The organism is Providencia heimbachae ATCC 35613 (genome assembly GCF_001655055.1).
Classification (GTDB): domain Bacteria; phylum Pseudomonadota; class Gammaproteobacteria; order Enterobacterales; family Enterobacteriaceae; genus Providencia; species Providencia heimbachae.
The window spans coordinates 57,672-115,342 of record NZ_LXEW01000003.1; the positions used below are offsets into that span (position 1 = coordinate 57,672).

Genomic DNA, 57,671 nt, shown 5'->3' on the forward strand with positions numbered 1-57,671 from the left:
AAAGAGTATTGGCAAGAATATTATCAAATCATGAAACGCCGTGGTGTATCCCAAGAGATGGCGCGTCGTGCAGTGATTGGCAACCCAACATTGATTGGTGGGATCATGGTACTGCGTGGTGAAGCAGATGGTATGATCTGCGGTACTGTCGGTAGCTATGGCGAGCACTATGAAGTGGTTAAAGATTTATTTGGCTTCCGTGAGGGTGTCCATGCCGCAGGCGCAATGAATGCATTATTATTGCCAACGGGTAATACATTTATCGCCGATACGTATGTTAATGAAGATCCCACACCAAACGAATTAGCCGAAATTACGTTAATGGCCGCGGATACCGTTCGCCGTTTTGGTATTGAGCCTAAAGTTGCTTTACTCTCACGTTCAAGCTTTGGTTCTTCAGATTGCCCATCGGCGCAAAAAATGCGTGATACTTTAGCATTGGTTAAAGCTCGCGATCCAAATCTAGAAATAGACGGTGAAATGCATGCGGATGCGGCATTAGTTGAATCTATCCGTAAAGATGTTATGCCGGATAGCCCACTAAAAGGCTCAGCTAACTTATTGATTATGCCAAATATGGAAGCTGCACGTATCAGTTATAACTTACTGCGTGTGACCAGCTCAGATGGTGTAACTGTGGGGCCTGTCTTAATGGGTGTTGCAAAACCCGTCCATATCTTAACGCCAATTGCTTCTGTTCGTCGTATTGTGAACATGGTGGCATTAGCGGTGGTTGAAGCACAAACTAATCCACTGTAAATTTGAGGATGGTTTAATCCATTCTAATTTAGCCTAGTTTCGAAAGACTTCTGTTTTTTATAAATAGAAGTCTTTTTTAATTGAAAATGATTCTCATTATCTGTATTTTGATTATCCTGCAAATCAAAAAATGGAAAATACAATGATATCAGTTAGATTGAAGGCAATTCCTTCGATTCTTCTTTTCAGTTTATTCTTTCTTGCTGGCTGTGTTCAAAAGGTAGAACAGCGACCATTACAATTAGATGACAAACTAACTGCCCATGGTCAATTAGTTGATTTAGCAACGGGTCAGCCCGTTTCCCCTCAAGAATTAGTTCAGCAACTCGCCAATTCGCCTCGAGTCATTGTCGGTGAAAAACACGATAATCAGTATCATCATCAAATAGAGCAATGGTTAGTGCAAGAAATGCAAAAAAAACGTCCACAAGGCGCAGTACTACTTGAGATGATCACGCCTTCACAGCAAGCCAGTGTTAATAATGTAAAACAACAAATGCAGGGTAATCCGTATATTCGTGATGAAAAATTGCAATCAGCCATAAAATGGCAAAAGGGTTGGCCGTGGGAACTGTATGGTCAGCTGGTTAAATTTTTATTGAGTACGCCATACCCGTTATTAACCGCTAATCTGGATAAAACAGAAATTACCACGGCATACCAAAATCCGCCGACATTAACAGGTGCACATTCTACGTTACCGATAGTTCAAGAGTTAATCAGTAAAACAATTGAGAGTTCTCATGGTGGGGAATTAACCGCAGAACAAGTGACTAAAATGACTGTTATCCAGCAATTAAGGGATCGAAGAATGGCAGAGTCGTTACTTGCGGCGCCGACACCTGCCATGTTATTTGCGGGTGGTTATCATGCTACTCGCGCAATTGGTGTACCACTACATGTACAAGATCTTGCACCAGAAGCTGATATCAAAGTGCTGATTATTTCCGAACAAGACAATGAGATAGATAATTTACATGCTGACTATGTTTGGTATACACCTAAACAATAGCGGTGTGTACTTGAGCAACACACAGAAGAATTTGTATGTATTCTGAGCAATATGATGATAGTCCGCAGATAATTATCATCAATCATTAATAAATGTGATCTATTTTGCTTTTAGTTAAAGAAATAGTTTTTATTTGCATTTGTTATTGATTATCATTTGCGTCTTTATCGGTTCATGTAAAGACAAAAAATGAATACAGCAATTTTAGAGCAGGGTGGCCAAGTAACCAAAATAGGAAGCTCGGTCATTTTTGCTATCATTTTACACCTTGCTATTATTGGCTTCTTTCTGCGAACTGCTCAATACGAGCAATTTGAAGAGCTTCTACCACCGCCATCCGTGGTGATGGAAATATCGATGGAAGCTGAAGCTGAGCAACTGACAGAGGTTAATATTGGTCAAACACAAGCGTTATCCGTTGCCAGTCAAGAGCAAGCCTCAAAAGCGGAAGAAGTGTTGCTTCCCCCAATGGCGGTAAATGAACAGGCCGAAATCCAAGTTGCGAAAACCGAAAAGAAAAAAGTAAAGCCTGAATTAAAGAAAGAGAAAGCTGAAAATAAAGAAAAGCGTGTAAAAGAACTTGAGAGTGATAAATCAAAGGCCAGTGATGCACCGGTAACCAGTGATGCGGCAGCTTTACAAAAAACACAGCGGGTAGCGGCTCAATTTAACAGTAGCTCACAGTCTAATTATGATGCTAAAAGGCAGTGGGAAGCGATGGTGCTGGGAAAACTGAATAAATTCAAACGTTACCCTGATGATGCTAAACGGCGCAATCGCACCGGAACACCTGTTGTTGAGTTTGATGTTGATCCCCAAGGGAACGTACTGATGAATTCGTTGGTCAAAAAATCAGGAACACAATCTTTAGATAGGGAAGCGCAGAAGGTACTTTCGAGAGCGGAGCCATTACCACCACCACCCGCTGAAATGATAAAAAATGGCCGTGTCACGGTGCGAATTCCCATCGATTTTACCATTGAAACTGATTAATCAATTAGGATAAAAAATGCTTAAGCGTTTAAATTTGTTGTCTGAGACACGCAGAGCCGCTAAATTTTGTGTCATTGCATTATTCGGTCTATATACAAGCATTAGCTTTGCGGAGGAAAACATGTCAGCACCTAAGGCAAAAAAACAACCCCATACCCTGACAATTCACGGTGACGTGCGTGTCGATAATTATTATTGGTTAAGGGATGACGAGCGAAAATCACCTGAAGTTATCGATTATCTTACAAAAGAAAATCAATATACCCAGCAAGCGTTAAAACTCGGTGAACCATTAAAAAAGCAAATTTATGACGAATTGCTTGCGCGAATGAAGCAAGATGATGAATCTGTTCCTTATGATTTTAATGGTTATACTTATCGCACCAGAGTGGAATCGGGTAAAAACTACTCTATCTATGAAAGACGCCCAATTAATAGTGATGGTGAATGGGATTTGCTTGTCGATGGTAACCAACGAGCAGAAGGCTTAGAATATTATCGGATGGGAGCGATGGCTATCTCACCTGATAATACCACGATTGCGATTGCTGAAGACAGGCAAGGTCGTAATGAATTCGCGGTTTCATTTCGAAAAATAGCGAATACTAATTGGCAAGATGATGTATTAACCAATACATCCGGCAATATTACGTGGGCGAATGACAATCGTACGCTGTTTTATGTTAATAAAGATCGCCAAACATTGCTGCCTTATCAAGTACTGCGCCATCAATATGGTACTAAGCAAGAACAAGACCAATTAGTGTATGAAGAAAAAGATGATACTTACTATGTCAGCTTATCTAAATCCACTTCAAAAGATTATATTTTAATTGGTATAACCAGTACGGAAACATCAGAATATCGTTTAATTGATGCAAATAATCCGAATAAAGAAGCGCAAATATTTAAAGCTCGTCAAGTCGGCGTGGAATATTATCCGGATCACTTCAATAATAAATTTTATATTCGTTCCAACCATCAAAATCCATTATTTGGGTTATATACTCAAGATACAAATACAAAAGACTGGGCTACATTAATTGCACCACGTGATGATATTGATTTAGAAGGTTTTGAGTTATTTAACCAATGGTTGGTATTAGAAGAGCGTAAAAATGGTCTGGTTAATATTCGTCAAATTAACTGGCTGACAAACAATGAGAATTATGTCAGTTTTGATGACCCAACTTATATGGCATGGGTTTCAAACAATCCGGAACCAAATACCAATAAACTACGTTACGGTTATTCATCAATGACCACTCCATCATCTGTGTATGAGATTGATATGCAGACACAAGAGAAGCTGTTATTAAAGCAAGAAGAGGTGCCTGACTTTGATAAAGCAAACTACCAAAGTGAGCGTTTGTGGATCACGGCGGCTGATGGTGTAAAAGTTCCGGTTTCACTGGTTTATCGTAAAGACTTATTCAAAGAAGGGAAAAATCCACTCTTAGTTTATGGCTATGGTGCATATGGCTATGGTATCGACCCTTCATTTAGTTCTTCTCGTTTATCATTACTCGACCGTGGTTTTGTTTATGCAATCGCGCATATTCGTGGTGGCGGTGATTTGGGGAAAAAATGGTATTTACAGGGTAAAACCATTAACAAAATGAATTCCTTTACTGACTTTATTGATGTAACAAAGGGGGTGATAGCGCAAGGCTATGGTCAGCCAGGACATGTTTATGCGATGGGGGGTAGCGCAGGTGGGTTATTGATGGGGGCCGTGGTTAATATGGCGCCTGAACTGTATGAAGGTGTTGTCGCCGCAGTGCCTTTCGTGGATGTCGTGACAACCATGTTAGACCCGTCAATTCCGCTCACGACCGGTGAGTATGATGAGTGGGGAAATCCTGAGAATGAAGAAGCTTATTGGCGCATCAAAGCATACAGCCCATACGACAATATCAAACCGCAGCGTTATCCGCATATGTTAGTCACAACGGGATTACACGATTCACAAGTTCAATATTGGGAACCGGCAAAATGGGTCGCCAAACTTCGTGATATGAAAAAGGTGACTCATTACTATTACTTGAAACAAATATGAGTGCGGGTCACGGTGGTAAATCAGGACGTTTTAATGCATTAGATGATATTGCATTGGATTATAGTTTTATATTGATGTTAGAAGATAAAAAAACATTTTTTCCACAATTAAAATAATTAAATAATAATTAGCCGAATATACTCTAAATAATTCAGAGTATATTTAGGCTAATAACTGCCATGGCAACCATATTGGATGTCATGTCAGTCTTAACAGAGCTTTTTTCTCTGTGATGGAAATGTGGGCGCATGCTGAATTATTGCGTTTACAGGAATGGTTTAATGAATAATAAGATAATAATTATTGGTGCTAGCATGATAATGACTAGCTACCCTGGGTTTTCTTTGGCTCAAAATTCACAGCAACAAGTAAAAAATCATGATGAAGTGGTTAAATTTAGTAAATTGAAAATTTCGGGAGCGCAGAAAAAAACACCTTTAGTTAATGCCCTAGAAAAACCGGGGGCATATAGTGCAATTGGTACTGAGAATAAATTGCAATCATTGGATAAAATCATTCGGACAATGCCTGGAACTTATACCCAAATGGATGCCAGTCAGGGAACCGTCAATGTGAATATCCGTGGCCTCAGCGGGTTTGGCCGTGTCAATATGATGGTGGATGGTGTAACCCAAAGTTATTATGGCATATCACCTAGCCAATATACCCATGGTCAGCAACCCAATAATGATTTCGGGGCATTAGTTGATCCTAATTTTATTGTTGAAGTCGAAGTCGAGAAAGGTCAATTAAATGGCAGTAACAGTATTAATGCTTTAGCAGGAAGTGCAAACTTTAGAACAATTGGTATTGATGATGTTATTTTTGCGGATAATTTATATGGGCTTCGCAGTAAAGGAAGTTGGGGAGATAATGGCATTGGTTATAATGGGATGGTGGCGGTTGCCGGTAAGAGCTTATTAAATTCAGATGAAGGGTACTTTGGTGGTTTAATTGCCGTTAGTGGGCATAATATTCCCGGAAGTTATAAAAATGGAGATGGTTATGATAGTGATGATTTTGCTACTGATTCAACATATAAACAAAAGCCACAATCTCAATTAACGAAATTAAAGTACAAACCCAATGATCGCCATGAATTAGAGTTTAGCGGACGATTTTTACAAAATAAATTAACGCGTCGAAAAATTGAGAGTGAAGATTATTATTTAAAATATAAATACACGCCATTAAATGAACTCGTGGATGTCGAAGTATTAGTAAATCACAGTAAAAGTAATCAAAAATTTGAAGGGGATTCTCTTGGTTGGGCTCTAAGAGAAGGGGGAGCTAAGAATACTGCTGATGGTCTTAATCTATCGAATACCAGTCGTTTTTCATATGGTGACATCGATTTTCAATGGAAAGTGGGTTCTAAATTATCCAAAACCAAATATGAAAAAACAGTCACCTCAGTAATAGATAATAATACATTGACCTATAATGCTTTTTCACCTGAAGGTACGTTAGATTTAGCCAGTGGTTATACGCAATTAGAAGCTAAATATGATATTTATACTGCTGTTTTTGATTTGAATTATATTCAATACCGTTTAAAAGGGCATAAGCCTGCTTGTGATAAAACAGAAAAATGTTTCCCACAAGAAGAGACAAATATTAATTTAAAAGAAAGTGGCTTTAATCCTGGAGTATTACTTTCTGCTGAAATATTACCTGAATTTCAACCTTTTGTTAGTTACGCACATTCAATGCGAGCGCCTAATTCACAAGAAGTCTTTTATTCACAAAATGGCGGTCAGAGTATGAACCCATTTTTAAAAGGTGAAACCGCCAAAACATGGCAGGTAGGTTTTAATAGCTTTAAACCAGATTTAATTGTTGATGGTGACCAATTTAATCTAAAAGCGTTATGGTTTAATACTAAAATTAAAGATTATATTACCAGTAAACCCTATTTATTATGTCGCCCAACTAATGATGCAGAAATGGAATGGTGCTTAATGAATGATGATGTATGGGATAAAGAATTCCCAGATATCTTCCAAAAGAGCTATATCTATTCGAATGAACCGAAAGATGTCAATTTGCGTGGTTATGAGTTACAAGCAAACTATGATGCTGGTGTATTTTATTCAACGCTTTCCTACACGAAAGAAACAGGCGATCAGCCAACATCGATTGCTAAAATGGCTGACTTTAGTGCTGGTGATTTTACTGAATTGCCGGATTATTATTTAACTTTAGATACCGGTGTACGCCTGCTCAATGAGGATTTAACACTAGGAACTACAGTGACTTGGACCGGGCCATCCAAGCGTATAGGGGTTGAATCTATCGTTGATAATAATGGTAATGCTTTGAAAGATAAATATGAAAAGCAACCCACTGTCATAGACTTATATGCAGATTATAAGGTCAATAAAAACATTAAATTAATGATGATGGTGAATAATGTAACAAATGAAAATTATTCAGATGCATTAAATCGTTCTAATTCCACCGCGATAATGGAAGAGCGTGGTAAGCATAATGCGACGGCAAGAGGGCGGAGCTATATGTTAGGTGGGGAAATTCGCTTCTAAATTTAATTAATTATCCGCCACCCATCAAAGTGGCGGATAATCTAATCGATAAACTCAGCCTGATAACTTTTTAGTTGTTTTTTTCGCTTTATTTTTTTCAATATGAGTGATTTCACTTTCCACCCAGCCATCATTAAGGCGAGTCCGCAATTGTTGCCCTAACTTAACTTGCGAGGTCTTTTTAAGCACTTCGCCATTAGGTGCCTCACTAATACTAAAACCACGAGCAAGCGTTGCTAATGGGTTCACCGCTTCCATTTTTGAACAGGCGACAGCAAAACGTTGACGATAGCCATTCACTAAATTAGACAACATATTTTGTAGATGAAACTGTGTTTGTTGCAGTTGTCTTTGCTGCTTCTGTAATTGTGGGCGCAGATCATTTTGCAGTAAACGGCGCTCAGATTTTTCAAAACTCAATGTTGCACTTTGCAACTGGCGAGTGATTGATTGTGCCAGTTTTTGCTGCAGCAAATTAAGTTGATTCTGTTGCCTTGCAAGACGTAACTGTGGATGTTGTTGCTGTAACCGATGTTGTAGGCGAGAAAAACGTTGTTGCTGCCCAGCAAGGTAATAATCCATTGCCATTTCAAGATGTTGTTGCTGCGATTGTAATTGACGTAGCATTTCAGTTTGATTACGACTGACAAGCTCGGCAGCCGCTGATGGCGTAGGCGCACGAACATCAGCCACATAATCGGCAATCGTGACATCCGTTTCATGACCAACAGCACTAATAATAGGCAGTTGGCTGCTAAAAATTGCTCTTGCGACGATTTCTTCATTAAAGGCCCACAGATCTTCTAAGGAACCTCCGCCACGACCCACGATCAGAACATCACATTCATGACGTAAATTGGCCAGTTCAATCGCGCGGGCAATTTGTGCAGGGGCTAACTCACCTTGTACAGGGGTAGGGTAGATCACAATGGGCAACGAAGGATCACGTCGACGCAAAATATGCAAAATATCGTGTAAAGCGGCGCCGGTTGCTGACGTTATGACACCAACGCATTTTGCGGGTACCGGCAATGGCTTTTTATGGGTAATATCGAATAAGCCCTGCGCGCTCAGCGTCTGTTTTAACAGCTCAAAGCGTTGTTGAAGTAGACCTTCGCCGGCAGGCTGCATACTTTCAATGATAAGCTGATAATCGCCCCTAGGCTCATACAGGGTAACCGTGGCACGGACTAGTACTTGCTGGCCATTTTGTGGACGAAATGTGACCCGGGTATTTTGCCCGCGAAACATCGCCGCACGAACCTGAGCTTTGTCATCTTTCAATGTCAAATACCAATGACCGGAGCTAGGTTGTGAAAAATTGGAGATTTCGGCAGTGAGCCAAATCCGTCCCATCTGACTGTCTAAAAGTTCCCGAACAGTCTGATTGAGCTTACTTACAGAATAAATTGCGCTATTTTGTTGAGTCGACATGTGAGCCAGATCAAATTGTTAAAACAATGACTTAATGGATAGATACTAACGTAGCTATTGGAGTTATCAAGTTTTTTTTCAAAAAAAGGCTGGAAGCAATCGATTACGGTGTGTATAATTCCGCTGCAATATTTTATACCTTTCCATAACGCTGCCTGGTGGGATATTGCCTATGTTACGCATTAAAAAAGAAGCACTAACTTTCGACGACGTATTACTCGTTCCTGCGCACTCAACTGTATTACCGAATACAGCCGATCTATCGACTCAACTGACCGCAAACATCCGCCTAAATATCCCGATGCTTTCAGCTGCAATGGATACTGTCACTGAATCTAATCTTGCTATCGCGCTTGCTCAAGAAGGTGGTATTGGTTTTATTCATAAAAACATGACCATTGAGCGCCAAGCGGAAGAAGTTCGCCGTGTGAAAAAACATGAAAGCGGCGTGGTGACTGACCCGGTTACTGTCACACCTGATACCACCATTCGTGAAGTTCAAGAAATGGCTAAGCGTAATGGCTTTGCAGGTTATCCTGTGGTTTCTAAAGATAATTTATTGGTTGGGATTATCACAGGTCGTGATGTGCGCTTTGTGACGGATCTTGACCAACCGGTTACTGCAGTGATGACTCCCAAAGAACGTTTAGTCACCGTTAAAGAAGGTGACGCCCGCGAAATCGTTTTACAAAAGATGCATGAAAAACGTGTTGAAAAAGCGTTAGTTATCGATGATAACTTTCACTTATTAGGGATGATCACGGTTAAAGACTTCCAAAAAGCAGAGCGTAAACCAAACGCCTGTAAAGACGAGCAAGGGCGTTTACGTGTTGGCGCTGCTGTTGGTGCCGGTGCAGGTAACGAAGAGCGTGTAGACGCACTGGTGGCTGCGGGTGTCGACGTATTATTGATTGACTCCTCACACGGCCATTCAGAAGGTGTATTGCAACGTATTCGCGAAACACGTCAAAAATACCCAGACTTGCAAATTATTGGTGGTAACGTGGCAACAGCTGAAGGCGCAAAAGCCCTTGCTGATGCAGGCGTTAGTGCTGTTAAAGTCGGTATCGGTCCAGGATCCATTTGTACAACACGTATTGTAACGGGTGTTGGCGTGCCACAAATTACCGCAATTGCTGAAGCAGCAGAAGCTTTGGAAGGTACGGGTATTCCTATTATCGCTGATGGCGGCATCCGCTTCTCGGGTGATATTTCTAAAGCGATTGCCGCAGGCGCAGCTTGTGTCATGGTGGGTTCCATGTTTGCAGGGACTGAAGAATCGCCGGGCGAAACTATTTTGTTCCAAGGCCGTACTTATAAGGCTTATCGGGGGATGGGTTCTCTGGGCGCAATGTCTAAAGGGTCATCAGACCGTTATTTTCAGTCTGATAATGCCGCAGATAAATTAGTACCTGAAGGTATTGAAGGACGCGTTGCTTACAAAGGCCACTTAAAAGAGATCATTCACCAGCAAATGGGTGGCTTGCGCTCCTGTATGGGGCTGACCGGATGTGGTACTATCGATGCATTAAGAACGAAGGCAGAATTTGTCCGCATCAGTGGTGCCGGTATTCAAGAAAGTCACGTTCATGACGTTACCATCACCAAAGAATCTCCGAACTACCGTTTGGGGCAATAACAGATAACGTTTCAGGGTGACGCTGTACTTGTGACAGCGTCACCAATTTTTATTTTTGACTTGAATTTTTGGAATTCTCCTCAAATGACAACAAATATCCATAAACATCGCATTCTTATCCTTGACTTCGGTTCGCAATACACACAACTCATTGCCCGTCGTATCCGTGAAATTGGCGTTTATTGTGAACTCTGGGCGTGGGACGTCACAGAAGAGCAAATTCGAGGATTTAATCCAAATGGGATCATCCTTTCGGGTGGGCCTGAAAGCACTACGGAATCAGATAGTCCACGCGCACCTGACTATGTATTTAATGCTGGTGTACCTGTACTTGGTATCTGCTATGGCATGCAAACTATGTCAATGCAACTCGGCGGTGCAGTCGAAGTTTCTGGTGAACGTGAGTTTGGTTATGCCAGCGTAGAAGTGACGGAACAGTGTGAATTATTCCGTGAAATCCAAGATTCCTTAAACGCTAATGGTAAACCTGTATTAGATGTGTGGATGAGCCATGGCGATAAAGTCACCGCTATCCCTGCTGACTTTAAAACCATCGCGAGCACACCAAGTTGCCCATATGCCATCATGGCAAATGAAGAGAAAAAATTCTATGGTGTGCAATTCCACCCAGAAGTGACTCATACGCATCAAGGTTTGAATATTTTAAAACGTTTCGTCCTCGATATTTGTCAGTGTGAAGCGTTATGGACATCTGCCGCGATTATTGAAGATACGGTTGCACGTTTAAAAGAACAAATTGGCGATGACCATGTTCTTTTAGCACTTTCTGGCGGCGTAGACTCCTCTGTTACCGCATTACTGTTAAACCGTGCGATTGGCAAACGCTTAACCTGTGTATTCGTTGATAATGGCTTATTGCGTTTAAATGAAGCAGAACAAGTGATGGAAATGTTTGCAGGCAAATTTGACCTGAATATTATCCATGCTAAAGCAGAAGATCGTTTTTTGAATGCACTTGCAGGTATCAGCGATCCAGAAGCTAAACGTAAAAAAATTGGCCATGTATTTATTGAAGTGTTTGACGAAGAATCGTCTAAACTACCTAAAATTAAATGGTTAGCGCAAGGAACGATTTATCCTGACGTGATTGAGTCAGCGGCATCTGCAACAGGTAAAGCGCACGTGATCAAATCTCACCATAATGTTGGTGGGCTACCTGATGACATGAAACTAGGTTTGGTTGAGCCATTAAAAGAGCTGTTCAAAGACGAAGTGCGTAAAATTGGTCTTGAGTTGGGCTTACCGTATGACATGTTATACCGTCACCCATTCCCAGGTCCGGGGCTAGGTGTTCGCGTATTAGGTGAAGTGAAAAAAGAGTATTGTGACTTACTGCGCCGCGCGGATGCTATCTTTATCGAAGAGCTACACAAAGCGGACTTATATAATAAAGTTAGCCAAGCATTTACGGTCTTCTTACCGGTTCGCTCTGTTGGTGTTATGGGCGACGGTCGTAAATATGACTGGGTTGTTTCATTACGCGCGGTCGAAACTATCGATTTTATGACCGCTCACTGGGCACATTTGCCATACGATTTCCTTGGCCGTGTTTCAAACCGCATTATCAATGAGGTCGCAGGCATTTCTAGGGTCGTTTATGACATCAGTGGCAAGCCACCAGCAACCATTGAGTGGGAATAGTATAGTTATTGTTGATAACAATCTTTAGTTGTCGATAAATCCAAAGGCATCAGTATCTTACTGGTGCCTTCTTGACTGTACTTATGTATTTATACTGGTTTGAACCAGCTGTTTCGTTGAATTGGATCGAAGTAACCAGCAATACAGTTGGGATTAATTATACATAATTGGATATGGTTTTTATCTCTGAACCCTGCGCCATCATATAGCTCAGCGCCTTCTGGAAACATACCACGAACAGAGTCAATAAAGTTAGGATGATTTTGAATCTGTCGCTTATTTTGGCCTGAGGTGCTTTCTAAGCCGAGTTCCTCTGCGATGAGCTCATTATTTATTTGCTGAAGTCTGAGTATTACTTGGCAATCAAGCTCCCGAACAAAACTTATACCGTTTATATTCACTTTATTACTAGGTAAATCAATTTGAAGTTCTTGGCACTCTAAACTATAAATTTGATATGTTGCTTTAATTTTTTGCAGATGCTCGGAATCAAGTAGATCAATACAATTACCTAATTTGATGAAAGCACCGATGACAGCTGGATTTTTTATTTTGTTACTACGCTTAGCCCAATCTAAAGCTCGATCGTAACTACCTTCCCAAAAATATACCCCATGTCCTAACCAATCATAGTTATTTTCACTGCTAGAAATAGAGGTGCCGTTTTTAACAACCGAGTCAAAAACAGTTCTATCACACCCATGAAACCCAACTACAATCCCAGGTGATATATACATTTATGAAGCGATTCTTTTTATGATTTTACCATTTTGGTTTAAAATCCCAGCTTGCTTTAGTGAGATTTCAATACTTTCTTTTGAGTTATTATATGATGTAATAAACTGTTTTTCCTTTATTTTTTTCTTTTTAAGCGTTGCTAGGCGTTCGTCTAACGCTGCTTGTAAGTTGAACATAATAATCCCTCCCATCACTATAAATTCAATATATTTATCATACTTCATGTTGGTCGGAAGATAAAGTTGAAGAATTAATGAACGCTGATGCGCAATGCCTTTTTATGCAGAAAATTCGATAATATATTCACTAAATTCGCAATTATCACTTGTCCAAATCATTCATCTTGATATCATTCCAAGCCGATATACACCATGTGTATATATTCACTCCCTATATTCACTCCCTATAATCATAAAAATAATCGATTAGGGAATACATCATTACGGCTAAGGAAGAAAACGTGGCATTTCGTTTGAGATATCTTGCATTACTCCCATTACTTGTTGCAACAGCTTGTCAGCAACCAGTAAATACCAACACCATTGCGACACCAAGTGCGCAAGTTCAACCCGCTATTGTCAATAATTCATGGATAGAGATTTCTCGAAGTGCGCTCGATTATAACGTTAAAAAGGTACAGGCATTGTTAGGGGATAAATCGTCCCTGTGTGCGGTGTTAAAAGGGGATGCCTATGGGCATGATCTCTCATTAGTTACACCCGTTATGATCGAAAATAATGTGCAATGTATTGGACTGACCAGTAATACCGAGTTCAAAACGGTTAGAGATCTTGGTTTTAAAGAACGTTTGATGCGGGTACGTAATGCGACTGAAAAAGAAATGGCGCAAGCAACCGAATTTAATGTTGAAGAGTTGATCGGTAATTTAGATATGGCGCAGCGCTTGAATGCCATTGCTGAAAAACAAAATAAAATTATTCCAATTCATTTAGCGTTGAATTCAGCGGGAATGTCCCGCAATGGTCTAGAAGTGGGGAATGCAGCGGGGCTCAATGACGCTAAATTGATTTCTGAACTGCCTAATCTGAAAATTGTTGGCATCATGTCTCACTATCCTGAAGAAGATGAAGCCCAAATTAGAAAAGATTTGGCGAAATTTAATAAGCAATCAAAGCAAGTCATTGATATCACAGGTTTGAAACGTGAAGAGGTGACACTGCATGTTGCCAATACTTACGCTACGATTACGGTTCCCGAATCCTGGCTGGATATGGTGCGTGTCGGCGGTATTTTTTACGGTGATACGGTTGCGACAAATGACTATAAGCGAGTGATGACATTTAAATCTAATATTGCAGCAGTGAATCATTATCCAAAAGGTAATACTGTGGGATATGACCGAACCTATACTTTGAAACGCGACTCAGTATTGGCAAATATTCCTGTTGGTTATGCAGATGGTTACCGTCGAGTGTTTAGTAATACAGGACACGCATTAATTAACGGTCAGAAAGTGCCTGTATTAGGAAAAACCTCAATGAATACGGTAATGGTTGATGTAACGGATTTAAAAAAGGTTCAGCCAGGTGATGAAGTTGTTTTCTTTGGTAAACAAGGAATGCAAGAAATAAGCGCTGAAGAAGTGGAATATATCAGTGGGGCACTATTTACTGAAATGTCAATCTTGTGGGGCGCGACCAATCAGCGTGTACTTGTCGATTAAATGGCACAGTATATTTAGCGCTTTTAATTGATACTGAGCCTGCGCAAGTCGCAGGCTTTTTATGTAAAAGCATTGATGGGACATCATGCAAAGTTTAAAAATAGGATAATAACGTCTTGTTGTTAATTCTATGAAATATACATTCACGATTAGCTGTCGAATCATTTTAGTGAATATGTTAGCGTGAATAGCTATTTTTATCGAAAGAGCCCATGAGTGACTAGTTGAATTTTAAGGATATTTCTATGTATAAAGTTGATTTACATGCACATACCATCGCCAGTACTCATGCTTATAGTACCGTTAATGAGTATTTTTCTGAAGCGGCAAGTCGGGGTGTTAAACTGTTTGCCATTACTGATCATGGGCCAGAAATGCAAGATGCCCCCCATGAATGGCATTTTGGTAATATGCCAATACTTCCCCGTATCGTTAATGGTGTCGGTTTGTTATATGGGATAGAAGCGAATATTAAAAATAAGCTGGGTGAAACAGACTGCAATGAAAAAATCGCCCGTCATCTTGATATTATCTTAGCGGGTTTTCATGAGCCTGTTTTAGCCCCTCAAAGTTTAGCGGATAACACCGAAGCGATTATTGCAACCATCTGTAGTGGTAAAGTGCAAATAATTACTCATCCTGGAAATCCTAAATATCCCATCGATATAACAGCGGTCGCGCAAGCTGCAAAAGAGAACAATGTGGCATTAGAAATGAATAACTCATCTTTTTTGCATTCAAGAGCGGGAAGCCCAAAAAATTGTTTAGAAATTGCTAAAGCAGTTAAAGCGGCGGGGGGCTGGGTATCACTGGGCTCTGATTCTCATTATGCAGGGCATTTAGGGCGTTTTGACCATGTCGTTGCCATGCTTGATTCAATCGAGTTTCCTCAATCGCAAATTTTAAATGTTACACCGCGACGAGTGCTGGATTTTTTAGCGTCTCATGGACGAAAACCAATCCCTGAATTTGCTGATTTTTAATTAATTAAGCTTTTCAGTAAATTTATCTATCAAATAAATTGAATATATAGATATTCTTTAAGAAAAAAACTGATATTAGCTTTTGGTTTTATTTAATTATTTGAATTATATCTATTAAATATGCTTAATTTTGTGTTTTTTATCGAATATTACGTGTTAACAATGTATATAAATAATCAACAAACTAAAAATATTTATGACTCTAAATAACCTATCAAATATATGGAAATCTTTAATCTTGTCCTATTGTGGGGCAATAATAAATTGTGGTTAATTAGAGCGGCAAGAATATTCTTGCTTAAATAATGTTAAGGCACTCAATATGAAAAAGTTATTAACAATCGTGACTGTATTGTCTTTTGCTGTTTCCGGTGCTGCACTTGCAAACTCGACGATAAAATCAGAGCCTATCGCGCCAGTAGCGAAAAGCCATCAAACGGCTAAAGTACATCAGCAAAAAGCGAAAATTGAGAAAAAAGGAATTAAGCAAAATAAAGAAAGCGCGTCTAATGCAGCAAGTACGTTGAAATAATCTATTCTAAAAATTGTCTCGGTGCCATGGGAGAGTAATTCCTATGGCGCTGCTTGTTGGGTTTTATGCTATAGTACGCATCATTTTTAAATTAGTGTAGCCATATGAATTATCAATGTCCTCTGTGTTTTACTCCTCTTAAATTAGTGAATAATAGCTATCGTTGCGAAGCAAATCATCAGTTTGATTGCGCGAAGGAAGGCTATGTTAATTTACTGCCAGTACAGCATAAGCGCTCAAAAGATCCCGGTGATAGTGCTGAAATGATGTTGTCACGCCGACAATTTCTTGATGCGGGGCATTACCAACCGATGCGAGATAATGTTGCAGAGTTATTAGCACATTACTTGCCAGAACAAAATCATACTGTGCTTGATATTGGCTGTGGGGAAGGGTATTACACTGATTATTTTTTACAATCTTTATTAAAGCACTCAAATCAAGTGAGTGTTTTTGGTTTGGATGTCTCGAAAATAGCAATTCGTTTCGCTGCTAAACGCTACAAGTCTATCAATTTTTGTGTTGCATCTAGCCATCGTTTACCTTTTGCAGAGACAAGTTTAGGGGCAATTGTACGTATTTATGCACCTTGTAAGGCGCAAGAGTTGAGCCGTGTATTAATTCCTTCTGGAATATTAGTCACTGTGACACCAGCAGCAGAACATCTGCAAGAATTAAAAGCACTGATTTACGATGAGGTTAAATTACATCCTGATAATGAAGAAGATTTACCAAATTTCACGTTACTAGATGAAAAACGTTTAAAATATAATATGAATTTATCGGGTCAAGATGCCTATGAGTTATTGGCGATGACACCGTTTGCTTGGCGGGCTTCGGAAGAGGTCAAACGATTATTAAAGCTATCTGAGACTAAACATTATACAGCAGATTTTTTGATTCGAATTTATCAATATAATGATAAATAAATATATATTTTTCCCCCTGAGTAATATCAGGGGGAAGTACAGGTATTATTTATAAGGTTAGGGTGCGTACATAAATAATTCTAAATGTTCAAATAGAATATTAAAGCCAATTCCAATGAGTACCATCCCCCCAATAATTTCTGCCTTTTTTCCTAATAGTGGGCCCACATAGCGACCAATCATCATTCCTATCGTCGCCATAATCATGGTCATTAATCCGATAGTCATCGCCGTATGAACAATATCAACTTGTAAGAAAGCTAAACCTAATCCAATTGCCATTGCGTCTAGGCTTGTTGCAATTGCTGAGAATATAAGGCTAGAGGAACTGTGGCTCGATGGTTTAGTACAACATTCGTCGTCTTTCGTTTTTATGCTTTGCCAGATCATGCGAGCACCTAGGACAAATAGCAGGGTAAATGCTATCCAGTGATCCCAACGGACAACGTATTGACTCGCAAGAATACCAATTCCCCAGCCGATAATTGGGGTAATTGCTTCGATAAAACCAAAAATAAAACCAGTACGAAGAATTTCTCTAAAGCGGGGTTTATGGAGTACAGCACCTTTACAAATAGCAACGGCAAATGCATCCATTGATAGCGCAAGCGCTAATATGAGGGTGGCGTAGAAGCTCATAACATAACCTCGGTTGGGTGATTCCATATACACATAAATTACCCCCAACCAAAAGGCTTATTCATGTGTCTATGGTCTTGCCAACCAAATGATGGTGTCCGCACCACGTTTAAAATCAAACGAGCATGTTGATACGGACTTTCTGGATTAAATATAACTCCAGAACAGGCTACTCCCCAATGACGTGGAATGAAAGATACCATAATTTATTTTAAAGGCAACATTTAATTGATTGTGGGTATTAAATGGTATTGAGAATAATTGTCATTGGCGATATTATAAAAAATAAGGTTAATTAAATTTTCAATTAACCTTATTTTTATTGATAATATAGATTACAATTACTTATGATTAATAAGGAATTCATAAATTCTTTGTAAATCATCGAGATGGGTTACTTGCATGTTGATTTTCTTTTGCTCTAAACCAATTATTAATATTCCATCTTCGGATAAATTCATTGTTTTTATTCTATTATATAAAATAAAAGTATTGGCGAAATAAAAACCATCTTGCTTAAAGAATAACTTTGGTTTTCTTATAAATGCTAAGTAAATAGCCATTAAAATAGTAATCATCAATAAGTAAGTGGTTAATGAACTACCATGACGAATAATGTTTGTATAAATAACGATACAAATTAAAACAATAAAGATAATGGCATCAACCCGATGTTTTCGTTTTAGATTAATTTTTAACAGGGTTTTCCCTTTAAGTAGCTGCTGAATAAATTCATCATAAATTGCGTACACAAGCATGATTAAAATGATAATGGCAAGAATGGAATCATTTAAGGTCATTTGAGTGCCCTTGACTAAGTAAACATGCGACAGAGCTTAAGATTAAAAAAGGGAGGCTGCAACCTCCCTTTTCAGTTAATTACAGATAATTATGGCGCTAAAAAGTTTAACCAAGCACCGAGGATCCCTAAACCAAAGAAACCAATGATTATCCATAGGGCATTCACTTTACGACGTAGAAGCCACATACAGGCGAAGGTTAATAGCAATGGGACTAAACCAGGCATTAATTGGTCTAGGATCATTTGAACGGTTGTAATATCTTCCGCACCCGTGGTTGGGTTTTTAATTCGTGAAACCTCAAGAGGGATATTCACATGCGTCCATTTATTAACCAGAGCACCCATGACAAACAAACCGAGTATAGAAGCACCTTCGGTCAGTTTTTGTAGGAAGCCACCGCCAATATCTTGAACGATATCAATCCCTTTTTTATAGCCGTATGAAACACCATAGTAAAGGGTTAATAAACGAACTAAGTTAAAAAGAACAAAAAACAGAACCGGACCGAGTAAGCTTCCCGTCATCGCGATCCCCGCACCTAATGCGGCAAATACCGGACGTACAGTACCCCAGAAAATAGGGTCACCAACACCGGCCAATGGCCCCATTAGACCGACTTTGATACCGTTGATTGCACCATCATCAATATCAGCACCATTGGCACGTTGTTCTTCCATTGCCATGGTGACACCTAGAACAGGGGCAGCGACATATGGATGTGTATTGAAGAACTCAAGGTGGCGTTTAATTGCTTGTTTACGATCGTCGTTATTTTCAGGATAAAGACGACGAATAACCGGAACCATTGCATAGCAAAAACCCAGCGCCTGCATACGTTCAAAGTTCCAAGAACCTTGCAAAAGGTTAGAACGTAAAAATACACCACGAATATCGCTTTGAGTCAGCTTTTTCGCTGTCGGTTTTGTGATATCTACCATTATACGTTCCTCCTAATCTAATTCGTTATCAAGGTTGTTATTACTGTTATTACCTTGTGTTACAACAACTTGTGATTTGTTGTATTTTGGACTGAGCTGGATGTAAAGGATCGCCATCACAGTACCAATTACCCCGAGGGCAACAAGGTTAAAGTCAGTAAATGCCGCGGTGACAAAACCTAAATAGAAGAACGGCATCAGGTAGCCTGCACGCATCATGTTGATAACCATCGCATAACCAACAACGACAATCATACCACCTGCAATATTCAGACCATCAGTCACCACTTGAGGAATAGAGTCTAGCATCTGTTGTACTTCAGACGTACCAACAGAAACTGCCACTATCAGAGCAGGGATGGCAATACGCATTGCTTGAAGTAATAATGCAGAGATATGGATAAAGCCAATAGCGGATAGATTACCCTTGAGCGCAGCTCTATCAGCCGCATGTTGGAATGCGACCGTAATCGTACGCACAATAATTGTCAGCACTTGACCCGCAGCAGCCAGTGGGATTGCAATTGCAATCCCTGCACCAATGCTTTGTCCTCCGGCAATAACGAGGATAGTCGAGATAATCGAAGCTAATGCTGCGTCAGGCGCAACAGCCGCACCGATATTCATCCAGCCAAGCGCTATCATTTCGAGTGTACCACCAATGATGATACCGGTTTTCATGTCTCCCAAAACAATACCAATAAGCGTACAGGCAATGAGAGGGCGGTGGAACTGAAATTCATCGAGGATTGATCCCATACCAGCGATACAAGCGACGATGAAGACCAGTACTATCTGAACAACGGTAAGTTCCATTGTTAAATCTCCTGTAACCAACGAGTTGAAAACTTTTTTGAGTAATGATTAAAAAATCAATGTATTTTAATAAAACGATTATTTTTTAAGCTTATTAATTAAATCCATCATCTGAACTTTGCTATCTGAAGACACTTTACGGACTTCTAGCTCAATCTTTTTCTCGTTCAGATAGTTAAATGCTTCAATATCTTCTTGGTTAATCGATACGGCATTAGTCACCATCGTTTTACCTTCGTGGTAAGCCATGCCACCAATATTGACGGATTTAATTTCTACACCTTCTTCAACAATGCGTTTGACATCGGTTGGATTAGTGAACAACAGCATTACTCGTTCACCCGCATATTTGGGATTGTTATAAACACGAATGCATTTAGCGACGTCGACAACATGCGCGGTAACGCCAGGTGGTGCGACTTGCTTGAGTAAGGTTGAGCGGACGTTATCTTTGGCAACTTCATCACTAACAACAATGATGCGTTTGACATTGGTTTCTTTTGTCCAGCGTGTTGCGACTTGGCCATGAATGAGTCGGTCATCAACGCGAGCAAGGGCAATTACCATATGCTCACCGGGTCCTGCAATAACGGGTTTTGCGGCAGGTGTATCGACAGGAGCCTTAGCCGGAGCCGAAGGAGCCTCTGTTTCAACTTCCTTAAATTTGAATGGACGAATACCGCCACGGCCTGTTTCTAGTGCAACATTAATGAGTTCATCCATTGATGGGTTATCATCACGGCACATAAACGTTTCGACTAACATTGGAACATTCACACCAGTTATAATTTCATAATTGCTATGTTCGTTCACAATGCGGGTTGCGGCATTGAAGGGACTTCCTCCCCATGTGTCTACAAGAAATAACACGCCTGATGAAGTCTCTAATTCAGTTAATTTCTGAGTGTACTTATCAAACAGGGTGTCAGCGTTTTCGCCAGGAATAAAATCAATAAACGAAACGTTATCCTGTTCGCCTATTAGCATTTCCGTGGTTCGTAGGAGTTGCTCAGCAGCAACTCCGTGGGTACCAATCATAATAGCTATACTCACTATTTTTCCCTCATAACAGATAAAACGGAATACGACTTATGGATAAAATTGAAGCCAAAAATTAAGCGCCTTTTTATCAGTTTCCCCTGTAACATAATAGTAGCTGAATAATTACAAACAATGTGATTAACTAATTAGGTATAAGTGTATTATTAGTAACGAATTCAGTTGCAGCATATCATTTTGCCTTATCCTAAAAACTTGTTTTGCGTCAGAAAAATAAGAAAATACCTAAAAGCGCATAACAATTTGCAATATAATTTGAAAAATATCAATTAAATTAAATTATTATAATTCTAATTATTGATTTATAAGATTATTAATTTGTTATCGGTAACAAAAAGTGGTGTGTGATCAGGAAAAAAAAGGCCAAGCGGCTATTTTTTAGTCAGAAAGTTCAATCTTATATTTTGTGACTGTCTATAAATACGACAATTTTTAGCACAAAATAGTTTTTGGTTAATTTGGTTCATGGTTTATTGAATAGATTAGAGAATATAAATCATACGGATGATTAAGTTAGAACGATAAGATTGCCTTGAGGATTGATGGTAGGAAAAGGTTGTTTTTTACGTGCATCTTATTTATCAAGGCTAAAAAAGCGCCGCTTGTGACATAAAATAAACCCCTACACCATTTTCTTGATAATAAAGAATATCGATGTAGGGGTTAGATTAATTATTTAAACGATAAATTAATCACATTGCACTTTGATTGCTAAACCACCTCGTGATGTTTCACGATATTTAGCATTCATATCTTTGCCTGTTTCATACATTGTCTCGATAACTTTATCGAGGGAGACGCGAGGCTCACTGGTTCTACGCAAAGCCATTCTTGAGGCATTAACTGCTTTTACGGATGCAATGGCATTACGTTCAATACAAGGAACTTGTACTTGACCAGCAACTGGGTCGCAAGTTAACCCTAAATTATGTTCCATGCCGATTTCTGCGGCAACACACACTTGTTCAGGGCTTCCACCAAATAGTTCAGTCAAACCAGCAGCTGCCATTGAGCAGGCCACCCCAACTTCGCCTTGGCATCCCACTTCAGCACCTGAAATTGACGCATTCATTTTGTAGAGAATACCAATAGCGCCAGAAGCAAGGAAATAGCGAAGGTAAAGTTCAGGTGTAACAGGCTCAATGCAATGGTTATAATAAGCTAATACTGCTGGCACGATCCCACAAGCACCATTTGTCGGTGCTGTGACTACGCGTCCCCCTGCGGCATTTTCTTCATTAACCGCTAATGCATACATGTTAATTAAGTCGATGACATTCATGGGGTCATTGGATAGCTTACTTGACGATGTCACCAATCGATTAAGTGCGGGCGCGCGACGAGGAACACGCAGAGGACCTGGTAATATGCCTTCTGTATTGAGTCCACGTTCGATACAAGCCAACATGGTGTGCCAAACATCGGCGAAATAGGCGTCTATTTCTTCACGGGAGTGAAGATCGAGCTCATTTTTCATCATCATGCTAGAAATAGATAAGCCTGACTTTTTGCAGTTAAGCAATAATTCTTCTGCTGAATTAAATGGGTAAGAAACGGGTTTGCTATCAAGAGCGGATTCACCGAAGTGCTCTGCATCAACGATAAATCCTCCACCAATAGAATAATAAGTTTTGGTATAAATTTCTTTTTCACCGGCAAATGCGTGGATCGTCATACCATTTTCATGTAACGGTAGGTTATCTTGTCGGAAATTCATACCACCATCATGTGGAAAATCAACCGAATGCGTACCATTGGCTAAGGGTAACTTTTGGGTGTTTTCTACATTTTTAATGAAGGCAGGGATAGATTCAATGTCGACAGTGGCAGGTAAATTACCCGCTAGACCCATAATGATCGCAATATCAGTATGGTGCCCTTTTCCAGTAAGCGATAATGAGCCATAAACGTCAACAGCGACACGAGTGACGCTAGGTAACAATTGCTTGCTTACCAAATCATCGACAAATTCTTTCCCAGCTTTCATCGGACCGACGGTATGAGAGCTTGAAGGGCCAATGCCCACTTTAAACATGTCGAAAACGCTTATCACGCAGGACTCCTTAAAAAAAATATGATTTTATAGTGATTTATTTTAAAAGGCGCTACTTTACTGTTATTTAGTAGTGTTAACCAGTAAGTTTAAAGTATTTTTTGAAATAAGGTAGTTTCGTAAGATGAATTGGTCATAAATGGCACAAATTGCATTTTGTGAAGTCATAAAAATGGCGAAAAAGGCATTATTTTTAGAAGATGTCGTTTAGTAAAAGAAATATCACTAGTTTATCATGCTTTAAAATCAGGGTTAGAGTGAGAATTGTTCTGTTGTGTTTTTTTTAGTAACTATCAAGTTGTAGTGCTAATTGATGGATAATTGAGGCGGTTAATCCCCAAACAAGTCGGTCATTGTACCAATAAAAAAATATTCGATTTTTATGGCCCGAACGGTTGATATCGACATATTTATAACGGTGGAGTGACAATGCATCAAATAGCGGAACTTCAAAGATTGAGGAAACTTCACTTGGATTCGCTTGATAGTGAATATTATCAGGCAGTAAACCTACAATTGGGGTAACTTGATAACCGCCATAACTTAACATTGGCGTAAGTTGTCCTAGAATTTGTACTTTTTCAGGCGGAATGGCGACTTCTTCATAAGCTTCACGTAGTGCAGTTGCCGCCAGTGTTGTATCTTCTGGGTCGCTCATTCCGCCAGGAAAAGCGACTTGCCCAGCATGAGAGCGCAGGAAAGGGGAGCGCTGTGTCAGCAGTAACGTTGGAATAGGTTTATTAATGATCGGTAATAATACAGCCGCAGACTTACCCGCCTGCGAAATGGGTTGGCGGGTAATTGGCAATGTAAACTGAAAACGATTAATAAACTGATTCAGTTTCGTCATTGATATTTAACTCTCCCAATAGAGGTAATATGAGACGTAATTTATCAAAAGTTTCTTGATATTCTTTATCTGCTTGGCTATCCGCTACAATACCACCACCAGCCCAACAGAAAATATGTTTTTTATAAGTTAATAAGGTGCGTATGGCAATATTGGTATCCATATTACCACAAAAACTAATATAGCCGATTGCACCACAATATCCATGTCGTCGATGAGGCTCTAATTCTTCGATAATTTCCATTGCTCTAATTTTGGGGGCGCCCGTAATTGAACCGCCCGGGAAACAGGCTTTTAGTAAATCGACCGCACTATATTGAGGTGCTAAGGTTGCTGTAATCGTGCTGACTAAGTGATAAACGGCAGGGAATGCTTCCACACTAAATAATTCAGGCACTTTTACTGTACCGGGAACAGCGACACGACCAATATCATTACGAAGCAAATCAACAATCATTAAGTTTTCAGCGCGATCTTTAGCTGAACTCGCTAATTTAGTGGCTTGTGCGGCATCTGCCTCAACATCCTCTAATCTTGGCAACGTTCCTTTAATTGGTCGGGTCTGTATTTGCCCATCTTGTAAAAGAATAAAGCGTTCAGGGGAAATACTGATCACGGCATTTTCTGGCAGTCTAATAAAAGAAGAGAAAGGTGCGCCATTACTTTTGATTAAAGTCAGGAAAGCATTCCATTCATCACCTTTATATTTAGCTGTAAATCTTTGAGCTAAATTGATTTGATAACAGTCACCATTGCGTAAGTACTGATGAATACGCGCTATATTTTGATGATAAGTTTCCTGCGGCATGTTGGATTGCCATGCTGTATTCAATTTAAAGCTATTTTTACGTGGTTTCTTTTGGTTATTTAGCCATTCTAAGCGGGTATCAGCATCGTCTACGCTTATCAACGTGACGGTTTTATTGTGGTGGTCAACAACTAAAGCCCACAAGTAAATACCCACAGCCATATCTGGAAATTGTAAATCGGTGGTGGCTATTTCGGGTATCTTTTCAATACGTCGACCGAGATCATAGCTCCAGATCCCCATAGCTCCCCCCTTAAAAGGCAGGGTATCGTCCACTAAGTTATAAGCATTATATTTATCAATAAGTTGCTGAAGAATTTCGAAAGGATTATCTTCGGAGATTTGCGACATTTCATTAGATTCAGTTATCGTTGTCTTTGAACCATTTGTCATAATAGTCGCTACAGGGTCTGCGACAATAATATCGTACTGATTATGCGAATGCTGCGCATTACCTGAATGCAATAACATCGCCCATGGCTGCTGAGCTAAGGGCGTAAAATAATGAATTGCCGCATCTGGGCTATAGGGTAATTGAATTTTATGAATGATCATTTTAATGTACTAAAATTAAGTTCTACAAATGAATAATGTCAGATTAACATATAATCTTATCTTAATAAGGTAAGAGCTGTTAAAATTTGCTGAAAATATTAGTCATTAAGTCTCGCTTTTCGTTCAAGAGGTTCAAATATGTTTTCTGGCATACCGGTATTAAATCATGAAGAACAACAAGAAGCTGTTGATAAAATTCATCAATTGATAGCTGATGGAATGAGCAGTGGAGAAGCAATTGCTTTGGTTGCTCAGGAAATTAGAGAAAAGCATCAAGGGGGAGAGCACGTTCACATGCTTTTTGAAGATGAAGATGAAGATGAAGATGAAGATGAAGACGATGCTCAAAATTAATAATATTTAAACATACTATTAACATTCATATGTAAATCTGATAAATTTGATATTAGTTAACTCATTCTGCTCATAATAAAATTGCCATTTAAAATTAAAGATATGCTCAAGGTTACATTTAATGTCCATATTTATAAATCGACGTTAAAAGTGAAGCAAAAAGCAGTCAGATGTATGAGCAGTGAAATTTATTTGAATTTTACCTATTTTATATAGGTGTCGGAGAATAGTATGAAAGCTAATAGAAAAATTGCTGTCGTTTTAGGTGGTTGTGCTCTGGTTTTTAGTTCTTTTGCACTTAGTGTCAATCAGGATGAAGGTAAAGCTGCTCCCTTTGTGAGTTGTGGAAATTTAACAGAACCCCAAATTGCGGCGCAGGTGAAAAGTGATTTTATCCATAATCGATTACCGCGTTGGGCGGATGAAAAAGCCTTATTAGGTAAAAAAGCGGTGGCGTGGGTTAATGATAAAGAAGTGACAAAAGCGGATGCTATTTATACCGTACCGCTTGTAGTTAGAGGCGCAAAAACAGATCTTCAGTACCGTGTTGCTGTTGACTGTGAAAATAACACCATTACTTACAATACCGTTAAATAGCATTAGCGCTATTTTGATGGCTCATTCTAAATAAATAAAAAGGAGAATATTAATTCTCCTTTTTTGTTAAATATGGCGGGTTAAAATTGTAAAGGTCTATCGGTTTCTTGGCTCATAAGGTAGACGAGCGAAGTGCTGAGATAGCTGACGGTAGTAGACTAACCGTTCTCTAAAATACGCTCTCAAATGTTCAGGTTGTTCACGCTCAATGGCCTCAGGGATAATAGGAACGTTGTAACGTTCTTTAAATGCAACGCCTGAAGCTAATAAATCGACGTTTATTTTATCCATTTCATCTTTAGGCAATAAAGCGAGATTATGGCTCATAGTACATTCCTACAATTGAACACGATATATTGGGTTATTGTAACAATTAAATGAGAAAAAATCTCAATACATTTCAGTGATAAATAATCATAAATAATCATAAATAATCATAAATAATGAGATTTTTTCTCTACTTTGATATTCTTTATTAAGGTTAGAAACAATGAAAGATAATGAGATTGATTATTATTGTTTTTACCAAAAGTTATTAATAATCAGTAAATTGGATTTTTTTGTTTTAATATTGTTTTAGGGTTTTAATTATTGTAATACTGTGCATAATAGCATCATGAATTATTAATCAATAAGGCAAATATATGTTAACTAATGACATGGTAAATAAATTAAATGAGCAATTGAATCTTGAGTTTTATTCTGCAAACATGTATTTGCAGATGAGTGCTTGGTGTAGCGATAAAGGCTATGAAGGTGCTGCTGCCTTTTTAAAAGCACATTCTCAAGAAGAAATGGAACATATGCAACGCTTATTTGATTACCTTAGCGATACTGGCGCATTACCATTGCTTGGGCAAATTGCGGCTCCACCGGTTAATTTTAAGTCTATTGGTGATGTATTCAGCCAAACTTATGAACACGAAAAATTGATTACTTCTGAGATAAATAAGCTCGCCCACCTAGCGATGACAACTCAGGATTATTCCACATTTAACTTCTTACAGTGGTATGTTGCTGAGCAACACGAAGAAGAAAAACTGTTTAAATCAGTACTTGATAAACTGGATATGGTTGGTGAGACTGGCAAGTCATTATTCTTGTTTGATAAAGACCTAAAAAGTATGTCTACCGTTGCACACGTTTAAGTCATCAATCTAACTCGCTAGATTTAAATGTTCGAATAGGCTTATGGATGAAAGTGGTTAATTTCAATATCCATAAGCTTTTTTCTTTTCATTCTGTGTGAAAACTCACACCTTTAGGCGACAAAACCTCTCTTTTAATCGGCGAAGCAAGATTTTTTCCGTATAATGGTCGGTAATAAATCTAAATACACCTGCATATTAAGAGGTTACTATGCCAATTACCCAAATTAAATCTTCATGGCGCAAGCTAAGTGCAATTGCTGTGCTTTTTCTTGGTATGTCATTTCAGCAAGCATTTGCCCACGCGCATTTGAAAGACCAATTACCTGCCGAAGGCGCCGCTGTAGAACAAGTTCCTGAATCCATCACACTCAATTTCTCTGAAGGCATTGAAGTTAATTTTACCAAGGTGAGTATTATTGGTCCTGAAGATCAAATTATTAAAACGGGTAAAGCCGCACTTGATCCTGCGAATGACACGAAAGTCATTGTGCCAATTGAAGGTAAACTGACGACAGGTAAATATGATGTCAATTGGAGTGTTGTTTCTGTTGATGGTCATAAAACAAAAGGAACCTATAGCTTCACTGTGAAATAATATGTCACTCGAAGCTTTTTATACCCTCATTCGTTTTATTCATTTTATCGCTGCAATGTTGATGTGTGGAATGTCAATATTTGCGGCGATGCTCACTTATGGTCAGTTTAGCTATCTTTTAGGTCGTTACCTTAATAAAGGTATCATTTTTAGTGCAGTAATCACGGCAATAACCACGTTTGCTTGGATGTTTGCTCAAGCAGGGTTAATGGGCGATGGCTGGGCTGATGCTTTAGATTGGAATATCTGGCAAGGAGTCTTTGGGACTTCATTTGGCCGAGTATGGCGCTGGGAATTATTGTGCTCAGTTATTTTGCTTGGCGTTATATTTATCCGACGAATGAAAGTTCGACTCCACTTAATTTTGATACTTTCAATTGTTCTTTTGGGGTTACATGCGCTGATTGGTCATGCCGCTATGTATGAGGGTTTTGCTGGAACACTCCATAGACTCAATCAATTTATACATCTGATTAGTGCTGCCTATTGGTTTGGTGGATTATGGCCATTTTTGATTTGCATACAGTTTTTACGCAATAGAAAAGAACTCGTCACCGGAATGGATAAACAAATATTCAAGACCATGACTCAGTTTTCTCGTATAGGTCATGTTGCCGTATCGCTAGTGGTGATCACCGGAATTGTGAGTTCAGTAACTTTGCTGCCTAATTGGCCCTTTGTTTATTCTTATTCTGAATATCAATCATGGCTATGGCTAAAAATTATTCTCGTACTCACTATGGTGCTCCTCGCATTAATCAACCGCTATATTGTTGTGCCCAGCCTGAAGCGGAAGGGGCGGATTAATTATTTAATTATAAATAGTTGGGTTGAGTTATTACTAGGAACAATGGCAGTATTAGCGGTTGCTATTTTTGCTACTTATCAACCGATCTAGTTGGTTGTTGACGTAATCAAAAATAACGCATAATAGAAAAATGTATTGATAGCTAATCTCACTATCGGTTTAACAAGGTCATTTCAATGAAACAGAAATTAATCATTTGTTCGTTATTACTTAGTGGAATTATAAGTTCTGCTGTTGCTGCGCCGCTCACGACTGTGAGTAAAAAACAATTTGGTAATGATTGGCCATTTACCCGTGAAGAGGTCATGTTGGAATGTCGAAATAATGGAGCTTTGGTTGTCATCAATCCTGCAACGTTGATGCAGTATCCTTTAAATGACATCGCGACCTCATTAATGGAGAAAAAACAGATAAAAGCCCAGCCAATTGATGTTTTACTTGCGCCGACTGATAGCAATAAAAGTATAGAACAACGGATTTTGCCATTGAGAGAGGCCGCTCAAAAGTTGTGCGGCAATAAATAACCGTTATCTGTTGAGTTAAAAAACAAAAAGCATCAATTGAGTATATTTATATTGTTTATCAATGAAATAGCGAATTGAAAGGTTTTACTTATTAGCAGCATAGGTACAACCTATTGAACAAATAGTTCAATTTTAGAAAATTAAGAAATAAATTGTGTTAATAATATGTAAAATAATTGATAATTAAAGTGGTAAGAACGTGAGTTGAACGCTAGTATTAGATTGTACTTTGTTACGTCTCAATGGCAATTTTAGCGCACGGCTCTGCCAGAGCCATTTCCCAAGGCCCGGTAATCGGAATCTACCAGGCCTCTTTTTTTGCCTATCACTTCTTGTTTATCTATTTTCCACATAAAAATGACTCATAACTTAAGCGTTTTAGGCTAGTTTCATCACCCAATGATGATTTTCTTTGTCATAGCGATCGCGATATAACAGTACCGGCTTTTCATCAATGGTCGCCGGAATACTGGTATGTTCATCCCAACCATCTAATTGCATACAAAAATCTGTATCAGAATCACAAGGAATACTCACCGTATCACTTTTTTGATTAGGCATAACAGCATCATTTATTTCGTAGGAAGATATTTTCAATTTAACTATGCACATAGCAACACCTCTTAATCAATATGGACGTATAGGGAATCGACTCAACAGGATTAAGCATAGTATAAATGGAAGTCATTTCCAAAATATTTTTTTAACTTAAATTGATTAGGGGTGCAATGTCTGGTTTACATGCACCCTAATAGCCATTATTTTTTAGGAATGGAAGTACCCCAGTCTAACCAATCGCTCGGTGGCTCTAATTTCAGAATGAAATGCTGTTCAGCTTTTGCTTTTGGCGAAAGTGGCACTGTCGGCGGGGTTGCAAGGGATATACCGCCACGGACAAATTGCTTAAATGTCCCACTCTTAATGACACCACCGGTTAAACCGAAGGCAAGGTTATAACCAGATGATAACCAAAATTGTGTATTGTCTCGAACGAGGTATTGGTACTCTTTCCCTATGCGGGTTGCCACATATACACGATCGGAAAGCTCTCCCAAATACAATCCAGTTACTGTACCAATCTCTAACCCTCTGAATAATATTGGGGTCCCCACCTGAATAGAGCCCGCTTCACTGGCATCTAAATAAATCGTCAGTCCGTCGAGATAACGTGAATCGGTGATATTTGCAGTTTGTAATTCAAATTGGTAACGATTTTTATTATCTCTGCCAGGCTCTGCACTAATGTAAGGTTGTAATAGCGTATCTAAATTATTAACTCCAGAAGGAGAGAGCTCGGGGGTAACAACCGCAAAGCGGCTGCCAATTTTAGTAAATGCCTCGACATATTCAGGATAAAGAATCGCTTTCGCTTTAACTTCTCGGTTATCAGCAGAAAGCTTGAGTGATTCTATTTGACCAATATTGATACCCAAATAGCGGATCGGCATACCTTCCGACAACTTAGATGCATCGAAGGTCGTTAGTGTCACCGCACTTCCAATGGCTTTAGCTGAAGTTTCAGTAGGAAAAAGGGTGTGTTGTCTAACGGAGTCTGGTGAACCGGATTGAAGATTATCAAAGCTAATTGCACCACTAATTGCGCGGCTCAAAGGTGCGGCTTGTACGGTTAAGCCATTCCCGTTGAGCTGAACTTTTGCACCACCTTCTGCCCAAAATACACTTTTGTCGGTTAATAGATGACGATACTGGCTTGAGATATGAATGTTGACTTCAAAACCTTTATCCGTTGGTTTTATGGCAATAATTTTACCTACCGCAAATTGGCGATAGAGCACAACAGAGCCAGTTTGAATATCAGGCAGGCTGGTAGCATTTAATTTAATGGTTGTTGGCGGAGCTGAGCCTAATATACCCGATTTTGCATTTTCATCACTGCGGTACAGAGGAAAGTTTTCAGGAAGGGCTTTTTTGCCTTTCTCAATATCTTTGCCAGGGAGTAAATGGATACCACCATCGAGCCACTCTTGCGGAGTAGCACCTTGAAATTGAATACCATTAAGACCTAATTGCAGGTCAACACGACTATTCGCGACAAATTTACTATCTCGCGTGATTAGGTATCGATATTCATCGAAAATAGCGATATCAAAGTTGACTTTTTCATCAGATAAGTGACGTTGTAATACCTCGCCAATTTTAATTCCGCGATAAACAATTGGTTGCTCACTATTTACACCATATGTATCTTGTGCCCAAAGGGAGAGGTGGAGCGTTTCTTTTCCTTGCTGTTCAAGTTGCTTCACATCTTGCTTCGTTGATTGCAAAACAAATTGCTGGCCTTCTTGAGCTGGAAGGCTATCCGCCGGTGAATCAAAAGAAACAGCACCGTTAATGACAGCTGAGAGGCTTTCCATCTTGATACTGGCGCCAGAGTTCAAATTAAAGTCACCTTCAACACCAGAAACATTCCAAAATTGACTTTTTTCACGCACTAAGTTGGCATAGCGTTTCTTTATAACGGCAGCGATAGAAACGCCTTTATCATTAGGTAATACTGAATAATCTGAAATATAACCGACAGGCACTTTGCGGTAATAAATCGCAGAATTCTCATTTAATGAACCGAGATCTTTTGCCGTGAGGTAAATAAGCAATTCACCGTCATCAATATTAAGTTGGGGAGGGGTGTCTTGGGCGATAAATTGGGATTGCTCATTACCTTCGTTTGGTAGCATGCCAATATAGTTACCACCTACTAATGCATCTAACCCAGATACGCCTGCAAGGGAGGCTTTAGGCGTGACAAGCCAAAATTTTGTCCCGGATGTTAGTGCAGAACGCATATCTTTGTTAATACTTGCGGTGACAATAATACTTTTCAAGTCTTTGCTGATGGTGACCGATTGAACCATACCAACTTCAACACCCTGGTAACGAATTGGGGTTCTATTAGCCACAACACCGGGAGCAGATGAGAATTCAATAGTGATTTCGGTTCCTTTATCAACCCAATATTGGAATAAAAGCCAACCCGCAATGAATATGGCGACCAAAGGAAGCAGCCAAAATGGCGAGATACGTGCTCTTTTGCGTAAGATAACTTCTTCCGTTATGTCAGAAGTATCAGTTTGTTGGTTTTGATTTTCCATAAGAATCCCAAATTAGGCGACTATCTAGCCATTCGACGGCGAGGATGGTTAAAATAACAGCAACACCGAAGTACAAAGCAGCAGGTCCCATGGTAAAAGACATAAGCTGATCACGGTTCACGAGTGTCATCATTAACGCAATCACAAACAAATCAAGCATAGACCAGCGTCCAATCCATGAAACAAATTTAAGCAGTTTCATTCGTAATACGGGATCTATTTTGCTTTGTTGTTGAATTGAAAATAATAGCAATATCATGATGATGATTTTGATAAATGGCACCAAAATACTGGCAATAAAAACGATGACTGCAATTGGCCAATTTCCTGAGTCGATTAAAGAGACGACACCTGAATAAATCGTATCTTCCATTCGCTGTCCATTCAGATAAAAAACTGAGATAGGCAACAAGTTAGCAGGAATGAGCAAGATCATCGCAGTAATCAGTGCTGCCCATGTTTTTTGCAGACTTAAAGGCTCTCTGTACTGCAAAGGGCGATGACAGCGCTGACATTTCTCTTGAGCATTAGGCGGTGCAGTGTAATGACAAGCCGTGCAGGTTAACGCAGTTGGATCTTCAGCTTTGTCATCCATCCGATAAAAGTAACGCCAAAGTACATCAATGTTGATATGAATAAGAATGAGTAAACTAATAATCGCCATAGTAATAAACGCGATTAAGCCATGACCAATAGAGACGGTAGCATAGTCCTGCATTTTTATTGCCGCAATACCCAGCCCAATAAGATATACATCTAGCATTACCCATTCTTTTAAATGATTAAGCACTAATAAAATAGGACGTAAGTTTACTTTTAAATGGCGACCAATAAAAAGGCTAATAATAAGGATAGGTAACAATAGTGGCGCGGCAACCGCACAAAAAGCCACTATACTGGCTGTAAATGGGTCACCTTGCTGGTTTATTAAGCGGATACCTTCTAAAACATTTGCACTTATTTGTGTTCCAAGCAGATGAATTGATATTAAGGGTTGCCAAAAAGCAATAGGGGCAAGCAATAATAAGGTGATAGAAAGTATTAATAAACGGTTTAATGACCATGAACGGCCATCATTAAGTTGACTCAAACAACGTGGACAAACAATGACTTGCCGTGCACTGAAGCTGGGGGATAATATCTTCTGATTGCAATGAGAGCAGCGTTGCAAAATCATGTCAGTATGATTAATGTGATTCATATACACTTATTGTAGGGGTTAATTTGCATGTAATCTAGTGTAAAAAAATTTACGACAAACTCACAACTTGGTAACCTTAGGGCTACTCTTATTGATGTTTTTATTAATTACTTGATTATTACAAGAAATAACTATGGATAAAAAGAAGTATTATCTCGAAATTTCAGATAATCTATCCGCGTTACTTGCGGGTGAGTTCGATTTAATTGCAAGTTTAGCAAATACCAGTGCACTCCTGTATGAACGTTTAGAGGGTGTGAACTGGGTAGGATTTTATTTTAGTGATGGGCAAGAGCTGGTGTTAGGTCCTTTTCAAGGAAAAGTGGCATGTGTCAGAATTGCATTCGACAAAGGCGTTTGTGGAAAGGCATTCAGTCACAACCAAGTTCAACGTATTGCCGATGTCCATGCTTTCCCAGGTCATATTGCCTGTGATGGGGCAAGCAACGCTGAAATTGTATTTCCTTTAGTCGTAAATGGTCGAATTTTAGGTGTTTTAGATATCGATAGCCCGAATTTTGACCGGTTCGATCAAGAAGATGAAAATGGGCTACAGCACCTTGTAAACCAGTTGTGTCAACATCTGGCAATGTGTTCTATGCCAAAATTTTACTAAATATTGGTATGTTAAATTAATAGTAACGTGGCAATTGTCAGCAACACGATTATAATGGCGGCTTGTTCGTGCCCGTGAGGTTGGCAAAATCGTTGTTATCAGGAAATTTCATGGAAAATCAACCTAAGTTGAATAGTAGTAAAGAAGTTATCGCATTTTTAGCAGAGCGTTTTCCACGCTGTTTTATCGCTGAAGGCGAAGCACGTCCGTTAAAAGTCGGAATTTTTCAAGATATTGTAGCGTGTCTAACCGAAGAAGATGGTATCAGTAAAACACAGCTACGCTCTGCGTTGCGTATGTATACCTCAAGCTGGCGTTACCTCTACGGTGTCAAAGAAGGCGCTAAACGCGTTGACTTGAATGGTGACGACTGTGGTGAGTTAGACGCAGAACATATTGCACATGCACGCCAGCAATTAACTGAAGCGAAAGCAAGAGTTCAAGCACAACGTGCAGAACAAAAAGCGCAAAAACGACCAGCCGCCAAAAAGCCGAGTGATAAAACGACTCGTAGCCCAGAAGCAGCTAAAGAAAATGCGCCTCGCCGCCGTCAATCAGACAATAAAGAACGCCCGCAGAACACATCAACGAAAACCCCACGCCGTAACAACGCTGCTCCAGAGCAAAAATTGAAATCAGTTACTGATATCAACGCACTGCAAGTAGGTCAAAGACTGAAAGTGAAGGTTGGTAGTAGTGTGATGGATGCCTCTGTAATGGAAATTGCTAAAGATGGTGTCAGGGTTCAATTGCCAACTGGACTGGCAATGATTGTGCGCGCGGAACATTTAAAGTTCTGATACGGAGGTCAATCAGGTCATGAACAAACTTCTTAAAATCGCACTTGTCGTTAGTCTAACCACTTTTGGCAGTGCAATTGCTAATACTCAAGCAGTGACTCCAGTCACTGCTGCTCAGTTACCTGTCTTAAAACAGAATGCACAGCATGGCACCGTCAGTGAAAGGGTGAGTTCAAGATTTACTCGCTCTCACTACCGCCAATTTGATTTAGATAAAGCGTTTTCTGGGAAAATATTTGATCGATATCTAAATATGCTAGATTTCGGTCATAATGTTTTGCTTCAATCTGATGTAGACCAATATGCGAAAGATAAAGCAAAAGTTGGCCAATGGCTTGAAGATGGCAAATTAGATACGTTCTATGACCTGTATAACCTTTCGCAGCAGAGACGCTTTGAGCGTTTTCAATATGCATTAGCTCGCCTTGATCAACCTATGAATTTAGATGCCCAAGATTCTATTGAAGTTGACCGCTCTAAATCACCTTGGCCTAAAGACAAGCAAGAACTTGATAAGCTTTGGGATCAAAAAGTGAGATATGACTGGTTAAATTTAAAGCTCTCGGGTAAAGATGATAAGGAAATTAAGGAAAAACTGACTAAACGTTATAATTTTGCATTAAGGCGTTTAGCGCAGGGGCAAAGTGAAGATGTTTTCCAGCTTATTGTTAACTCATTTGCGCGTGAGATAGACCCTCACACCAGTTATCTTTCACCTCGTAATACGGAGCAATTTAATTCTGAGATGAGTTTATCTCTTGAAGGGATTGGCGCTGTTTTACAACAAGATGATGAAAATACAGTTATAAATTCACTCGTTGCTGGTGGTCCTGCGGCTAAAAGCAAAGAACTGAAAGTTGGCGATAAAATCATTGGGGTCGGTCAAACCGGTAAGCCAGTCGTAGATGTTGTTGGCTGGCGCCTTGATGATGTTGTTGCATTAATTAAAGGCCCAAAAGGCAGTCAAGTTCGTTTGGAAGTCGTTTCTGATACTAAAGGGGCTAAGCCACAAATAGTCACTATAGTAAGGGAGCAGATCCGATTAGAAGATAGAGCTGTTAAGTTGACTATCAAGCAACAAGGTAAAGAGAAAGTTGCGGTATTAGATATCCCAGGTTTTTATGTTGGGTTAACGAATGATGTAAAAACGCAACTACAAAATATGGCTAAAGATAATGTATCCGCATTGGTCATTGACCTACGAGGTAATGGTGGCGGCGCATTAACAGAAGCGGTTTCTTTATCGGGCTTGTTTATTCCGAAAGGGCCAATTGTTCAAGTTCGTGATAATAATGGCCAAGTTCGTCAAGATATCGATGATGATGATGTGATTTATTATAAAGGTCCACTCGTCGTTCTCGTTGATCGTTTTAGTGCTTCGGCATCTGAAATTTTTGCCGCTGCGATGCAAGATTATGGCCGAGCGCTTATTGTTGGGGAGCCAACGTTTGGTAAGGGTACGGTTCAACAACATCGAAGTTTAAGCCGTGTTTATGACCAAATGCTTAAACCAGAATGGCCATCGCTAGGCTCTGTGCAATATACTATTCAGAAATTTTACCGAGTGAATGGTGGAAGCACACAGCGTGAAGGTGTAACGCCTGATGTTGTTATGCCAACAGGGCAAGATCCTGCTGAGACGGGTGAAAGTTTTGAGGATAATGCGCTACCATGGGATAGTATTCCACCTGCAAATTATTCTAAAGTTGGTGATATTGCCGCGGATTTATCGCCAATAAAAACCAAACATTTAGACCGTATTAGTCAAGATCCTGAATTCAATTATATTGATGAAGATATCGCTCGCTACAAAGCGCATAAAGATAGCAAAAATCTGATTTCGCTAAATTATGCACAACGTCAAAAAGAAGATGATGAAATTGAAGCGACTAAACTTAAGCGTATAAATGAACGTAATGCTAGAGAGGGTAAACCATTACTCAAATCCATTGAGGATTTACCCAAAGATTACGAAGGACCCGACCCTTATTTAGATGAAACGGTGAAAATGGCAATAGATCTTGCGAATCAAAATGCCAAGATGTTATCTAAGTAAAGGTTACGCTATCCGCTAATCGAAGTGTTAAAACCCCATCCATTTTTTATGAAGTGTGTGGGGTTTCTGTTTTTAAATCGTATCAGCATGTAAATGATAGACTTCATGCATTTTGAGACTAAAGCCTCTTTATACAAGATTAATGTGCTCTGTATTTTCAATATTAATTATTCTTGTTCCAATCATGCTGGCTTGTCCTCCGACCTTAACGCGATTAATTATCTGCGCTTGTGTATCAATAGTGACTTGAATTTGAGAGGCACATCCCATCGCTCGGCCTTGTTCAAACACAAAATTATTTTCGTTTGGTACGTTTGGTAATATATGAGTAACCAGATAGCACCCTAGCGCACCACTGGCACTGCCGGTTGCTGATTCTTCATCTATTCCGTACAGAGGTGCAAAATTACGGCAGTGTGCTGTGATTGATGTCTGGCGGCTTAGTTCAAATACATGGAATCCGATAGCATCAAATTTGCGACTCAGATTTGCGATTGCTTCATGGTTGGGTTGCAGGGTATCTAATTGACCCGGTTGCACGGGGACAATTATATCTGGCAGTCCGGTTGAAATAATCTCAATAGGAAAGCCTGTTTCTGTAATGACGTTGTGATGTATTCCGAGTGCAGCTGCAACCTCTTCGACGGGAGGGCCTTTTCGCCTAATAGGTAAGGTCTGCTCCATGACAATGTTGTTAGCGCTGACAGTTACGTTCAAAATACCCGCATTCGTTTTTTGCTTATAATGACCAGGAGCTAGCAGGTCGAGGGAAGCTAAAGTGAAAAAAATCGCTAATGTTGCATGCCCGCAAAAATCTACTTCCCCTACGGGAGTAAAAAAATCCACTTTGAAATCAGTATCCTCACCTGCGTAGACAAATGCGGTTTCGGAAAAGCCGATTTGTCGTGCGATAGCTATTTTTTGCTCAATACTTAGATCGGGAGGGCTGAGAACGACACCCGCGGGATTGCCGCCAGAGTTATTCAAGGTAAATGAATTAACAAGGTGCACCTTGATATTGTGATTACCCGAAAGTGTTGCTTTGTTTTGCATCTGCTACTCCTGCGCTTGTTATGGCTATTACTGTGGGTTAATACTGTTTATTTTCGCAAGCCATTGTGCCTCTTTTAAGCTGAATGAGTATGTATTTTTTGCATCAGGAGTGATTAATTTAAATTCAGAATTACTGATTTTAATCATGGGGATGCCATCAAATTTTACGGTAGTATTTAATGCTTTAATTTTGGCCTGTGGTGGTGAGGTTAAGAGGTCATTGGGTATACAATTCGTATGTTTAAAACACGGTGTAAGTGACAGTGGCATGTTGATCCTTAAATATATAAATTGAACTAGCGTGAAGTAGGGTAAATAAACCTCTCATCTTGGTATTATTCCATTCCTTTTCTGAGTTAACTTTCAAAATCCACCATTAAACTAAAAAATCATTTTGACCGCTTAAATTTATATTAATACAACGATAGCAAATATCTCATTAAATTAAGGTCAGTGAAGCCGAGATTTGAGATGTAAGTTTTTCATTTCGTTATATTCTAATAATTTATTTTGGTTAGCTAAATTATTCAAAGTGATTAATTAGTTATCCGTTTCTTTACCTTTGCTAAATTTATCCTAAACTTTTGTTGTATATTCTTCATTAATAGGACAATACCAATGAATAAATTATTTATAGGTTTAATTACGCTACTGGTTATGGTGGTTTCATCAATAGGTACTGCGAATGCAAGGAATTACCCTTGTTCTGGAAGTAAAGGCGGAATTGACCGGTGCGACGATGGTAAGTTTATTTGTAATGATGGTTCAACTAGCCGTTCTGAACAGATATGTACTGTGGATTTGAAAAACTCAATTAATAGTAAAGCTGGCACTACGGGTGCTGCTATTGGTGCAGGTACTGCAAAACAATCAAATAAACCTTCTACAACAGAATCAATAAAAAATACCAGTGATAAAGCGAGCAAAAAAGCGAATGATAAGGCTAGTGATGTTTCGGATAAAGTGACAGGTAAAACAAAAGATATAAAAGAGAAAGCCACGAAAGCGTCAGATAAAGATTCAGTAAAAGCGGTAAAAGAGAAAGCCACGAAAGTGTCAGATAAAGATTCAGTAAAAGCGGTAAAAGAGAAAGCCACGAAAGTGTCAGATAAAGATTCAGTAAAAGCAGTAAAAGAGAAAGCTGCGAAAGCGTCAGATAAAGATTTGACAAAAACAGTAAAAGAAAAGGCAACTAAAGAAAAAGTAACTAAAGAAAAAGCGAATAAAACCACTACAAACTAATTGTTACTTAACATATTCACCGTTTACTACTAAGAGTGCTGTTTAAGTTAGCAGCACTCTTTTTTAAGTTAAATTTGCATTGCTAATACGATGAGAACTAAAAAGCTAAATAAGGAGATATAGCCATTTAAGCTCAGAATATCTACCAGAAGTAATAAAAAGTATTTCAAGCCATTTTATGCGGACTTTATTGAGTTAATCGTATGTATTTTAGGCGTTGCTAGTCGGGTCTAAGAGCATTTAAAAACAGTGAGTTAAATATAGTGAATTGAAATATAAGTCGTTAAAATATTCATTTAGCTTCAATTTTATCGTTATAATGTAAAGTTATGTTTATTTTTGCTTTTTTCATGTTAAATCCCTTGAAATAGTGTGAAAAAGCCTTATTTATAAAGTAAATTCTACGTGATATTTGTTTTTACCAAGGAATACATAAAAATGATGAGAATTGCCTTATTCTTACTCACAAACTTAGCGGTCATGTTTGTGTTTGGGATAATACTGAGCTTAACCGGTATCAGAGGGAGTAGTGTTCAAGGGCTGCTGATTATGGCGGGTCTATTTGGTTTCGGTGGCGCATTTATTTCACTGCTCATGTCTAAATGGATGGCATTGAAATCGGTTGGTGGTGAAGTGATTGAGACACCACGTAATCAAACAGAACAATGGCTAGTGAATACTGTTCAACGCCAAGCTCAACAAGTTGGTATCCAAATGCCACAGGTTGCTATTTATCATGCACCTGACATTAATGCATTTGCAACGGGTGCTCGCCGTGATGCTTCTCTTGTTGCGGTAAGTACTGGGCTACTTGAAAATATGAGCCGTGATGAAGCTGAAGCGGTCATTGCGCATGAAATTAGTCATATAGCAAATGGTGACATGGTGACTATGACCTTGTTACAAGGTGTTGTGAATACCTTTGTTATCTTTATCTCACGAATTATTGCTCAGCTTGCGGCTGGGTTTATGTCCAACAATGATAATGAGAGCGAAAGTAGCAACGGTAATCCAATGGTTTATTTCGCTGTATCAATGGTACTTGAAATTGTATTTGGTATTCTGGCAAGTATTATTACGATGTGGTTCTCCCGTTATCGTGAATTTCATGCAGATGCAGGCTCTGCCAAATTAGTGGGTAGAGAGAAAATGATTGCTGCGCTACAAAGACTAAAAACCAGTTATGAGCCGCAGGAAGAAGGGCGTTTAATGGCGTTTTGTATTAATGGACGTGGAAAAGCATTTAGTGAACTATTTTTATCACACCCACCATTAGATAAACGCATTGAAGCGCTTCGCTCCGGTGAATACTTAAAATAGCATTCAGAAGCCACTTAATATTGAGTGGCTTTTTTTTATCTTCATGTCAATAATTCCACAGTGAATAAGTAAAGACCACTAGTTACCCCCTTTTTATTTTTAAAAATAGTCTATATTGTATTAATACAATAATGGGAATGTATTGATTATTTATCAATCAGTAAGGATAAAATATGGATGTACTTGTAAAAACACTTTTATTCGGTAATGAATTTTCGACTGTGGTTAATCCGGCGAGATTAGTCCCGTTTAAATTTGAAATATATCAATCCGAAAATGGTTGGTATCACCGAATGTATAAAGAAGTGGGAATGTCAGGCGCAAATTTAGGTCAGCTATTCAAAGTTTGGGCGTTTGAAGAGCAAATTCATTGGGATCAGCAAACCGAAAAAACCACGGTAGAAGACTATGCTCAGCACTGTCAGAACCTTTATGATGGTCGGGCATAGTTAAAATTTAGCTAAAAAAAAAGCCCCCTTCATAGGGATCTGAAGGGGGAGCTAAATGAATAAAGAATGGTTTAATTCATGAACAAAGATAGGCTATTTTGATAAATGAAACTTAGTTATTTGTGCAGTTTAAAGCGAGTTTATACTGTTATATCCTTTAAATCGCATTTATCGCTAAATATTCTATTGGCGATAGCCTGCTTTAATCTGATCTAATGTGTTTTTATATGTTTCTGCTTGTTTTTCATCTTCAATTAAAGCCACTTCTCTTTGCATCTTAATCAAGATTTTACCTGCATCAGCCTGACCAATTGCTTTTAGCATATGAGTTACTAAATTTTTTAAACAAGTAACTTCATCAGCCAGTGCATTTACATCAGGCTCAGTAGGAAAATGGGTTTTCATTTAGTGTTTCCTTTAATAATAAAAAGTAATTAAAGGATTGTAGCATAGAAAAAATCGCGATGCGTCGTAACATAGAAAGTTAAAACGGCATTGAATATAAAATATTTAAGTTGATTGAACTTTAGTCAATAAAATTTATTTTTTGAAATTAAAGAATAAATAAACGATTAAATCTCAGTCAGTAGGACAATTTATCTTAAAAAGAAGATATCAAATATGGATTATTCTTTATTGATATCCTTCTGTTGCCAGATATTTAAAAGGCAATAAAAAACGTGATACAATTCACAAAATAAACGGTTGAGAGGGGATGTGACGAGCCTAATACGGTTTAAACCCACTTTTGACTCAAATTTTTTTGATTATGCATACGAATAGCCTTTATGGCCAAATTCGCTATTTTTGTGTCATTAAGTGTCTGGAAAATATTAAGGCTTGATATAAAACAATGACTCAGGTTTCTAGAAAAACAGCTTGGATCCGTGTTGTCGCATTAGCGGTCGCGGCATTTGTATTTAACACAACAGAGTTTGTGCCTGTTGCATTGCTGAGCGATATTGCCAGTAGCTTTGATATGACTGTAGCTCATACAGGTTTAATGATCACAATTTATGCATGGGTTGTGGCAATAATGTCTATCCCCTTGATGTTGCTCACCAGTAAGATAGAGCGCCGTAAATTATTGGTTTTTTTATTTATAATATTTATTATCAGCCACATAATTTCTGGATTCGCTTGGAGTTTTGACGTTCTTATTGGTGCTAGAGTCGGGATTGCTTTATCCCATGCCGTATTCTGGTCAATCACAGCATCTTTAGCCATTCGTGTTGCCCCTGCGGGTAAAAAAGCACAAGCCTTAGGGTTACTAGCGACAGGGACAGCACTTGCGACTGTTCTGGGTTTACCGATAGGGAGAGTTATCGGCCAATTTTTAGGATGGAGAGTCACGTTTCTATGTATCGGGATGATTGCTTTTGTGACGATGATTGCGCTGATCAAATTTTTACCTCGTTTACCAAGTGAGCACTCAGGCTCGTTAAAAAGCTTACCTGTTATCATGAAACGTCCTGCACTAATGGGTGTATTTGTCTTGACTGTGGTGGTTGTGACAGCACACTTTGCGGCATATAGCTATATAGAACCTTTTGTTCGCGAAATCGCGTTGCAAAGTCAAAACTTTGCAACATTATTACTCCTTATTTTTGGTGCCGCCGGAATTGTTGGTAGCGTCATTTTTAGCCGTTACAGCAGCAAATATGCCTTAATCTTTTTACCTTCAGCAATTGCGTTATTAACAGGGTGTTTATTCTTGTTGATGCCATTGGCCGGAGATGTCTGGTCATTGATTATGTTGTCGATAGTTTGGGGTATGGCTATCATGTGCATCGGTTTAGGGATGCAAGTTAAGGTTATCGACCTTGCTCCCGACGCAACAGATTTAGCAATGGCAATGTTCTCAGGGATTTTCAACATTGGTATTGGGGCGGGCGCATTACTTGGTAATCAGGTCATTGTTCATCTAGGGATGACAAATATTGGTTATGTCGGTGCAGGGTTTGGTGTAATTTCATTGATTTGGTGCGTGTACATCTTTAAACGCTATAGACATTCATTCATTGATAAATTAACGCCATAGTAAGTCATTAATTTTACTGTTAAATTAAATAAGCGCTATGTTCATTATATTTTGGACATGGCGTTTTTTTTTACTGTAATTTATATTTACAACCAAACGCTCGATTTAGCTACGATTATTGGTATTCTATTTATTATCGTCAGCATATTAAAGATTAATCTGTTTTCAAAAAACAGTGCATACTGATGCAGAAAACAGAAAAGGATATTACTGGAGAATGGAATGAAGCATAAAATCAGTACACTATTGAAGCCTATTGTATCAATAAGCTTAGTGAGCCTGCTATCGATTTCTTTATCAGCTTGCAGCAATTCGGGATCATCAAAAATGACTCCGGCGGAAAGTTCAGGAGCAAAATACGCACAACAGGTTATTAATCTAGGCCCTGGAGCACAAGAAGTTTGTGTTTCTGCAGGCGGGGTACCAGCCTTGACACTGGAACTTAACGGCGATCAAACGGCAGTATGTCAATTTGCAAATGGCAAACGATGTGCAGCCGATATAATCCAAGGTGGTGCGTGTATTTAAATGTTCTTAAAAATGACCAATTCAAAATAATTATATGTAAATTCAAACACCATGTTGTATTTAGACATGGTGTTATATGTAAACAATGCATTTCTTATTACCATTACTGAGTGTTACACCCTTGTTCTTTATTTTTTAAAAATAATATAACCAATCTAATTATGATTCTCATCATATTATGAGCATCTATATAAGTGTGTAAGTTATTGATTGATATTTAATTAAAAAGTCACTAGTCTTAATTAATGCATTTATTGAGTTGATGTTTTAAATATAAATTAATCATACTAATAATTATAAAAATTTGTTTCCCATTTAATAAAGAGTAATGACAAATGAAAAAGAAAATTGAGGATTACACAGGACCTGCTGCGGGTTGGGGTGCTGTAAAAGCAGTTGCGGAAGCATTGCGTGGTCAAATGAAGATTGGACATGATGTCATCGCAATGTTTGATATGAATAAAGTGGACGGGTTCGATTGCCCAGGTTGCGCATGGCCTGACCCAAAACACACGGCATCATTTGATATTTGTGAGAACGGAGCAAAAGCACTCGCATGGGAAGCGACTGAAAAACGAACGACACCAAAATTTTTTGCAAAACATACGGTTACTGAATTACTGAGCTGGGATGATTTCAACTTGGAAGATGAAGGACGTTTAACGCATCCAATGAAATATAATTCGCAGACAGATAAATACGAACCTATTGAGTGGGATGATGCATTTCAGCAGATAGGTGAGCATCTTCGTGGCTATTCAGATCCTAATACCGTTGAATTTTATACATCTGGGCGTACCTCCAACGAAGCCGCATTTTTATATCAGTTACTGGCTCGTGAATACGGCACCAATAATTTTCCTGATTGTTCGAATATGTGCCATGAACCGACAAGTGTTGGTTTAGCCGCAGCCATCGGTGTGGGAAAAGCCACCGTGTTACTGGAAGATTTTGATAAAGCAGATTTAGTGATTTGTATTGGCCATAACCCAGGCACTAACCATCCTCGCATGTTGAGTTCACTCCGTGAAGTATCAAAACGTGGCGCAAAAATTATTGCAATCAACCCATTGCGTGAGAGAGGGCTTGAACGTTTTGCTTATCCTCAAGATGTGGTTGAAATGCTCACCTTAGAGTCAACGCCACTCGCCGGACACTATTATAAAGTCCGTGTCGGGGGGGATACTGCACTAATTAAGGGCGTGATGAAAGTCTTGATTGAGCGCCATCAAGCGGCGACTGACGCGGGTAAACCCGCTATTCTTGATCTGGATTTTATCTCAACGCATACCAGTGGTTATGATGCATTAAAAAATGATTTAGCCACGACGGGCTGGAAAGATATTTTAAAAGTATCGGGCTTGCCGAGAGAGTCTATAGAAGAAATCGCAGATCTCTACACTGAAGCGAAAAATACCATTATTTGTTATGGAATGGGGATTACGCAGCATCAGCATGGTACGCAAAATGTACAACAATTAGTTAATTTATTGCTATTGAAAGGGAATATTGGCCGTGAGGGAGCGGGAATTTGTCCTTTACGTGGGCACTCAAACGTACAGGGCGATAGAACCGTAGGGATCACAGAAAAACCAAGTAAAAGTTTCTTAGATAAAATTGAACAACGTTTTGGTTTTCGCCCACCTAGCAAATTTGGTCACGCTGCGGTTGCCAGTATGCAAGCGATTTATGAAGGAACTGCTAAAGCATTAATTTGCATGGGGGGTAACCTTGCAGTTGCAATGCCAGATAAAGATGCTTGCTTTGAAGGGATGAAAAAGCTCGATTTGGCCGTGCATACGGCAACAAAACTTAATCGTTCACACTTACTGACGGCTAAAAATACGTTCCTGTTACCTGTATTAGGGCGCAGTGAAATAGACAGGCAAAGTAGCGGAGCACAGTGCATTACGGTGGAAGATTCGATGTCAATGGTGCATGCATCGAAAGGGTTATTAAAACCATGCAGCCCACATTTAAAATCAGAATGTGCGATTGTTGCCGGTATTGCGAAAGCGGCGATACCGAATACGAAAGTTGAGTGGGATGATTTTATCGATAACTATGATTTAATCCGTGATGCAATGGAAGCCGTTTTACCTGATTTTGATGATTATAATGCACGAATAAAAATTCCGGGTGGTTTTCATCTTACTAATGCAGCATCAGAGCGACGTTGGTTAACGAAGTCAGGTAAAGCGAACTTTATGCCAACAGAAGGCGTCATTGAAGATCCTAAATCGGCAGTTAATAGTGAGTTGGTTTTAGCGACATTACGTAGCCATGACCAATATAATACAACGATCTATGGAATGAATGACCGATATCGGGGCGTTTTTGGTCAGCGAGATGTGATTTTTATTAGCCAAGCAGAAGCACAAAAGCAGAAATTAAAAGCAGGGGATAAGGTCAATATAATTGCGTTAGATTGTGATCAAAAACCGACTAAGCGACGTTTAGATAATCTTACGGTTGTTATTTATGACATGGCTGACCGTTCTGTTGCAACCTATTTTCCAGAGGCAAATAACTTAATTTCGTTGGATAATTTTGATCCACAATGCGGTATACCGGCTTACAAAAATATCCCAGTAAAATTGGAGCTTTGTCTCTAATAAATCGAAGTTAGCAGAAAATACATAATTGAAAGATAAAAAAGACCCCCAGTAATTGATTGTCCAACTATTGGGGGTCACTTCATATTACGGATAGGATCTTTTTTTAGTCATTATTTCTTGGATGGAAAAAATTGGCTAATAGCAACGACAATACCTACCAACATATAGGCTGCAAAAATACCAATTAGCCATTGTGGCATATCTAAGCTCAAGAATGCCCATTGCCTTTCTGCACAATCACCAGAGGCTTCAAATACGGCTGGAACCCATTCTTGTAATGGCAGCCAGTCTGGGAAATTCACAAAGAAATCACAAGAGGCAAAAGGTGATGGATAGAGCTGTAACATGGTATGTTCCCATGAGAGCTCGAGCCCACGCCAAGCGGCATAAATCCAAGTGATAATCGCAACCCAACGGATAACCCTATTGCGAGGCGCAATGGCACCGATTAAGCCGGCAGCAATAATGCCTAACAATGCAACACGTTCATAAATACACATTACACAAGGTTGGAGCTTCATAACGTGCTGAAAATAGAGCGCAGCACATTCAAGCATAAACGCAGTGAAGGCCATAAGTAGCCATGCGCCTCTTCCTTGTGAACAGTAGTTAAAAAATCTGAACATACTTAGAATCCCTAAAATAGTAATTAGCACATTTTGCCCCTATCTAGCTGATAAAAGAAGCGATAAAACACAGATTAAGAGATTTCGGATAGGGTTTTACGTAACATTACAAAAAAGCCGCAATACACTGCGGCTTTATAAGCATAAATCATATTTTTAAGGCAATGCAATCCAACCTAAGCTTTCCATCCAATGGGTGATGGGAACTAACCAAAGCTCAACACCAAGTAAACCGATAATGGTCATTACAATGGTATAAGGCAATGCCATCCATACCATTCTGCCATAAGATAGGCGAATGAGTGGTGATAATGCTGATGTTAGCAGAAATAAGAATGCAGCTTGCCCATTTGGCGTTGCGACAGAAGGTAAATTTGTCCCAGTATTAATTGCTACTGCCAGTAATTCGAATTGTTCTTGAGATACAAGCCCCTCATTAGCGGCCTTTAACGCTTCGGTAATATAGACCGTACCCACGAATACGTTATCTGAAACGGCAGATAATAGCCCATTAAACAGATAGAAAAGCGATAGCTGCGATGATTCGGATGATTGAAGAACAAACTGAATAAAGGGGGTAAATAACTGTTGGTCAATAATTACGGCGACAATACTAAAAAATACGGTTAAAAGTGCAGTGAAGGGCAAGGCCTCCTCAAATGCTTTCCCTAACGCATGTTCTTCAGTGATCCCACAAAATGTTGTCGCTAAAATAATAACGGAAAGACCAATAAGACCCACTTCTGCAAGGTGGAAGGCAAGGGCTAGGATCAGCCAGATACCAATTAAACCTTGGACAATTAACTGTGCTTGTTCTTTTTTGGTGCGTTTCGCACTCATTTTTTTATCATGCTCAGTTAATATTTGACGTACAGATTCAGGCAGCTCTGTACCATAGCCAAATAACTTAAACTTCTCGACAAGGAAACAAACGATTAATCCACAGAAGAAGACAGGAATGGTAACGGGTGCCATACGAAGATAGAAAGTAATAAAATCCCAATTAACATGCTTGGCAATAATCAAGTTTTGCGGCTCGCCAACCATGGTCATGACGCCACCCAAAGCAGTACCAATCCCCGCATGCATCATTAAACTGCGTAAAAAAGCACGAAATTGCTCAAGCGTTTGTTTTTTCTCTGCAGTATCAATGAAGCTATCATTTTGCAGATCGGTATCATTGTGTTGGCTAGAAGCATACTGATGATAAATCGAGTAAAAACCGATAGAGACACTGATAACGACAGCAATGACGGTTAATGCATCTAAGAAAGCAGATAAAAACGCACTTGCTAAGCAAAATGCTAACGAGAGAATTCGTTTAGAACGGACGTTTATTAATAGCTTTGTGAATACATATAACAGTAATTGCTTCATGAAATAAATCCCCGCGACCATAAAGATCAATAGGAGGATAACTTCAAGGTTATTACTGATTTCATGAGATATTTGAGCGGGTGATGTCATACCGATAATGACAGCTTCGATCGCCAATAAACCACCTGGTTGCAATGGATAACATTTTAAAGCCATGGCTAATGTAAATATAAATTCAATAACAAGGATCCAGCCTGCAACAAATGGACTGACAAAATAAAAAATGAGTGGGTTAATAATTAAAAATGAGATGATGGCTAACTTGTACCAATCGGGTGAATGGCCAAGAAAATTCTTCAAAAAAGCGCGTTTTAAACTAAAATCCATTATGACTGATGTCCTCTTTACCTGATGTTGTGTAACCATACTTTACATACTACTCTTATCTTTTGCATTATTTAAGCCCATTTGCTTATAGATAATATATGAATTATATGGGATTTTTATGATTGTCCTCACTGTTTATTGGGTGTCTAACTATCTCAATTTGTGACAGTCTGGTATGATTTCCACTAGAACCCGTCTAAATATGTTTGGAATAATAAAAATATGGTCATTAAAGCTCAAAGTCCGGCAGGTTTTGCGGAAGAGTATATTATAGAAAGCATCTGGAACAATCGTTTCCCACCGGGATCTATTCTGCCTGCTGAGCGCGAACTCTCTGAGGTAATTGGCGTGACACGAACGACATTACGTGAGGTGTTACAAAGATTGGCTCGTGATGGTTGGTTAACCATTCAACACGGGAAACCAACCAAAGTGAATAACTATTGGGAAACTTCAGGCCTGAATATTCTTGAGACTTTAGCAAGATTAGATCATGACAGAGTCCCACAATTGATTGATAACCTACTTGCGGTTAGAACGAATATTGCGGCTATCTTTATCCGTACGGCATTTCGTAACAACCCAGAAAAATCACTTGAGGTTTTGGCAGAGAAAGAAAAAGTACAAGATAATTCTGATGCTTTTAGTGATTTAGATTATAACATTTTTCGTGGTCTTGCTTTTGCATCAGGCAATCCTATTTATGGGCTGATTATTAATGGCCTTAGAGGATTGTATACGCGAGTCGGTCGTTATTACTTCTCAAATCCGGATGCGCGACGCTTGGCTCTGAATTTTTACCAACAGCTGTCTAACCTTTGCCGTGAACAGGCATATGACCGGATTATGGAATGTGTTAGGAATTACGGTAAAGAAAGTGGAATGATTTGGCACAGTATGCAAAGTAATATGCCTTCCGATTTAGCACACATCCGCTAGGCTACAGATCTTTAGTTTCAATGATTAACCAGCACAACTGTGCTGGTTTTTTTATCTCTAAATTTACACACGGTTATTTTAATAAAACACTATTTCAATGAGATTTTTATATGTGAAAGGTAAATATAATAAAATTAGAGTTTAATTTTGGTTGAAAATATTTTAACGGAATTAAATATCGATAAAATAAAGTCGCTAGAATTTGAACAAAAACAACCAGATGAAATAAAATGTTGCTAGATAAGTGTAAAACTCCGTATATGATTGTTTTTAATTTTAGGTTTTGGCTGATTTAAATATCAAGTAAATTGATATTTAAGGATAAATGTATTTTTTAGTATTTTTTTATGCGATATAAAATATTGGGCGGTGGCTAAAATATGATCTCAAATGGAGCTTTTGACTTTTTTGTTAAAAATGTTAATCGACTGTATTGGAAAATGAAAACTAGAATATTATTCTAACCAATATATTAAAGTTGTACGCAGGGGGATTTATGAAAGTTCTGGTATTGGGTGCAGGTGTTATTGGTGTTACAACCGCATGGTATTTAGCGCAAGAAGGGCATGAAGTCCTTGTTGTTGATAGACAACATGATGTGGCAGAAGAGACCAGTGCTGCAAATGCAGGGCAAATTTCTCCAGGCTATGCGACCCCTTGGGGAGCGCCAGGGATCCCTTTAAAAGCGGTAAAATGGATGTTTGAGAAACATGCCCCTTTAGCCATTAGGCCTGATGGCTCATTATTCCAATTACGTTGGATGTGGCAAATGCTTAAAAATTGCGATATCCAGCATTATGCGATGAATAAGAGCCGGATGGTTCGTATTGCAGAATATAGCCGTGACTGTATTCGCCAATTAAGATCGGATATCGGTATCGGTTATGAAGGTCGTCAAGGTGGCACATTACAACTTTTTAGAACGGCTAAACAGTTTGATAGTGCAGCGAATGATATTGCGGTGCTGAAACAAGAGGGTGTTCCTTACGAACTCTTAACTGCAGATGAGTTAGTGAGTGCAGAACCTGCTTTAGAGTATGTAAAACATAAGCTATCAGGCGGTTTGAGATTACCGAATGATGAGACAGGTGATTGCCAGCAATTTACGAAAAAATTAGCAAAAATGGCACAGCAAGCAGGTGTAAAGTTTAAATTTGGTGTCCATGTTGAGCAAATTTTAACAGAAGGAAATAGAGTCAGTGGGATTAAAATTGATGGAGAAATATACCAAGCCGATAAATATGTTATTGCGATGGGATCATATTCAACTTCAATGCTAAAACAACTTATTCATATCCCTGTATATCCGCTGAAAGGTTATTCATTAACCATGCCAATTATTGATGCACAGCGAGCCCCTGTTTCAACGGTATTAGATGAAACTTACAAAATAGCTGTAACCCGATTTGATGATCGCATCCGCGTTGGTGGTATGGCAGAGGTTGTTGGTTTTAATCTGGATATTTTGAAAAAACGCTGTGAAACACTCAAGATGGTAGTCGAAGATCTTTATCAAGGTGGTGGTGATATCGAACAAGCCCAATTTTGGACAGGTTTACGGCCAATGACACCAGACGGTACGCCAATTGTCGGGCCGACTGCATACAGTAATCTTTACCTGAATACTGGGCATGGCACGTTGGGCTGGACGATGGCTTGTGGGTCAGGGAAATTGTTAGCTGATTTGATGTCAGGCAATAAGCCTGATATAGCATCTGACGACTTGTCTGTATTTAGGTATATTGATGGCTTTAATACAAGATTGACGACTTCTGGCCAATTATCGCCAGCGCGTTAATTGAGTGGCTACAAATCATTACAGTTATTGGATCCATAAACAAAGGAATTGCTATGCCACGCCCAATTAGTGCGGTTATTCATTTACAAAATTTTCGTCATAATTTATCCATAGTACGAAAACAGATTGGGCAAGCCAAAATTTGGGCCGTGATGAAAGCGGACGGTTATGGACATGGCATTAAATCAATTTGGCGAGCCTTAAGCGACACCGATGGTTTTGCCGTTTTAGACCTGAACGAAGCTATTTTGTTGCGCCAAGAGGGGTGGAAAGGGCCAATTTTATTATTGGAAGGTTTTTTTCATTCTGAAGATTTATTGATTATCGACCAATATAATCTGGCAACAAGTGTACACAGTGAATGGCAATTAGCCGTGATTGAAAATACTACACTCAATAATCCACTCGCATTGTATATAAAATTAAATAGTGGAATGAACCGATTAGGTTTTAGTACGGATGAGTACGAAAGCGTTGTACGGCGGTTGCAAGGCATGCATAAAATAAGTGCAATTACCTTGATGAGTCATTTTGCTAATTCTGATTTGAAAACGGGTACACAAGTTCCTCATCAGCAAATTAAGCAATTCGATAGCCTATCGCTACCCACTTGTATTGCTAATTCAGGTGCGGCGTTGTGGCACAGTGATACCCATTATGATTGGATCCGTACAGGCATTGTATTATATGGTGCCTCACCGAGTGGTAAGTGGAAAGATATTGCGCACTATAATCTTAAAGCGACAATGACGCTGCGATCAGAAATAATCGCAATTCATCATATAAAGCCCGGGCAATCAATTGGTTATGGTAGTAAGTTTACAGCTGTTAAACCGATGCGCATAGCCACTGTTGCTTGTGGTTATGCTGATGGCTATCCGAGACATGCCCCAACGGGAACGCCAGTTTGGTGTAATGGCTTAAAAAGCACGCTTCTTGGCGCTGTATCGATGGATATGCTAACGATTGATATTACTGAATGTGCAAATGCAAAAATAGGCACAAACGTTGAGCTGTGGGGGGAAAATTTACCCATTGACGATGTTGCTCAGGCTTCCGGTACAATTGGCTATGAATTAATGTGCGCATTAGCTAAAAGAGTCCCTATTAGCTATTCTGGTTGATTAGTTTATCGATTTAGCTTTAAATGTGATTTATCATACGTATGTTGGGAATTCATCCCTATTGCGATAACATATGTTTTTAATACCTGTTCAATCACTCTTGGATTTTATATGTCTAAAATCATTAAATTAACAACACTTGCTGTGGCGTTAGGTGCTTTATCTAGCGCGGCAGTTGCTGGGACTTGGTCATTAGGTGCTTCTGTTCTGGCACAATCAACACCGTATAAAGGCATTAAGTCTAGTGACTATGTCATGCCTGTACCTATCATTAACTATGACAGTGAAAATTTTTATTTTCATACCTTAGCTGCGGGTTATTACCTGTGGAATGATGGTGTTGACCAACTTTCACTTGATGCATACTACTATCCACAATTCTTTAAACCAAAAGAAAACGATGACCGTGATATGCGTGAATTAGACCGTCGCCGTGATACGGTGATGGGTGGCTTTACTTATAAGCATAAAGCGGATTGGGGCACACTGAGATTTATTGGTTCTGGTGATGTATTGGGGATCAGTAATGGTTTACGTGCTGAAGCGGCTTATCTTTATGGTTTCAGTGGTGATAAATGGTCTCTTACTCCAGGGGTAGGGATTAAATGGGACAGTGAAAACCAAACCAGTTATGAATATGGGATCTCTTCAAAGGAATCGCGTAATAGTGGACTAGATCGCTATAAACCGGGGAGCAGCTGGACGCCATTCTTGGAGCTATCAGGTAACTACCGCTTCGACGAAAATTGGACAGCATTCGCTGCTGGGCGTGTTGATCGCCTTTCTAATGAAGTCAAAGATAGTCCAATGGTTAATAAATCTGTTTCTGCCATTATGTGGACAGGTATTATGTATACATTCTAATTAAATATGTCGAATAACAAGGGTCATTCGACAGCATTTAATTCAGTAACCCCCAAAGGTCTAGTCTGATTTTGGGGGTTTATTTTGTCTATTATTCTTGCGGTTTGTTGTCTCGACAAACCATCACTAATGACAAGCGAGCAGGGTGTTGAGCTTCACTCTTCATTGGCTCATTGACACGTGCGGTTTCGAGGCACACCATCTGTTTATATCCATTATTTGGCATATCTTGCATACTACAAGATAACTCAGCCCAAGGGTTCCAACAAACCACATCACTATTATGATAATGATGTATTTCGATAGTGCGAGACCAGCCATCGTCGCGTAGTAGGCTGTATTCTTCAGGCTCTGAATAAATACGGTCAGTCTGTTTGTTAAATTTAAGGGGTTCTGATGCGTACACTTCTTTATCTGCAACTTTATCAAAATAGTGACCGCCGAGACCATAAACGGTCGCTTTGTGGATATCACTGATATTGAAATACGTATGTAAGGCAGCCGTCGCATCAAAGTCGCCATAACTTTCTAATTCAAGCTCACAGGTTTCACCTAGCTTCATGCGGAGGATAAGGGTGAACTCATGAGGCCAAAGCTTACGCGTATATTCAGTATCCGTCAGCGTAAAGGTTAGCATCACACCATCATCATGCTCATTATGGGCGGTAAATTGCCAAGGTAAAATACGCGCAAAGCCATGGCTTGGGCTGCTTACAGGGCCAAACCATGGCCAACAAATAGGAATGCCACCACGAATTGCTGTCCCTTCCTTAAATGCACTCTCAGAACTTAACCATAAACAAGGTTTTTGCCCAGAAGGTTGCCAGCTGAGAAGTTGAGCCCCTTGCAGGCTAACTGCACCGCGAACTTTTGGATGTGCAATAACAATAAGTGGTAATTCGCCTAATTGGCGCTGAGTAATATATGCGGAAAGTTGTTTAATGACAGGTAGATCAAAGATTTTTTCGTGCATGGTATTAGGCCTCAAAGTTAATACTCGGCATACTTCAAGCCGCAGCGTTGTTGACTATATTCATTCGCACGAGTCACTTACTTATGTAGGCTCCTAGTGACTCATTTACTTGTCGCCTAGCTGCAACTTGAATTATTTAGAGTATCTATTCGGCATGCTTCAAGCCGCAGTGAATAGTGTTTATTCTAAAATAAGCCATATTTATAGCGTATCGAATAATAGCATTAACGATAAGTGAAGAAGGTAAAATTATGAAGCGTTAATTTTATATTCGATACGATACAAAAGAGCCGCCAATTGGCGGCTCAGTCAGACTTGTTACTTAACAGCGCTTATTTAGAGATGTGAGTAATCAGGTCTAATACTTTGTTTGAATAGCCAGTTTCGTTGTCATACCACGCAACCAGTTTCACAAAGTTGTCACTCAGTGCGATACCGGCTTTAGCATCGAACACTGAAGTCAGTTTTTCGCCGTTGAAGTCAGTTGATACAACTTCGTCTTCGGTGTAACCCAATACGCCTTTCAGCTCGCCTTCTGAAGCTTCTTTGATAGCTTGACAGATTTGAGCATAAGAAGCTGGTTTTTCAATACGAGCTGTTAAGTCAACAACAGAAACGTTAGGAGTAGGAACACGGAAAGCCATACCCGTTAGTTTACCGTTCAGTTCTGGGATAACTTTACCAACAGCTTTAGCCGCACCGGTTGAAGATGGGATGATGTTTTGAGAAGCACCACGACCACCACGCCAGTCTTTGTGTGAAGGGCCATCAACTGTTTTTTGAGTTGCCGTTGTTGCGTGAACTGTTGTCATCAGTGCTTCAACGATACCGAATTTGTCGTTGATAACTTTAGCCAAAGGTGCCAAGCAGTTAGTTGTACAAGAAGCGTTAGAAACGATTTCTTGACCTGCATAGTTCTTGTGGTTAACGCCCATAACGAACATTGGGGTGTCATCTTTAGAAGGACCAGTCAGAACAACTTTCTTCGCGCCTGCTTGGATGTGTTTACGTGCAGTTTCGTCAGTCAAGAATAGACCTGTTGCTTCTGCAACTACGTCAACACCAGCTTCGTTCCATTTCAGATTCGCAGGATCTCTTTCCGCAGTAACACGGATTTTTTTACCGTTTACAACTAGGTGACCATCTTTAACTTCAACAGTACCGTTAAAACGACCGTGAGTTGAATCATATTTCAACATGTATGCCATGTATTCTGCATCGAGCAGGTCGTTGATAGCAACGATTTCGATATCAGAACGCTCTTGTGCAGCACGGAAAACGATACGGCCAATACGACCAAAACCATTAATACCTACTTTGATAGTCATAGTATTTCCACCAGCTATTTATTCGTGAATTAAGTTGTAGTTAAAGTTACCAAAACCTTGCCAGCCGTCAAGCGGAATCGTGTCAATTATTGAAAATAATCAATTTTAAAACCACTAACTGCCTATTTGTCAGCCACTTTAGGGGCAAATAGCGCCGCACGTATTATCGGGATTGTACAGAATAATGAAACCATCCATCAGTGAGTTATGTGAGGAGGGTCACAAATCAAAACGTAAAGAGCGCTAGTTAATAGTTTAGAATAGATTTACTAAAAATGTTGTTAATTTTTTGTTGTTTAGAAATTAGTGTATGATGGAATTAATACCGTATTTCAAGCTAAACATATGGGTAAAACATGTCTAGTAAAGATAAGCAAATTATTGATTTTACAAAACTAAACGAAATGCAACAGTATGTCACCCAGCAGGCAGGAACCGAGCCGCCTTTCAGTGGACAATTATTGCATAACCGTAAAGACGGAGTGTATGAATGCCTCTGTTGTGGCACGCCACTTTTCCTATCAGATACAAAATTTGACGCTGGATGTGGCTGGCCTAGCTTCTATCAGCCTATCACCGAAGATGCAATAAAATATATCGAAGATTTCTCTCATGGAATGCATCGAGTGGAAGTTCGTTGTCAACATTGTAATGCACACTTAGGACACGTTTTTCCTGATGGCCCTCAGCCAACAGGGCAGCGTTACTGTATTAATTCAGCATCATTAAGCTTTTTAAATGATGATAACGGCGAAAAGACCCTTGGTTAGCGTGCTGGCGGGTGCTGAAGTTTGCTGAATAAAATATGTTATCGGAGCAATATCGATTCAGCCATTTAAATATAAAAATAATCAATTAAGCACAATGATGGCAAAATTTAACGAAGGAGTATTCTGTGAGTGTAGAAGTGGATGCAAAACAACTTGAAGAATTACTTGCGGTGATGACCCCTGAAATTTATCAGCGTTTAGTTACCGCAGTAGAGTTGGGGAAATGGGCTGATGGTGTCGCATTAACGCCAGAGCAAAAAGAACATAGCTTACAAATGGTTTTATTGTGGCAATCACGCAATAACCATGATCCTGAGCATATGACGGTCGGTACGGGGGGGGAGATTACAATGAAAAGCAAACAAGAACTGAAATCTCTTTTCCAAGGTGGCAGGCTCGCGACATTAAAACCACAGAGCGAAGATTAACCTGTTAGTGAGGCGGCCGATTAAACGGTCGCCTTAAACAAAAGGAGCTAATGCCATAAAAGTAAGGTTATCGTTATACCAGAGAGTCAGTAGAGAGCAGTGTAGCACCTTTTTGGGACATCTCTGCCAAGGCTAGCTGGCTATCCATCGCTGATAAATTCACCCCTCGGCAGCCGTCAATAAGCACATCAACTTGATAACCTAACTTTAATGCATCAAGAACGGTGAATTTTACACAATATTCTGTTGCAATACCCATAATGATTAAGTGATTGATATCATTATGTTGCAGCCATGAATGTAAGCGAGTTTGACTCACTTTATCATTATCAAAAAAAGCACTATAACTATCGACTTGTGGGTTTTCACCTTTGGTAAATACCTCGATAATCTCTTGGGTATTTAAGTCTGGGTGGAACTCAGCACCGGTTTCCCCTTGGACACAATGTACTGGCCACCAAACTTGTGGGATCCCATTTAAATAACCCACATCACCAATTTGAGTGCCTGAGTTAACCGCGAAACTTAAATGGGTTGCAGGATGCCAATCTTGGCTTGCGATAATG

At 39.3% G+C, this 57,671-nt stretch carries 53 protein-coding genes, 1 pseudogene and 1 riboswitch (2 of these 55 cut by a window edge); of the genes and pseudogenes, 32 read left to right on the forward strand and 22 right to left on the reverse strand.

The window, feature by feature from the left end; translation table 11 throughout:
- The 5 genes and pseudogenes from maeB to M998_RS00375 form a co-directional block, all read left to right on the forward strand.
- Positions 1 to 759 carry the 3' portion of an NADP-dependent oxaloacetate-decarboxylating malate dehydrogenase gene (gene maeB, locus M998_RS00355; RefSeq protein WP_068444382.1) on the forward strand. 1,521 nt of this gene lie to the left of the window's left edge, so only the last 759 of its 2,280 coding nucleotides appear in the window; the start codon falls outside the window, past its left edge; its stop codon occupies positions 757 to 759.
- A 142-nt stretch (positions 760 to 901) separates the two neighbouring features.
- Positions 902 to 1,771, forward strand: a complete 870-nt coding sequence (locus M998_RS00360; RefSeq protein ID WP_082912981.1) for a ChaN family lipoprotein — start codon at positions 902 to 904, stop codon at positions 1,769 to 1,771.
- Between the two features lie 189 nt (positions 1,772 to 1,960).
- Positions 1,961 to 2,764: an energy transducer TonB gene (locus tag M998_RS00365; protein ID WP_068444377.1), complete on the forward strand. Its 804-nt coding sequence runs from the start codon at positions 1,961 to 1,963 to the stop codon at positions 2,762 to 2,764.
- A 121-nt stretch (positions 2,765 to 2,885) separates the two neighbouring features.
- Positions 2,886 to 4,939 (forward strand): annotated as a pseudogene (locus M998_RS00370) (S9 family peptidase).
- A 165-nt stretch (positions 4,940 to 5,104) separates the two neighbouring features.
- On the forward strand, positions 5,105 to 7,366 hold the full coding sequence (locus M998_RS00375; protein ID WP_068444374.1) for a TonB-dependent receptor domain-containing protein: 2,262 nt from the start codon (positions 5,105 to 5,107) through the stop codon (positions 7,364 to 7,366).
- Positions 7,367 to 7,420: 54 nt separating this feature from the next.
- On the opposite strand, the gene xseA is transcribed toward M998_RS00375, so the two are convergent.
- Entirely contained in the window at positions 7,421 to 8,800 is a 1,380-nt protein-coding gene (gene xseA / locus M998_RS00380) for an exodeoxyribonuclease VII large subunit (RefSeq protein ID WP_068907094.1), read from the reverse strand.
- A 172-nt stretch (positions 8,801 to 8,972) separates the two neighbouring features.
- Between xseA and guaB the strand changes: the two genes are divergently transcribed.
- Together guaB and guaA are read left to right on the forward strand one after the other, a co-directional pair.
- On the forward strand, positions 8,973 to 10,439 hold the full coding sequence (gene guaB / locus M998_RS00385) for an IMP dehydrogenase (protein WP_068444367.1): 1,467 nt from the start codon (positions 8,973 to 8,975) through the stop codon (positions 10,437 to 10,439).
- An 84-nt stretch (positions 10,440 to 10,523) separates the two neighbouring features.
- Positions 10,524 to 12,101 (forward strand): glutamine-hydrolyzing GMP synthase, encoded by a 1,578-nt coding sequence (gene guaA, locus M998_RS00390; protein WP_068907095.1) that lies wholly within the window; start codon positions 10,524 to 10,526, stop codon positions 12,099 to 12,101.
- An 89-nt stretch (positions 12,102 to 12,190) separates the two neighbouring features.
- Here the strand turns inward: guaA and M998_RS00395 are convergent, their stop codons facing one another.
- Together M998_RS00395 and M998_RS19485 are read right to left on the reverse strand one after the other, a co-directional pair.
- Positions 12,191 to 12,838 carry a hypothetical protein gene (locus tag M998_RS00395; RefSeq protein WP_068907096.1) on the reverse strand — a complete coding sequence of 216 codons (648 nt, stop codon included), beginning with the start codon at positions 12,836 to 12,838 and terminating at the stop codon, positions 12,191 to 12,193.
- Entirely contained in the window at positions 12,839 to 13,015 is a 177-nt protein-coding gene (locus M998_RS19485) for a hypothetical protein (protein WP_156510933.1), read from the reverse strand. It abuts the gene before it with no gap.
- A gap of 284 nt (positions 13,016 to 13,299) precedes the next feature.
- Between M998_RS19485 and alr (M998_RS00400) the strand changes: the two genes are divergently transcribed.
- The 4 genes from alr (M998_RS00400) to rlmA all read left to right on the forward strand — a co-directional run bounded on the left by alr (M998_RS00400) (position 13,300) and on the right by rlmA (position 16,967).
- The gene (gene alr / locus M998_RS00400; protein WP_068907097.1) at positions 13,300 to 14,523 is read left to right on the forward strand and encodes an alanine racemase; all 1,224 of its coding nucleotides are present in this window, start codon (positions 13,300 to 13,302) and stop codon (positions 14,521 to 14,523) included.
- 245 nt (positions 14,524 to 14,768) lie between these two features.
- Positions 14,769 to 15,506: a phosphatase gene (locus M998_RS00405; RefSeq protein ID WP_068907098.1), complete on the forward strand. Its 738-nt coding sequence runs from the start codon at positions 14,769 to 14,771 to the stop codon at positions 15,504 to 15,506.
- Positions 15,507 to 15,828: 322 nt separating this feature from the next.
- Positions 15,829 to 16,038 carry an acid-shock protein gene (locus M998_RS00410; RefSeq protein WP_068444350.1) on the forward strand — a complete coding sequence of 70 codons (210 nt, stop codon included), beginning with the start codon at positions 15,829 to 15,831 and terminating at the stop codon, positions 16,036 to 16,038.
- 104 nt (positions 16,039 to 16,142) lie between these two features.
- Complete coding sequence (rlmA, locus tag M998_RS00415; protein WP_068907099.1) at positions 16,143 to 16,967, forward strand: 23S rRNA (guanine(745)-N(1))-methyltransferase; 825 nt, start codon at positions 16,143 to 16,145, stop codon at positions 16,965 to 16,967.
- Between the two features lie 57 nt (positions 16,968 to 17,024).
- On the opposite strand, the gene mntP is transcribed toward rlmA, so the two are convergent.
- From mntP to pabB, 8 genes are all read right to left on the reverse strand, one after another.
- The gene (gene mntP, locus M998_RS00420) at positions 17,025 to 17,606 is read right to left on the reverse strand and encodes a manganese efflux pump MntP (protein ID WP_068446503.1); all 582 of its coding nucleotides are present in this window, start codon (positions 17,604 to 17,606) and stop codon (positions 17,025 to 17,027) included.
- A 40-nt stretch (positions 17,607 to 17,646) separates the two neighbouring features.
- Positions 17,647 to 17,796: riboswitch (yybP-ykoY riboswitch) on the reverse strand.
- A 151-nt stretch (positions 17,797 to 17,947) separates the two neighbouring features.
- Complete coding sequence (locus tag M998_RS00425) at positions 17,948 to 18,406, reverse strand: DUF986 family protein (protein ID WP_068444344.1); 459 nt, start codon at positions 18,404 to 18,406, stop codon at positions 17,948 to 17,950.
- Positions 18,407 to 18,495: 89 nt separating this feature from the next.
- The gene (locus M998_RS00430; RefSeq protein ID WP_068444341.1) at positions 18,496 to 19,347 is read right to left on the reverse strand and encodes a PTS mannose transporter subunit IID; all 852 of its coding nucleotides are present in this window, start codon (positions 19,345 to 19,347) and stop codon (positions 18,496 to 18,498) included.
- Positions 19,348 to 19,359: 12 nt separating this feature from the next.
- Positions 19,360 to 20,163, reverse strand: coding sequence for a PTS mannose/fructose/sorbose transporter subunit IIC (locus M998_RS00435; RefSeq protein ID WP_068907100.1), 804 nt, complete (start codon positions 20,161 to 20,163; stop codon positions 19,360 to 19,362).
- Positions 20,164 to 20,241: 78 nt separating this feature from the next.
- On the reverse strand, positions 20,242 to 21,216 hold the full coding sequence (gene manX, locus M998_RS00440) for a PTS mannose transporter subunit IIAB (RefSeq protein ID WP_211272257.1): 975 nt from the start codon (positions 21,214 to 21,216) through the stop codon (positions 20,242 to 20,244).
- Between the two features lie 694 nt (positions 21,217 to 21,910).
- Positions 21,911 to 23,275 (reverse strand): L-serine ammonia-lyase, encoded by a 1,365-nt coding sequence (locus tag M998_RS00445; protein ID WP_068444333.1) that lies wholly within the window; start codon positions 23,273 to 23,275, stop codon positions 21,911 to 21,913.
- Positions 23,276 to 23,558: 283 nt separating this feature from the next.
- The gene (locus M998_RS00450; RefSeq protein ID WP_068444330.1) at positions 23,559 to 24,125 is read right to left on the reverse strand and encodes a CoA pyrophosphatase; all 567 of its coding nucleotides are present in this window, start codon (positions 24,123 to 24,125) and stop codon (positions 23,559 to 23,561) included.
- Positions 24,100 to 25,488 (reverse strand): aminodeoxychorismate synthase component 1, encoded by a 1,389-nt coding sequence (gene pabB / locus M998_RS00455; protein ID WP_068907101.1) that lies wholly within the window; start codon positions 25,486 to 25,488, stop codon positions 24,100 to 24,102. The genes M998_RS00450 and pabB overlap by 26 nt, the downstream gene beginning before the upstream one ends.
- Positions 25,489 to 25,626: 138 nt before the next feature.
- Between pabB and M998_RS00460 the strand changes: the two genes are divergently transcribed.
- Both M998_RS00460 and yebF read left to right on the forward strand, forming a co-directional pair.
- Positions 25,627 to 25,842 (forward strand): YoaH family protein, encoded by a 216-nt coding sequence (locus tag M998_RS00460; RefSeq protein ID WP_068907102.1) that lies wholly within the window; start codon positions 25,627 to 25,629, stop codon positions 25,840 to 25,842.
- A 231-nt stretch (positions 25,843 to 26,073) separates the two neighbouring features.
- Positions 26,074 to 26,439 carry a protein YebF gene (gene yebF, locus M998_RS00465; protein WP_068907103.1) on the forward strand — a complete coding sequence of 122 codons (366 nt, stop codon included), beginning with the start codon at positions 26,074 to 26,076 and terminating at the stop codon, positions 26,437 to 26,439.
- 96 nt (positions 26,440 to 26,535) lie between these two features.
- Here yebF and M998_RS00470 read toward each other — a convergent pair whose 3' ends face one another.
- Positions 26,536 to 26,766, reverse strand: coding sequence for a DNA polymerase III subunit theta (locus M998_RS00470; RefSeq protein ID WP_068444318.1), 231 nt, complete (start codon positions 26,764 to 26,766; stop codon positions 26,536 to 26,538).
- Positions 26,767 to 27,083: 317 nt separating this feature from the next.
- Here M998_RS00470 and ftnA point away from each other — a divergent pair, with 317 nt between their 5' ends.
- The 4 genes from ftnA (at position 27,084) to M998_RS00490 (ending at position 29,517) form a co-directional block, all read left to right on the forward strand.
- Positions 27,084 to 27,587: a non-heme ferritin gene (gene ftnA / locus M998_RS00475; RefSeq protein ID WP_068444315.1), complete on the forward strand. Its 504-nt coding sequence runs from the start codon at positions 27,084 to 27,086 to the stop codon at positions 27,585 to 27,587.
- 211 nt (positions 27,588 to 27,798) lie between these two features.
- Positions 27,799 to 28,185 (forward strand): copper homeostasis periplasmic binding protein CopC, encoded by a 387-nt coding sequence (gene copC / locus M998_RS00480; RefSeq protein WP_068444313.1) that lies wholly within the window; start codon positions 27,799 to 27,801, stop codon positions 28,183 to 28,185.
- A gap of 1 nt (position 28,186) precedes the next feature.
- Positions 28,187 to 29,083: a copper homeostasis membrane protein CopD gene (gene copD / locus M998_RS00485; protein ID WP_068907104.1), complete on the forward strand. Its 897-nt coding sequence runs from the start codon at positions 28,187 to 28,189 to the stop codon at positions 29,081 to 29,083.
- An 86-nt stretch (positions 29,084 to 29,169) separates the two neighbouring features.
- The gene (locus M998_RS00490) at positions 29,170 to 29,517 is read left to right on the forward strand and encodes a YebY family protein (RefSeq protein WP_068444307.1); all 348 of its coding nucleotides are present in this window, start codon (positions 29,170 to 29,172) and stop codon (positions 29,515 to 29,517) included.
- A 378-nt stretch (positions 29,518 to 29,895) separates the two neighbouring features.
- Here M998_RS00490 and M998_RS00495 read toward each other — a convergent pair whose 3' ends face one another.
- The 3 genes from M998_RS00495 to yebS all read right to left on the reverse strand — a co-directional run bounded on the left by M998_RS00495 (position 29,896) and on the right by yebS (position 33,828).
- Positions 29,896 to 30,129 carry a DUF1480 family protein gene (locus tag M998_RS00495; RefSeq protein ID WP_068907105.1) on the reverse strand — a complete coding sequence of 78 codons (234 nt, stop codon included), beginning with the start codon at positions 30,127 to 30,129 and terminating at the stop codon, positions 29,896 to 29,898.
- A 146-nt stretch (positions 30,130 to 30,275) separates the two neighbouring features.
- The gene (locus tag M998_RS00500; protein WP_068444302.1) at positions 30,276 to 32,627 is read right to left on the reverse strand and encodes a PqiB family protein; all 2,352 of its coding nucleotides are present in this window, start codon (positions 32,625 to 32,627) and stop codon (positions 30,276 to 30,278) included.
- Entirely contained in the window at positions 32,602 to 33,828 is a 1,227-nt protein-coding gene (yebS, locus tag M998_RS00505) for a membrane integrity lipid transport subunit YebS (protein WP_068444299.1), read from the reverse strand. The genes M998_RS00500 and yebS overlap by 26 nt, the downstream gene beginning before the upstream one ends.
- Positions 33,829 to 33,961: 133 nt before the next feature.
- Here yebS and msrC point away from each other — a divergent pair, with 133 nt between their 5' ends.
- The 3 genes from msrC to prc all read left to right on the forward strand — a co-directional run bounded on the left by msrC (position 33,962) and on the right by prc (position 37,300).
- Entirely contained in the window at positions 33,962 to 34,444 is a 483-nt protein-coding gene (gene msrC / locus M998_RS00510; RefSeq protein WP_068444296.1) for a free L-methionine (R)-S-oxide reductase MsrC, read from the forward strand.
- Between the two features lie 110 nt (positions 34,445 to 34,554).
- Positions 34,555 to 35,244 (forward strand): RNA chaperone ProQ, encoded by a 690-nt coding sequence (proQ, locus tag M998_RS00515; RefSeq protein WP_068444294.1) that lies wholly within the window; start codon positions 34,555 to 34,557, stop codon positions 35,242 to 35,244.
- Between the two features lie 19 nt (positions 35,245 to 35,263).
- Positions 35,264 to 37,300: a carboxy terminal-processing peptidase gene (gene prc / locus M998_RS00520; protein ID WP_068444291.1), complete on the forward strand. Its 2,037-nt coding sequence runs from the start codon at positions 35,264 to 35,266 to the stop codon at positions 37,298 to 37,300.
- A 129-nt stretch (positions 37,301 to 37,429) separates the two neighbouring features.
- Here the strand turns inward: prc and M998_RS00525 are convergent, their stop codons facing one another.
- Positions 37,430 to 38,353, reverse strand: a complete 924-nt coding sequence (locus tag M998_RS00525; protein ID WP_068907106.1) for a PhzF family protein — start codon at positions 38,351 to 38,353, stop codon at positions 37,430 to 37,432.
- 618 nt (positions 38,354 to 38,971) lie between these two features.
- Here M998_RS00525 and M998_RS00535 point away from each other — a divergent pair.
- The 3 genes from M998_RS00535 to M998_RS00545 all read left to right on the forward strand — a co-directional run bounded on the left by M998_RS00535 (position 38,972) and on the right by M998_RS00545 (position 41,364).
- Positions 38,972 to 39,595: a cell envelope biogenesis protein TolA gene (locus M998_RS00535; protein ID WP_068907108.1), complete on the forward strand. Its 624-nt coding sequence runs from the start codon at positions 38,972 to 38,974 to the stop codon at positions 39,593 to 39,595.
- Between the two features lie 438 nt (positions 39,596 to 40,033).
- Positions 40,034 to 40,915 carry a protease HtpX gene (gene htpX, locus M998_RS00540; protein WP_068907109.1) on the forward strand — a complete coding sequence of 294 codons (882 nt, stop codon included), beginning with the start codon at positions 40,034 to 40,036 and terminating at the stop codon, positions 40,913 to 40,915.
- A gap of 173 nt (positions 40,916 to 41,088) precedes the next feature.
- Positions 41,089 to 41,364: a hypothetical protein gene (locus tag M998_RS00545; RefSeq protein ID WP_068444280.1), complete on the forward strand. Its 276-nt coding sequence runs from the start codon at positions 41,089 to 41,091 to the stop codon at positions 41,362 to 41,364.
- 183 nt (positions 41,365 to 41,547) lie between these two features.
- Here the strand turns inward: M998_RS00545 and M998_RS00550 are convergent, their stop codons facing one another.
- Complete coding sequence (locus tag M998_RS00550; protein WP_068444276.1) at positions 41,548 to 41,769, reverse strand: DUF2594 family protein; 222 nt, start codon at positions 41,767 to 41,769, stop codon at positions 41,548 to 41,550.
- Between the two features lie 448 nt (positions 41,770 to 42,217).
- On the opposite strand from M998_RS00550, the gene M998_RS00555 reads away from it, so the two are divergent.
- From M998_RS00555 to M998_RS00565, 3 genes are all read left to right on the forward strand, one after another.
- A complete protein-coding gene (locus M998_RS00555) occupies positions 42,218 to 43,405 on the forward strand; it encodes a sugar transporter (protein WP_068444274.1) in 1,188 nt (395 codons plus the stop codon).
- Between the two features lie 327 nt (positions 43,406 to 43,732).
- Entirely contained in the window at positions 43,733 to 43,933 is a 201-nt protein-coding gene (locus M998_RS00560) for a DUF333 domain-containing protein (protein ID WP_248846445.1), read from the forward strand.
- A 335-nt stretch (positions 43,934 to 44,268) separates the two neighbouring features.
- On the forward strand, positions 44,269 to 46,548 hold the full coding sequence (locus M998_RS00565; RefSeq protein ID WP_068907111.1) for an FdhF/YdeP family oxidoreductase: 2,280 nt from the start codon (positions 44,269 to 44,271) through the stop codon (positions 46,546 to 46,548).
- A gap of 113 nt (positions 46,549 to 46,661) precedes the next feature.
- On the opposite strand, the gene dsbB is transcribed toward M998_RS00565, so the two are convergent.
- Both dsbB and nhaB read right to left on the reverse strand, forming a co-directional pair.
- The gene (gene dsbB / locus M998_RS00570; protein ID WP_068446499.1) at positions 46,662 to 47,177 is read right to left on the reverse strand and encodes a disulfide bond formation protein DsbB; all 516 of its coding nucleotides are present in this window, start codon (positions 47,175 to 47,177) and stop codon (positions 46,662 to 46,664) included.
- A gap of 156 nt (positions 47,178 to 47,333) precedes the next feature.
- Entirely contained in the window at positions 47,334 to 48,881 is a 1,548-nt protein-coding gene (nhaB, locus tag M998_RS00575) for a sodium/proton antiporter NhaB (protein ID WP_068907112.1), read from the reverse strand.
- A gap of 222 nt (positions 48,882 to 49,103) precedes the next feature.
- Between nhaB and fadR the strand changes: the two genes are divergently transcribed.
- From fadR to M998_RS00595, 4 genes are all read left to right on the forward strand, one after another.
- Complete coding sequence (gene fadR, locus M998_RS00580; RefSeq protein ID WP_068444261.1) at positions 49,104 to 49,820, forward strand: fatty acid metabolism transcriptional regulator FadR; 717 nt, start codon at positions 49,104 to 49,106, stop codon at positions 49,818 to 49,820.
- Positions 49,821 to 50,316: 496 nt separating this feature from the next.
- Positions 50,317 to 51,618 (forward strand): D-amino acid dehydrogenase, encoded by a 1,302-nt coding sequence (locus M998_RS00585; protein ID WP_068444258.1) that lies wholly within the window; start codon positions 50,317 to 50,319, stop codon positions 51,616 to 51,618.
- Between the two features lie 53 nt (positions 51,619 to 51,671).
- The gene (gene alr, locus M998_RS00590; RefSeq protein WP_068907113.1) at positions 51,672 to 52,742 is read left to right on the forward strand and encodes an alanine racemase; all 1,071 of its coding nucleotides are present in this window, start codon (positions 51,672 to 51,674) and stop codon (positions 52,740 to 52,742) included.
- A 111-nt stretch (positions 52,743 to 52,853) separates the two neighbouring features.
- Positions 52,854 to 53,606, forward strand: coding sequence for a MipA/OmpV family protein (locus tag M998_RS00595; protein ID WP_068444250.1), 753 nt, complete (start codon positions 52,854 to 52,856; stop codon positions 53,604 to 53,606).
- 91 nt (positions 53,607 to 53,697) lie between these two features.
- Here the strand turns inward: M998_RS00595 and M998_RS00600 are convergent, their stop codons facing one another.
- Positions 53,698 to 54,579 (reverse strand): D-hexose-6-phosphate mutarotase, encoded by an 882-nt coding sequence (locus M998_RS00600; protein ID WP_068907114.1) that lies wholly within the window; start codon positions 54,577 to 54,579, stop codon positions 53,698 to 53,700.
- Between the two features lie 332 nt (positions 54,580 to 54,911).
- The gene (gene gapA, locus M998_RS00605; RefSeq protein WP_068444242.1) at positions 54,912 to 55,907 is read right to left on the reverse strand and encodes a glyceraldehyde-3-phosphate dehydrogenase; all 996 of its coding nucleotides are present in this window, start codon (positions 55,905 to 55,907) and stop codon (positions 54,912 to 54,914) included.
- Positions 55,908 to 56,263: 356 nt separating this feature from the next.
- On the opposite strand from gapA, the gene msrB reads away from it, so the two are divergent.
- Both msrB and M998_RS00615 read left to right on the forward strand, forming a co-directional pair.
- Positions 56,264 to 56,677, forward strand: coding sequence for a peptide-methionine (R)-S-oxide reductase MsrB (gene msrB / locus M998_RS00610; RefSeq protein WP_068444239.1), 414 nt, complete (start codon positions 56,264 to 56,266; stop codon positions 56,675 to 56,677).
- A gap of 125 nt (positions 56,678 to 56,802) precedes the next feature.
- Entirely contained in the window at positions 56,803 to 57,105 is a 303-nt protein-coding gene (locus M998_RS00615) for a YeaC family protein (RefSeq protein WP_073890196.1), read from the forward strand.
- Positions 57,106 to 57,178: 73 nt separating this feature from the next.
- Here M998_RS00615 and pncA read toward each other — a convergent pair whose 3' ends face one another.
- On the reverse strand, positions 57,179 to 57,671 hold the 3' portion of the coding sequence (pncA, locus tag M998_RS00620) for a bifunctional nicotinamidase/pyrazinamidase (protein ID WP_175403108.1). It continues 134 nt past the right edge of the window; the window shows 493 of its 627 coding nt (coding positions 135-627); the start codon falls outside the window, past its right edge; its stop codon occupies positions 57,179 to 57,181.

What these genes read in the sequence shown, in the direction of transcription:
- M998_RS00360 (WP_082912981.1), top strand. Translation starts at nt 902, where the DNA reads ATGATATCAGTTAGATTGAAGGCAATTCCTTCGATTCTTCTTTTCAGT.
- M998_RS00365 (WP_068444377.1), top strand. Translation starts at nt 1,961, where the DNA reads ATGAATACAGCAATTTTAGAGCAGGGTGGCCAAGTAACCAAAATAGGA.
- M998_RS00375 (WP_068444374.1), top strand. Translation starts at nt 5,105, where the DNA reads ATGAATAATAAGATAATAATTATTGGTGCTAGCATGATAATGACTAGC.
- xseA (WP_068907094.1), bottom strand. Translation starts at nt 8,800, where the DNA reads ATGTCGACTCAACAAAATAGCGCAATTTATTCTGTAAGTAAGCTCAAT.
- guaB (WP_068444367.1), top strand. Translation starts at nt 8,973, where the DNA reads ATGTTACGCATTAAAAAAGAAGCACTAACTTTCGACGACGTATTACTC.
- guaA (WP_068907095.1), top strand. Translation starts at nt 10,524, where the DNA reads ATGACAACAAATATCCATAAACATCGCATTCTTATCCTTGACTTCGGT.
- M998_RS00395 (WP_068907096.1), bottom strand. Translation starts at nt 12,838, where the DNA reads ATGTATATATCACCTGGGATTGTAGTTGGGTTTCATGGGTGTGATAGA.
- M998_RS19485 (WP_156510933.1), bottom strand. Translation starts at nt 13,015, where the DNA reads ATGTTCAACTTACAAGCAGCGTTAGACGAACGCCTAGCAACGCTTAAA.
- M998_RS00405 (WP_068907098.1), top strand. Translation starts at nt 14,769, where the DNA reads ATGTATAAAGTTGATTTACATGCACATACCATCGCCAGTACTCATGCT.
- M998_RS00410 (WP_068444350.1), top strand. Translation starts at nt 15,829, where the DNA reads ATGAAAAAGTTATTAACAATCGTGACTGTATTGTCTTTTGCTGTTTCC.
- rlmA (WP_068907099.1), top strand. Translation starts at nt 16,143, where the DNA reads ATGAATTATCAATGTCCTCTGTGTTTTACTCCTCTTAAATTAGTGAAT.
- mntP (WP_068446503.1), bottom strand. Translation starts at nt 17,606, where the DNA reads ATGAGCTTCTACGCCACCCTCATATTAGCGCTTGCGCTATCAATGGAT.
- M998_RS00425 (WP_068444344.1), bottom strand. Translation starts at nt 18,406, where the DNA reads ATGACCTTAAATGATTCCATTCTTGCCATTATCATTTTAATCATGCTT.
- M998_RS00430 (WP_068444341.1), bottom strand. Translation starts at nt 19,347, where the DNA reads ATGGTAGATATCACAAAACCGACAGCGAAAAAGCTGACTCAAAGCGAT.
- M998_RS00435 (WP_068907100.1), bottom strand. Translation starts at nt 20,163, where the DNA reads ATGGAACTTACCGTTGTTCAGATAGTACTGGTCTTCATCGTCGCTTGT.
- M998_RS00450 (WP_068444330.1), bottom strand. Translation starts at nt 24,125, where the DNA reads ATGACGAAACTGAATCAGTTTATTAATCGTTTTCAGTTTACATTGCCA.
- pabB (WP_068907101.1), bottom strand. Translation starts at nt 25,488, where the DNA reads ATGATCATTCATAAAATTCAATTACCCTATAGCCCAGATGCGGCAATT.
- M998_RS00460 (WP_068907102.1), top strand. Translation starts at nt 25,627, where the DNA reads ATGTTTTCTGGCATACCGGTATTAAATCATGAAGAACAACAAGAAGCT.
- yebF (WP_068907103.1), top strand. Translation starts at nt 26,074, where the DNA reads ATGAAAGCTAATAGAAAAATTGCTGTCGTTTTAGGTGGTTGTGCTCTG.
- M998_RS00470 (WP_068444318.1), bottom strand. Translation starts at nt 26,766, where the DNA reads ATGAGCCATAATCTCGCTTTATTGCCTAAAGATGAAATGGATAAAATA.
- ftnA (WP_068444315.1), top strand. Translation starts at nt 27,084, where the DNA reads ATGTTAACTAATGACATGGTAAATAAATTAAATGAGCAATTGAATCTT.
- copC (WP_068444313.1), top strand. Translation starts at nt 27,799, where the DNA reads ATGCCAATTACCCAAATTAAATCTTCATGGCGCAAGCTAAGTGCAATT.
- copD (WP_068907104.1), top strand. Translation starts at nt 28,187, where the DNA reads ATGTCACTCGAAGCTTTTTATACCCTCATTCGTTTTATTCATTTTATC.
- M998_RS00490 (WP_068444307.1), top strand. Translation starts at nt 29,170, where the DNA reads ATGAAACAGAAATTAATCATTTGTTCGTTATTACTTAGTGGAATTATA.
- M998_RS00495 (WP_068907105.1), bottom strand. Translation starts at nt 30,129, where the DNA reads ATGTGCATAGTTAAATTGAAAATATCTTCCTACGAAATAAATGATGCT.
- M998_RS00500 (WP_068444302.1), bottom strand. Translation starts at nt 32,627, where the DNA reads ATGGAAAATCAAAACCAACAAACTGATACTTCTGACATAACGGAAGAA.
- yebS (WP_068444299.1), bottom strand. Translation starts at nt 33,828, where the DNA reads ATGAATCACATTAATCATACTGACATGATTTTGCAACGCTGCTCTCAT.
- msrC (WP_068444296.1), top strand. Translation starts at nt 33,962, where the DNA reads ATGGATAAAAAGAAGTATTATCTCGAAATTTCAGATAATCTATCCGCG.
- proQ (WP_068444294.1), top strand. Translation starts at nt 34,555, where the DNA reads ATGGAAAATCAACCTAAGTTGAATAGTAGTAAAGAAGTTATCGCATTT.
- prc (WP_068444291.1), top strand. Translation starts at nt 35,264, where the DNA reads ATGAACAAACTTCTTAAAATCGCACTTGTCGTTAGTCTAACCACTTTT.
- M998_RS00525 (WP_068907106.1), bottom strand. Translation starts at nt 38,353, where the DNA reads ATGCAAAACAAAGCAACACTTTCGGGTAATCACAATATCAAGGTGCAC.
- M998_RS00535 (WP_068907108.1), top strand. Translation starts at nt 38,972, where the DNA reads ATGAATAAATTATTTATAGGTTTAATTACGCTACTGGTTATGGTGGTT.
- htpX (WP_068907109.1), top strand. Translation starts at nt 40,034, where the DNA reads ATGATGAGAATTGCCTTATTCTTACTCACAAACTTAGCGGTCATGTTT.
- M998_RS00545 (WP_068444280.1), top strand. Translation starts at nt 41,089, where the DNA reads ATGGATGTACTTGTAAAAACACTTTTATTCGGTAATGAATTTTCGACT.
- M998_RS00550 (WP_068444276.1), bottom strand. Translation starts at nt 41,769, where the DNA reads ATGAAAACCCATTTTCCTACTGAGCCTGATGTAAATGCACTGGCTGAT.
- M998_RS00555 (WP_068444274.1), top strand. Translation starts at nt 42,218, where the DNA reads ATGACTCAGGTTTCTAGAAAAACAGCTTGGATCCGTGTTGTCGCATTA.
- M998_RS00560 (WP_248846445.1), top strand. Translation starts at nt 43,733, where the DNA reads ATGACTCCGGCGGAAAGTTCAGGAGCAAAATACGCACAACAGGTTATT.
- M998_RS00565 (WP_068907111.1), top strand. Translation starts at nt 44,269, where the DNA reads ATGAAAAAGAAAATTGAGGATTACACAGGACCTGCTGCGGGTTGGGGT.
- dsbB (WP_068446499.1), bottom strand. Translation starts at nt 47,177, where the DNA reads ATGTTCAGATTTTTTAACTACTGTTCACAAGGAAGAGGCGCATGGCTA.
- nhaB (WP_068907112.1), bottom strand. Translation starts at nt 48,881, where the DNA reads ATGGATTTTAGTTTAAAACGCGCTTTTTTGAAGAATTTTCTTGGCCAT.
- fadR (WP_068444261.1), top strand. Translation starts at nt 49,104, where the DNA reads ATGGTCATTAAAGCTCAAAGTCCGGCAGGTTTTGCGGAAGAGTATATT.
- M998_RS00585 (WP_068444258.1), top strand. Translation starts at nt 50,317, where the DNA reads ATGAAAGTTCTGGTATTGGGTGCAGGTGTTATTGGTGTTACAACCGCA.
- alr (WP_068907113.1), top strand. Translation starts at nt 51,672, where the DNA reads ATGCCACGCCCAATTAGTGCGGTTATTCATTTACAAAATTTTCGTCAT.
- M998_RS00595 (WP_068444250.1), top strand. Translation starts at nt 52,854, where the DNA reads ATGTCTAAAATCATTAAATTAACAACACTTGCTGTGGCGTTAGGTGCT.
- M998_RS00600 (WP_068907114.1), bottom strand. Translation starts at nt 54,579, where the DNA reads ATGCACGAAAAAATCTTTGATCTACCTGTCATTAAACAACTTTCCGCA.
- gapA (WP_068444242.1), bottom strand. Translation starts at nt 55,907, where the DNA reads ATGACTATCAAAGTAGGTATTAATGGTTTTGGTCGTATTGGCCGTATC.
- msrB (WP_068444239.1), top strand. Translation starts at nt 56,264, where the DNA reads ATGTCTAGTAAAGATAAGCAAATTATTGATTTTACAAAACTAAACGAA.